39 protein-coding genes (1 of these 39 running past the window's edge) are annotated in these 47964 nt (G+C 62.2%); 23 read left to right on the top strand and 16 right to left on the bottom strand.

Annotation, left to right across the window (positions count from 1 at the left end):
• Positions 1-185: 185 nt before the first annotated feature.
• The gene (locus tag FFY45_RS14495) at positions 186-782 is read right to left on the bottom strand and encodes a hypothetical protein (RefSeq protein ID WP_176340960.1); all 597 of its coding nucleotides are present in this window, start codon (positions 780-782) and stop codon (positions 186-188) included.
• 750 nt (positions 783-1532) lie between these two features.
• Between FFY45_RS14495 and FFY45_RS14490 the strand changes: the two genes are divergently transcribed.
• Both FFY45_RS14490 and FFY45_RS14485 read left to right on the top strand, forming a co-directional pair.
• The gene (locus FFY45_RS14490; RefSeq protein WP_176340959.1) at positions 1533-3359 is read left to right on the top strand and encodes an HsdR family type I site-specific deoxyribonuclease; all 1827 of its coding nucleotides are present in this window, start codon (positions 1533-1535) and stop codon (positions 3357-3359) included.
• 393 nt (positions 3360-3752) lie between these two features.
• Positions 3753-4880 (top strand): DUF6932 family protein, encoded by a 1128-nt coding sequence (locus FFY45_RS14485; RefSeq protein ID WP_176340958.1) that lies wholly within the window; start codon positions 3753-3755, stop codon positions 4878-4880.
• A 790-nt stretch (positions 4881-5670) separates the two neighbouring features.
• Here the strand turns inward: FFY45_RS14485 and FFY45_RS21975 are convergent.
• The 5 genes from FFY45_RS21975 to FFY45_RS14460 all read right to left on the bottom strand — a co-directional run bounded on the left by FFY45_RS21975 (position 5671) and on the right by FFY45_RS14460 (position 11358).
• Positions 5671-6054 (bottom strand): hypothetical protein, encoded by a 384-nt coding sequence (locus tag FFY45_RS21975; protein ID WP_217902584.1) that lies wholly within the window; start codon positions 6052-6054, stop codon positions 5671-5673.
• A 428-nt stretch (positions 6055-6482) separates the two neighbouring features.
• Positions 6483-7286, bottom strand: a complete 804-nt coding sequence (locus FFY45_RS14475; protein ID WP_176340957.1) for an SDR family NAD(P)-dependent oxidoreductase — start codon at positions 7284-7286, stop codon at positions 6483-6485.
• Between the two features lie 43 nt (positions 7287-7329).
• Entirely contained in the window at positions 7330-8859 is a 1530-nt protein-coding gene (locus FFY45_RS14470) for a GMC family oxidoreductase (RefSeq protein WP_176340956.1), read from the bottom strand.
• Entirely contained in the window at positions 8856-10214 is a 1359-nt protein-coding gene (locus tag FFY45_RS14465; protein ID WP_176340955.1) for an alpha/beta hydrolase, read from the bottom strand. The genes FFY45_RS14470 and FFY45_RS14465 overlap by 4 nt, the downstream gene beginning before the upstream one ends.
• A gap of 268 nt (positions 10215-10482) precedes the next feature.
• On the bottom strand, positions 10483-11358 hold the full coding sequence (locus FFY45_RS14460) for a LysR family transcriptional regulator (protein WP_176340954.1): 876 nt from the start codon (positions 11356-11358) through the stop codon (positions 10483-10485).
• 142 nt (positions 11359-11500) lie between these two features.
• Between FFY45_RS14460 and FFY45_RS14455 the strand changes: the two genes are divergently transcribed.
• From FFY45_RS14455 to FFY45_RS14430, 6 genes are all read left to right on the top strand, one after another.
• Entirely contained in the window at positions 11501-12370 is an 870-nt protein-coding gene (locus FFY45_RS14455; RefSeq protein WP_176340953.1) for an NmrA/HSCARG family protein, read from the top strand.
• Between the two features lie 280 nt (positions 12371-12650).
• On the top strand, positions 12651-14912 hold the full coding sequence (locus tag FFY45_RS14450; protein ID WP_176340952.1) for a methyl-accepting chemotaxis protein: 2262 nt from the start codon (positions 12651-12653) through the stop codon (positions 14910-14912).
• 246 nt (positions 14913-15158) lie between these two features.
• Positions 15159-15434, top strand: coding sequence for a hypothetical protein (locus FFY45_RS14445; protein ID WP_168957629.1), 276 nt, complete (start codon positions 15159-15161; stop codon positions 15432-15434).
• 250 nt (positions 15435-15684) lie between these two features.
• A complete protein-coding gene (locus tag FFY45_RS14440; RefSeq protein ID WP_176340951.1) occupies positions 15685-16836 on the top strand; it encodes an SPFH domain-containing protein in 1152 nt (383 codons plus the stop codon).
• Between the two features lie 18 nt (positions 16837-16854).
• Positions 16855-18201 (top strand): TFIIB-type zinc ribbon-containing protein, encoded by a 1347-nt coding sequence (locus tag FFY45_RS14435; RefSeq protein WP_176340950.1) that lies wholly within the window; start codon positions 16855-16857, stop codon positions 18199-18201.
• Positions 18198-18449, top strand: coding sequence for a hypothetical protein (locus tag FFY45_RS14430; RefSeq protein ID WP_006448780.1), 252 nt, complete (start codon positions 18198-18200; stop codon positions 18447-18449). The genes FFY45_RS14435 and FFY45_RS14430 overlap by 4 nt, the downstream gene beginning before the upstream one ends.
• 18 nt (positions 18450-18467) lie before the next feature.
• Here the strand turns inward: FFY45_RS14430 and FFY45_RS14425 are convergent, their stop codons facing one another.
• From FFY45_RS14425 to FFY45_RS14415, 3 genes are all read right to left on the bottom strand, one after another.
• Positions 18468-19511, bottom strand: a complete 1044-nt coding sequence (locus FFY45_RS14425; RefSeq protein ID WP_176340949.1) for a Gfo/Idh/MocA family protein — start codon at positions 19509-19511, stop codon at positions 18468-18470.
• A gap of 69 nt (positions 19512-19580) precedes the next feature.
• On the bottom strand, positions 19581-20225 hold the full coding sequence (locus FFY45_RS14420; RefSeq protein ID WP_176340948.1) for a LuxR C-terminal-related transcriptional regulator: 645 nt from the start codon (positions 20223-20225) through the stop codon (positions 19581-19583).
• The gene (locus tag FFY45_RS14415; protein ID WP_176340947.1) at positions 20218-21657 is read right to left on the bottom strand and encodes an ATP-binding protein; all 1440 of its coding nucleotides are present in this window, start codon (positions 21655-21657) and stop codon (positions 20218-20220) included. Before FFY45_RS14415 ends, FFY45_RS14420 begins: the two co-directional genes overlap by 8 nt.
• Before the next feature lie 200 nt (positions 21658-21857).
• Between FFY45_RS14415 and FFY45_RS14410 the strand changes: the two genes are divergently transcribed.
• The gene (locus FFY45_RS14410; RefSeq protein ID WP_176340946.1) at positions 21858-22766 is read left to right on the top strand and encodes a bestrophin family protein; all 909 of its coding nucleotides are present in this window, start codon (positions 21858-21860) and stop codon (positions 22764-22766) included.
• Between the two features lie 14 nt (positions 22767-22780).
• The gene (locus FFY45_RS14405; RefSeq protein WP_176340945.1) at positions 22781-23719 is read left to right on the top strand and encodes a universal stress protein; all 939 of its coding nucleotides are present in this window, start codon (positions 22781-22783) and stop codon (positions 23717-23719) included.
• A 93-nt stretch (positions 23720-23812) separates the two neighbouring features.
• On the opposite strand, the gene FFY45_RS14400 is transcribed toward FFY45_RS14405, so the two are convergent.
• From FFY45_RS14400 to FFY45_RS14390, 3 genes are all read right to left on the bottom strand, one after another.
• A complete protein-coding gene (locus FFY45_RS14400) occupies positions 23813-25174 on the bottom strand; it encodes a PQQ-dependent sugar dehydrogenase (RefSeq protein WP_176340944.1) in 1362 nt (453 codons plus the stop codon).
• Positions 25171-25587: a hypothetical protein gene (locus tag FFY45_RS14395; protein WP_023904039.1), complete on the bottom strand. Its 417-nt coding sequence runs from the start codon at positions 25585-25587 to the stop codon at positions 25171-25173. Before FFY45_RS14395 ends, FFY45_RS14400 begins: the two co-directional genes overlap by 4 nt.
• Before the next feature lie 78 nt (positions 25588-25665).
• Positions 25666-25977, bottom strand: a complete 312-nt coding sequence (locus FFY45_RS14390; protein ID WP_023904038.1) for a hypothetical protein — start codon at positions 25975-25977, stop codon at positions 25666-25668.
• A gap of 477 nt (positions 25978-26454) precedes the next feature.
• On the opposite strand from FFY45_RS14390, the gene FFY45_RS14385 reads away from it, so the two are divergent.
• A complete protein-coding gene (locus FFY45_RS14385) occupies positions 26455-26742 on the top strand; it encodes a hypothetical protein (RefSeq protein WP_255171980.1) in 288 nt (95 codons plus the stop codon).
• Positions 26743-26855: 113 nt separating this feature from the next.
• On the opposite strand, the gene FFY45_RS14380 is transcribed toward FFY45_RS14385, so the two are convergent.
• A complete protein-coding gene (locus FFY45_RS14380) occupies positions 26856-28124 on the bottom strand; it encodes a two-component system sensor histidine kinase NtrB (protein ID WP_176340943.1) in 1269 nt (422 codons plus the stop codon).
• Between the two features lie 74 nt (positions 28125-28198).
• On the opposite strand from FFY45_RS14380, the gene FFY45_RS14375 reads away from it, so the two are divergent.
• From FFY45_RS14375 to FFY45_RS14350, 6 genes are all read left to right on the top strand, one after another.
• Positions 28199-28567, top strand: coding sequence for a response regulator (locus FFY45_RS14375; RefSeq protein ID WP_006448791.1), 369 nt, complete (start codon positions 28199-28201; stop codon positions 28565-28567).
• Positions 28568-28675: 108 nt separating this feature from the next.
• On the top strand, positions 28676-29671 hold the full coding sequence (locus tag FFY45_RS14370) for an acyl-CoA dehydrogenase family protein (protein ID WP_176340942.1): 996 nt from the start codon (positions 28676-28678) through the stop codon (positions 29669-29671).
• Complete coding sequence (locus FFY45_RS14365; protein WP_023904033.1) at positions 29659-30420, top strand: PIG-L deacetylase family protein; 762 nt, start codon at positions 29659-29661, stop codon at positions 30418-30420. The genes FFY45_RS14370 and FFY45_RS14365 overlap by 13 nt, the downstream gene beginning before the upstream one ends.
• Positions 30417-31013, top strand: a complete 597-nt coding sequence (locus FFY45_RS14360; RefSeq protein ID WP_176340941.1) for a class I SAM-dependent DNA methyltransferase — start codon at positions 30417-30419, stop codon at positions 31011-31013. Before FFY45_RS14365 ends, FFY45_RS14360 begins: the two co-directional genes overlap by 4 nt.
• Positions 31010-31696, top strand: coding sequence for a glycosyltransferase family 2 protein (locus tag FFY45_RS14355; protein WP_176340940.1), 687 nt, complete (start codon positions 31010-31012; stop codon positions 31694-31696). Before FFY45_RS14360 ends, FFY45_RS14355 begins: the two co-directional genes overlap by 4 nt.
• Before the next feature lie 159 nt (positions 31697-31855).
• Positions 31856-32326, top strand: a complete 471-nt coding sequence (locus tag FFY45_RS14350; RefSeq protein ID WP_176340939.1) for a MarR family winged helix-turn-helix transcriptional regulator — start codon at positions 31856-31858, stop codon at positions 32324-32326.
• A 68-nt stretch (positions 32327-32394) separates the two neighbouring features.
• On the opposite strand, the gene FFY45_RS14345 is transcribed toward FFY45_RS14350, so the two are convergent.
• Positions 32395-33912, bottom strand: a complete 1518-nt coding sequence (locus tag FFY45_RS14345) for an FAD-dependent oxidoreductase (protein ID WP_255171979.1) — start codon at positions 33910-33912, stop codon at positions 32395-32397.
• A 138-nt stretch (positions 33913-34050) separates the two neighbouring features.
• On the bottom strand, positions 34051-34212 hold the full coding sequence (locus FFY45_RS14340; protein ID WP_229015252.1) for a hypothetical protein: 162 nt from the start codon (positions 34210-34212) through the stop codon (positions 34051-34053).
• A gap of 305 nt (positions 34213-34517) precedes the next feature.
• Between FFY45_RS14340 and FFY45_RS14335 the strand changes: the two genes are divergently transcribed.
• The 6 genes from FFY45_RS14335 (at position 34518) to FFY45_RS14310 (ending at position 43288) form a co-directional block, all read left to right on the top strand.
• Positions 34518-35324, top strand: a complete 807-nt coding sequence (locus tag FFY45_RS14335; RefSeq protein WP_176340937.1) for a MipA/OmpV family protein — start codon at positions 34518-34520, stop codon at positions 35322-35324.
• 64 nt (positions 35325-35388) lie between these two features.
• Complete coding sequence (locus FFY45_RS14330) at positions 35389-36360, top strand: aspartyl/asparaginyl beta-hydroxylase domain-containing protein (protein ID WP_176340936.1); 972 nt, start codon at positions 35389-35391, stop codon at positions 36358-36360.
• A 142-nt stretch (positions 36361-36502) separates the two neighbouring features.
• A complete protein-coding gene (locus tag FFY45_RS14325) occupies positions 36503-37189 on the top strand; it encodes a response regulator transcription factor (RefSeq protein WP_217902591.1) in 687 nt (228 codons plus the stop codon).
• Entirely contained in the window at positions 37186-38565 is a 1380-nt protein-coding gene (locus tag FFY45_RS14320; protein ID WP_176340935.1) for a sensor histidine kinase, read from the top strand. The genes FFY45_RS14325 and FFY45_RS14320 overlap by 4 nt, the downstream gene beginning before the upstream one ends.
• 411 nt (positions 38566-38976) lie before the next feature.
• Positions 38977-39651, top strand: coding sequence for a PA4824 family protein (locus FFY45_RS14315; RefSeq protein ID WP_176340934.1), 675 nt, complete (start codon positions 38977-38979; stop codon positions 39649-39651).
• Positions 39652-40438: 787 nt separating this feature from the next.
• Entirely contained in the window at positions 40439-43288 is a 2850-nt protein-coding gene (locus FFY45_RS14310; protein WP_176340933.1) for a S8 family serine peptidase, read from the top strand.
• A gap of 214 nt (positions 43289-43502) precedes the next feature.
• On the opposite strand, the gene FFY45_RS14305 is transcribed toward FFY45_RS14310, so the two are convergent.
• A protein-coding gene (locus tag FFY45_RS14305) for an autotransporter-associated beta strand repeat-containing protein (protein WP_176340932.1) crosses the window boundary here: on the bottom strand, positions 43503-47964 show its end. 6575 nt of this gene lie beyond the right edge of the window; the window shows 4462 of its 11037 coding nt (coding positions 6576-11037); its start codon lies beyond the right edge, outside the window — the gene reads right to left on this strand; the stop codon is at positions 43503-43505.

Raw genomic sequence — 47964 nt, 5'->3', positions numbered from 1 at the left:
CGTGCTGACCTTGTTTGCGCTCTCCAATCTGTGGATGAAGCGAAAGCAGTTACTGCCTGCCATGGGGAGCGTGCGCCTGTAACCCGGGGATTTCCCACGGAAAGCGCCAGAAATGGCCAAACTCCGAAGATCCAAACGCGACTCTCCGCAACGACGCGACATTCCGCGCTCTCAGGCCGCGTTATTCAGACCTTCCCTAGCTCGCCGATCAATTCCTCTAAGCGCGCGATCAACGGATCGTTAGGTTGCTGCGCGCGGCGAAGTTGCGTGCGCTCCTGCTCCACCGGGTAACCGCGGTCAGCTAGGCGTCGCGCGGCGCGCGCAACCGCGAACTCGCGCGGGTAGTGCACGTCAAAGTTGTCAGCGTACCGCTGGGTCAACAGCGACTGCACGCGCGCGGCTTGGATCAAGGCTGTCCAGTCGATCTGCGCCGCGGTCTTGCCAGTATCGGGCGGCGCGGAAATCGAGCTGGCCGCCCCCAAGGTTTTCAATACCGGCTCGAGCGGTCGATCAAATAGCGCGTGCGAATATACGACTTCGGTTGTAAGGTCGCGCAGATGCTCCCGCACCCCGTACTGGTCGGGAGCGCTCAAGGTACCCAAGCGCTTGTGGACAAGGTCTGACCACTGCGAAAGGCCTTTACCGTGCGTCGCGATGCCGATGGCCTCCAAGGCGGCGCCCACGTCTTGTGGCGGGTAGATTGCATCGAAGTCCTCGATGATGCGTTGGACCTCGCCCAGCGCGGGCTTACCTTGGACTTTTGACGCTATCGTTTCAGACATTACTCGGTTAGCCCAGTCTTATTTCAAGACAAACGATACCGCATCCGGAGGCCGGTCATTCCACTGGTCTGCACGCGGAGCGAGTTAACTAGTTCACCGACGCGGGGAGTCGTCGCTGGAGTGCTTCCAAGGAAGCGCTCGGCCACCGCGCACGGCAATGTGGGGCAACAATGCCCAGCACGAACGGGTACTCGATGTCTCGGTCGATCCAGAGCCAGCTAGGTCTTAGTGCCGCGCAGATACCCTCAGCTTCGCCAGCCTCAGCCAAGCGATCCAGCGCGTAGCGAGTTTTAGGACCAAGGGGGCAAATAGCTTCCAGCAACATCACCGCGAACGCCCAGTCCGCGACCGAGGAGAGGCCCATCCTTTCGACCAAGGCGATCGAGCTTGCCATCGGCTCGCGCATTTAGCCGTACGCGATGCCCAGCGGCTTGGGTAGCTCTCCGGTGAGCGAAACCGCGCCAAAGCTGATCCCAAGGCCAACATAGTCCAGATTCTGTCTCTGAGCGAGCGGGTCGCTTGAGGTACGTGTATTGATGTCCGCCTCGGATCGGAAAGAGCCCTTCCCTACCCGATAAACAGAAGATATCGCTTGATGTGGCATCCTCGGCCAGAACACCAAAAACTAATTTGTATGCGGTTAGGACGGGGTTTCGCATGAGGATCTATCACTTCCAGGCGCGACACATTGTCAACAATGCTTTGCCTTCATACCATAGGGCCAGAAGTTCCGCCTGAGGGACGCTCACATTGGCAATCAAACCTTGGGTCCACGGCCCCTTCGACCTACTCCGCCACGGGGAGGAACATCGCCAAGGCTCGCGCGACTTTGATCGACGCATAGCGCTTATCAGCTTCGACAACGCCATCGAGATGGCGGTGGTGACATACCTGGATCTAAACCCTGCCCAGCGAGGCGGGATTAGCTACCGGCAGGAAGACGTGACGCATTGGAAGCGAAACTTCCACACTAAACTTGAATTCATCGAGCGCTTTGCAAATTCGAAGGCTACTTCGATGCCAGTCCAGCGCGACGAGATGATCTACTACCACAGCCTGCGCAATGATTTGTACCACGGTGGCAATGGCACCGTACCGGCGCTATACGCCATTGAAGGTGCACGACGCGCTGCGTTATGGATCGTCACGCTGCTATTTGATGTGGATGCGGAAGCCTTGCTGGGCGAGGATGTAGACCTAGCACTCGCTCAGATACAGCCCGCCTCGCCCGAAACTGAATTCCTGGGGCAGTTTCTCGACATCAAGAAGACGCTCGACGAAGTTCTTACCGTCCTCCATGCAACAGTCGCTGCCGACAGCAGCCTTGACGAACGTATGCGTGTTGTCCCACCCGAAGCCCGACTACAGACGTTGGCGTCACGGGTAACCGCGGAGGCGGAACTGATCAAGCAGCGCCTAGTCGAAGGTCAGCCCACCGGCATCAGCGACACTGAACTGCAATCTCTCACAAAGCAACTTAGCTCTCTGTCCTCTTACTACCGCAATCGCTTGCATGCCTACCACCTCGAGCTGATCGAAGCGGCCCTCGAAGCCACGCTGCGGAAACGATCTACGGGTGGCATCGCCGGGTTAATTCAGCAGCCAACGGGGTCCGGTGTCACATCGTCCTTGATCGGATATTTGGCGCGTTGTCGTGAATCGGACGAACTCGGTTCAATTCCGCAGATCGTAATTGTGGACCGACTGGACGTGGCAGAGCGATTGATCTATTCGATCAGGCAGGCACAGAGTGAAGATGCAACACTGGACGTGGTGCGTGCAGACTCTAGAAAGGAATTGCATCAACTGCTGCTAGATAACCGTCCGAGGTTAGTTGTGGCCACACAGCAGTCGATTTCCATGCTGGAAACAACGATACCCCATATGTGTCTGGTTGTTGGATTATCGTTGCGTTCCGTGGAATCGGCCGCACAGGCCTGGCTACGCATATTTCCACACGGTATCTTCATCGCCTTCGGCAATCACCATGAGCGACGAACTGATACGGCCTGGGTGCCATTAATCGCCGAGTACAGATTTCAGCAAGCGGTATCCGACGGCCACATGCGCCCTGTGGCTATCGAACTACGGGACGGGGCCAGTACCGATCGTGTGCGCCTCGTGGATGCCAGTGATGCCACAGTGGCGGCATACGCACGGCAGATACTTGAAGATTTCGCCGTTCGGGTGGGTTCCGGCATTTTCCTCAAGAGCATCGTAGTAACCGACTCAGCAGTGGCGACGCAAAGACTCTTAAAGGCGCTTGCCTCAAGCCATCCGGCGATGTCCCTCGCTAACTTGCAGGTTCATGCATTGGGACAGACGGACAATCCGAGCGATGTTTGGCAGACCTTCCAGAATGGCGGCAAACCGCAGCTCTTTGTTTCGACGTATAGTCGGCTGGTGGGAGCCGATCCGGGGAGCGGCACTGCTTATTACGTCACTTGCCCGCTATCCATTTCATTCCAGACGCGCATCACCGCGATGGCTGGGCGCCCGAGTAGAGATGCGAGTGCTCCCGGCTTGATCGTCGATCTTGCGGGCAATCATTGGGGCGAGAGCCTTTCCGGGGAATAGCCGAGCAATTTCGCTTCGGTGTTGTCCAGCAAGTGATGGTAAGCCCCTCGAGCCCGGAAATAGCCTATCTTACCCTCGATAACGCTCCCTAATCCTGATAGTTAGCCGCTGCCTTGCCCTTCGGACCAATGTCCGCTTACGGCCAGAAACGGACATCGGGCCTAGTTCAGGCGACGCAATACTAACGCTGACACAGGCAGGACGATCGCAATGCGCAGCAGACTAGGCTCCGGAGCTTGAAGCCTTCGGGCCATGACGCCGCCACTCATGGGATGCCTTGTCCGCTGGATCCGCCAACGCGGCTCTTGTTAGCTGCCCTTTACCCCCCTAAGCTGAAATGGAATATAGGGAGCCCGCGAACCGACACGGGTTCCAACCACGAAAGGAGAGGATGTGGAAAAGGCACTGGAAATGCCGGTCAACGACATTCGGCAGATGACGCAGCAGGAGTTTATGGATGAGTTCTGCCTAAAAGGCAACGATTTTGATTCGCGATGGTCATTTGCAGAGCCTTTTGAGCGAATATGTGAATGGGCAGAGAGTGCCGGCGCCACTTCGATAGTGGTCGGCGGATCATTCGTAACCGAGAAGAAGGACCCGGAAGATATCGATCTCTTGGTATTCTTCAAGGACTCGGCCAGCATTCGCAAATGCAGTGAGTCGATGTTCATCAAGGAGGTTCGTCTCGACATCCAGCTCCTGGCAGAGGATCAGGTCGAGCTAACGCGTGCGTTCTTGTACCTGCTAGGAAAGTCGAAGTCCGGACAGAAGGCCGATCCCGTCCAGATCAAGCTACACCCCAATCAATCCTCTCTGCAGGTGCCTTCTTCCGCGCCAATCCTCTACGAGCAGGTGCGCGACAGCTATGAGGGCCGGGTCCAAATCCATGTTCACCGAAGCAAGGGATTGATAATTCCGATCCACGGCATCAACACGCGAGCCTCGTGGCTGCAGTACTTTTCGTTGATGGCGACCAGTTCTGGCTGGGGATTCGCACCATTCGTGTATGGCCGGGAATGGTTAACCACGCTGGCAAATCCGTGGCGTCGAAAAGCGTTGGTGGAAGAATTTAGGGTCTGGCTCAATGAGGTAAGGAAGGTTCATGACGGCCCGGTCTGCATCTTCGGACACTCACTTGGGAGCTATTTGTTCGCGCGCTACCTGGCTTCGATGGGTGACTTGGATGAGCGCTTCTGCGGCATTGTCTTTGCCGGCTCTATCGTGGGTACCGACTTCGATTGGCAAAGTCATTTTGATGGTGGAAGGGTGGCAGCGGTCCAGAATACGTACTCACCTAACGACTTCTGGGTGAGCAAGATTCCCGAATTCGGACTGTACGGAAGAGCCGGCGCCGCAGGGTTCCGACAGCAGCACGAACGGCTTCAGCAAGTGAAGGTCGATCTTCTGAGCCATACAAACATGTTTGATAGAGACTTAATTGAGCGCATATGGATGCCGTTCTTCGAGTACTCGCTCCGGGTCTACAAAAATGGGCCGACTGCGATCCGGAAGATTAGATGAGTCCGACGGTTCAATAGGGCGCCTTCGTTCCTAGAGATCCTCTGAACAAGTCCGAATTCCTCCCTCTTCTCCCAGTAACTAATTGATGAATCTGGTTTCTAATTTTTATACGACTTTTTCAGGGCGTCCCTAGATCGAGGCGTTAACCAAGAACCTCCCGCGCTGCGATCACGTCTTAAGCATGCGTGCGCATAAACCATGGATCAATCAGCTCTAAGGGCTTTGCCGCTGGACCAATGACCGCTTCGGGTCCGAAGCTGCCGTCCCTCCCCGATAAGTCCTCCCTTATCCCGTTCCGGCGACACCCGATTCGCTTTTTCGGCCTATTCCACTGCAAAGCTCCGCTCTGGAGCCGAAGCGCCGCTTTACCGCACAGCCGGAACCAGGATCGTTAGATCCGGGATGAAGCAAATGCGGCAGCGTAAGCGCCAACATGCCTTAGAACAACACAGCGATTTCCACCTCAGGTCCTTTTGGCATCAGCCACGCCGCCATCCTTCGCAGATTCTGCGCAGTTGCCGTCTCTAGGAGCTTGTCGAGGGCACCTTTCAGACGACACAAGTCATCACGGGGAAGACGTGGCGTCATTCGCCATCGTCTCTGTGCATTTGAAAACCGGTTGCTACGTCAACATAGTGACCCCCACCCAAGTCCACCTCGTAGGTCTCTTGGTTGCCAGTAAAGTAGTTCTCTCTCCCTAAGGTGCGTGGTTCCGGCTTGGGGAGCTGGCGGTGCGATTGGCCGTGATTCTCAAAGTATCGAACAATGTCGCTATCACATTGGTAGCGGCTCATGCCCCGAGGAGAGTGGTCTCATAGGTCACGCAGGAGCTGAAGTATCTTCCAATGAAATCCTCAACCAAGCAAGCCATATAACATGGGTCTACTTCAAAGCACTCACTGGTGCCGCTTGTACTAAAGTGCGGTAGCGGCTGGAATCCAAGGCCCCACTTAAGATGATTGAGTAGACTTACTTCGATCTCATGGACGCTGCCGCGAAAGATCTGGAAGGCGGCGTAGATGAAAAACCCCGGATTCTGCACGGACCTATGGCGATCGATCAAATTTCGAGCTGTTTCTCCAACCTTCGACTGGCAAATGTTGTTGATATCGCCGCCGACGTATATCCAGTTCGCATCGCCATATCCGCTCTCCATGTCGATGTCAAAACTCATTCGATGTATTCTTATTTTGGTTCGGATAGCAGCCAAGTCAGCAGTCTACAACAAGGCGTCATTCTCAACACAATTTGACACCACCTTAACTCCTGCAGTCCCCGACTTAAACGCGCCGATGTACGATCGATATCAGCTTTCGGTATTGAGCTGCCCTTCCCCACCCCCAATAAACATCCCTAGTCATGCCGGACTAACCATGCTTCCTCCCCTGCATATGCGTAATCTTGAAGTCTGGATATGCGATTGACGCCCAAACTCAAAATTCAAACATACTTCTTGGCAAAGCCTCACACGCTTAAGCGTCACTCGACCCACTAAAGACAGCCTTCAAGTTGCTTGATCGCAGAATGCAATCTGCGATCAAGCAGATGCTTCCGCTGGTGCATTTGCGAGCTCTGTCTGCATCAACGCAGCCAACAAATGCCTCAACCCGCGATGGTAAAGACCGAACCCGAATCCACCCGGATCCCGGCGCCGTTGATGAAGCTGGCGCGCTCGGAGCACAGGAAGGCAACGGCCGAGGCCACTTCTTCCGGGCGGCCGCGTCGTTTGAGCACCATGCCGGGACGTTCTTCGTCCAGGAAAGATTCGATCGCCTGCTCGAACGTGGTTCCGTTTTCGCTTGCGCGTTTTTGCATCATCTTGTCGGTCATGGGAGTTGCGATGAAGGCGGGCGACACCGTATTGACCAGCACGTTGTCCGGGCCGTAGGCCTTGGACAGGCCCTTGGCCAGGCTCAGGATTCCTGCCTTCGATGCGCAGTAGGCCAGCTCGTCCACGTAGGGCTGCACGGCGTCTTCCGATGCGAACAACACGATCCGGCCCCATTGCTTGCGGCGCATCGCGGGAATGGCCTGGCGGCACATGCGCACTGCGCCCATCAGGTTGATGTCCAGCGTTTCGAGCCAGCCTGCGTCGCTGACCTCCAGGAAGTCGCCGGTTGCACCAGTGACGCCCGCTGCGTTGATGTAGATGTCGGGGTCACCCAGTTGTTCGCGCACCTGTGTCCAGATGGCGGTGACGTCCTGCTCGCGAGTGACATCGCCCTCGATGGCGATGATCTGTCCCAGGCCCGACAACTCCGCCACTGCCTGATCGAGCGTGCCGTCCGGAAGATCGGTGATTGCCACGCGCACGCCGGCTTCGAGCAGCTGCCGCGCGGTTTCTTTGCCCATTCCCGAGTCGCCGCCACTGATGAGGGCGATCCGATTGTTGACTCCGAGATCCATGCTGAACTCCTGGTGGTAGAGAGAGGTGGTGGTATGCGCGCAACTAGCGGGCGAGAAATCGCTCCGCCGTGCGCAGGCCAAGTGCCATCTGCGTCAGCGCGGGATTGGCTGCCAGTGCACTTGGAAAAATCGAGTTGTCGCAGATGTAGAGGTTGGCGATATCGAATGCGCGGCCGTCCGGGTCCACCACGGCCTGCTCCGGATCCGTGCCCATGCGGCAGGTGCCCAGCGTGTGTGCAGAGCGGGCGGCAGCAAAAATGCGTTGGGCACCGGCCGCCTCCCAGGTTGCGTGCAGCGATGCGCGCGCGTGAGCATCGATCGCGCGTTCGTTGGGCCCGTAGCTGAAGTCGATGCGCGCCTTGCGCTGGCCGAATGCATCGCGCTCGTCGGACAGGCTCAGCCGGTTGGCGTCCTGCGGCAGGCATTCGCCATTGATGCCGATGCCTGCCAGGCGGTTGTAGCGCGTCATGGTCGCCACGAGTTCCCTCCCCCACAGGCCTGCGCCACGCGCCAGGGTGTTGGCCAGGGTGATCGGCTGCACGCCCAGGCTTTGCACTAGATAGCCGCCGATGAAATCGGCATTGGGCGGACGCAGCATGTCCTCGGAAATCAGCGACGACGGGTAGCCACGGTTCATGCGCATGTCCGCATCGAACTCCCCCCACACCTGGGTGGCTACATGCGCCATGAAATTGCGCCCCACCTGGCCGCTGGAGTTGGCCAGCCCCAGATTGAGCAGCAAGCGCGGTGTTTCCACGCCGCCTGCGCACAGGAACAAGCTTGCGCAACGCTGGCGCAGTTCGCGTCCGTCCTGCTGGTAGACCACCGCGCTGACCATGCCACGCGCATCGCGCTCGATATCGATGACCCGGCAACCGGGTCGCAATTGGGCACCGTGCGCGCGCGCCAGCGGCAGCCAGGTGGTATCGACGCTCACCTTGGCGCCGTTGCTGCAACCTTGATGACAGGCGCCGCAGTTGTTGCAGGCCGCGCGCATGCCGTAGTGCGGCTGCGCGTGCGCCCTGGTCACCAACGCGGCAGGCGCATCGGTGGCGGTGATGCCGAGCGTGCGGCAACCGCGCTCCATCGCGTTGGCCGATGCATTGCGCTGCGCCGGCGGATAGGCGTAGCTGCGCTCGGGGTCCCACGGATAGTGCGCCGGCCCGGACACGCCGATGAACTCCTCGACGCGGCGGATATAGGACAGCAATTCTTCATGCGCGATCGGCCAGTCCATGCCGTGCTGCCCGGTGTGCGTCGACAGGCTCAGATCGCGCTTGTCCGGACGCGGGCAGAAGGCGCCCCAATGCAGGGTCGAACCGCCCAGTCCCGAACCGGAATTGTTGGCGCCAAATGCAGTTGGCGTCTGCCCGCCGCTCAGGCGCTCCTCCATCCAGTAGATGCCGGTGGTCAACTCATCGGGCAGATGGGACGCAGGACTAAAGGCTGCACCCGCCTCCAGCACCACCACCGACAGACCTCCTTGTGCAAGCCGTGCGGCCAGCGGGCCGCCGCCCGCCCCGCTGCCTACCACCACCACATCGACTGCCGCGTCGTGGGTGCCCGGGCTCATCGCAGACCCTTGGTAGGAAGCTGCCAGGCTTCCTGCCGATCGGCTGCGGTCTGCTGATATCCCGCGCTGTCGATACCGGCACCGCCAACAGCGAAGCCGTCGTATCCCATTGCCGCCATCGTGGCGGGAAGGCTGATCCAGATCCGCGCGGCTTCGGCGCGGACGTCTTCGAACCAGTGCGCCAGCTGCGCTGCATCCAGCCCGTGCGCCGAGGGATTACCGGCTGTCGATTGCGACACCTCGCGCAGCCAACGATCCTGAGTCTCTGCGGGTAATCCAGCGAAGCCATTGCTCAGCGCGTCGAGCGTGTCGAGCCCCATCGGCACTGCAAGCCGATCGGGTGGCAACGCTGCATGGCGCCAACCATCCCCCGCACCTTCGGCAAGCTGGATATCGATCCGCCGTGCAATCTCGCGCGCATCGCCGGCCCCATCCAATACACGCGCGACGACTGCGGTGAGTAGTTCCAGTTGATGTTGGCTCAGCACGCCTTGCGCAGTCGCGGGCGGGCCCGCATGCCGGCTGAGCAACAGCTTGCGCATGCGCGGGGCGACCCTGTCTGCATTGAGCAACCTGACGAAGTCATCGGGCAGGCACTTGTCCACGCTGCGATCCACATGCGCCGCGATCAGCTGCGCGAGGTGTTCCGGTTGTTCATACGGAATCAAGTGCGCGGCATCGGCCACGACGGCAACGCGCGCATCGTGATAATGCGGAGCGTTCAGCGCTGTCTGCGCGGCTTCGCCGAGGTCGCCATCTTCACTGCCGGCGATGATCAACGCCGGCACATGCATGTAGCCGGCTTGCGCGCTGCAGTCCTCACGACTGGCGTGCGCAAGCCAGGCGATCCACGCTTTTGCACTGGTGCGCAGCACATCGTCGACCGCAGCGTTCCTGATCGGCGCTGGCAACGTCACCGCACAGTTATCGTCGATGAACTGCTCGGCCTCTTGCCGGGTGGGATGGCCCTTTTCGAACCAAGCCAACATTGTCTGTCTGCGTGACTCATCCATCGGCTCTGGTGCCGGCGGCGACGCAGCGACCAGGATCACGCCGGCCAGGCCGGCAAGCCCGGCCATGCCATCGCGTGCCTGCGCCGCCGCCAGGGTGGCGATCTTTCCGCCCATGCTGTGTCCGATCGCAAACCAGCACGTCGGTTGCCGCCGAATCACCTCGTCGACAAACCAGTCAACCAGTGCGGCGGTGTCGACATGCTGCAGCGGCGGCGCCTCTCCGAAGCCTGGAATATCGAGCGCCACACAATCGAAGCGCGCCTCCAATCGCTGGATCACACCAGACCACTCGTTACTGCTGGACCCGAGGGCGTGCAGGAAAAACAGCGTCGGCTTCGCCATGTAACACCTCTATCCACCAGGCGCGCATGATGACCGGCGCGTCGTCCACGCATCGTGCAGATGAGTCCGACATCTTGTGATCCGGACACGCCGAGCCGGATCAAGGCCAGCGCGTTGTACTCGCCCATGTCGTAGTCTCGGCTGCGCAATGGAGGACTTGCTTCACCCCGATAAACATCCGAGCGCGCGAGGCGGCTCTACCGAACTTATGACAGCGTGGTGCGCTGGCCGCTGCGCAGCCTGGCTCGCACAAGCGGGACGCAGCGCCCTACCCCTTCAACACCAGCGACACATCCGGGTATCTGTCGCACATGAAGTCCACGAAGGCGCGCACCTTGGGTGCGGCCAGACGCCTGGAGGTGTGCAACACCCACAGCGCGGGCTCTACTCCCGCGATCGTGCCCCACTGCACCAGTTCGCCGCGTGCGAGCTGATTCCATGCAATCGACTGCGGAAGCAGCGCCACGCCACCGCCTGCAATCGCCGCGTCGCGGACCATCAGGAAGGAGGAAAACCGCAGCCGTGGAATGGGTTCCAGGATCAGGCGCCCGTCATCGAGCGCCCATGTGGTCGGCTGGAAGCTCGACATCACCACAGCGGGAACTGAGGTGAGCGCGCCGCTGGTGGGCATGGCGATGCCGGGCGCAGCCACGACCACCAGCCGATCCTTGGCAAAACACCGCCCGACCAGGCTGCTGTCCGGGCTTGGGTTGATGCGGATGGCCACATCGAACTGCTCTTCCACCAGATCGACCGTGCGGTCTTCTGCCACCACCTCGAGCATGATCTCCGGATAGGCCGCGCAGAACTCTGCGCCAATACGTCCCATCGCCAATTGCGAGAACAGCACGGGAGATGCCACCCGCAAGCGTCCGCGCGGTGTCGAGAGCCCTTCGCGTGCGGCAGCCATGGCCTCGGCCACCTCGCTCAACGGCACTTCGGTGCGGTCCATCAGCAACTGCCCGGCTTCGGTGAGCCTGAGGCCACGGGCGCTGCGCTCGACCAGTCGCACGCCCAACTGTTCCTCGAGATCGGCGATGCGACGCGACAAGGTCGCCTTGGATCTGCCACTCGCACGGCTCGCCTTTCCCAGGCCCTGGTTCGCTGCGACCAGCGCGAAATCGATCAATGCATTCAGATCCATGGTGTTCCAGATTTGAAACCAGGCGTCCACATCTTGGCGTCTTCGTATTGATGATGCAACGGCATATCGTCTGGTCACCGCAACGTCAATCGCGGCGGAGATGTCGCACTGACGCCTCTTCCATCCACAGCAGGAGATTCACATGAGCATTCTCGTCACCGGTGCCACCGGCACCATCGGTTCTCTCATCACCCAGGGCCTCGCCGATGCAGGCGCAGAGGTGAAGGCGTTGGTTCGCCAACCGGGCAAGCGCGTTTTCCCGGCGGGTGTGACTGAAGTTGTCGCAGACCTCACCGATGTTGCATCGATGCGTGCCGCGTTGTCGTCGGCGCGCACGCTGTTCCTGTTGAATGCGGTCACTCCCGACGAAGTGACGCAGGCGCTGATCGCACTGAATCTGGCGCAGGAGGCAGGCATCGAGCGCATCGTGTACCTGTCGGTCATCCATGCCGACAAGTTCACCAACGTGCCCCACTTCACCGGCAAGCACACGGTGGAGCGCATGATCGAAAGCCTGGATATTCCTGCAACGATTCTGCGTCCTGCGTACTTCATGCAGAACGAAGCGATGATCCAGCAGACGATTCAGGACTACGGTGTCTACCCGATGCCGATCGGCTCTGCGGGTGTGGCCATGATCGATGCGCGCGATATCGCAGACATCGCGGCTGTCGAGCTGCTGCGACGCGACCGTGCACCTGCCGCGCTCGCACGTGTCACGCTCGAACTGGTTGGCCCGCATGCCGTCACGGGCAGCTCCGCTGCGAAGGTCTGGAGTTCGGCGCTTGGGCGCGAGATCGCCTACGCGGGCGACGATGTGGCCGCGTTCGAAGCGCAGATGGCGGCCTACGGCCCATCCTGGCTGGCCTACGACATGCGCCTGATGATGGCCGGTATCCAGAGATTCGGCATGCAGGCAGCCGACGGCACGGTAGAAAAACTGCAGGCCATGCTGGGGCGCCCGCTACGCACCTATGAAGACTTCGTGCGCGAGGCGACGGCGCGGGCTTGATCGCATGCGACGCAACAAGCGTGGGAAACCCCGCTTGTTGCGTACAAGCCTCTGCTGGAGGCGAACCAATCAGTGGCATCAGCAGTCTCACGCACATAATCACTGCGCTGCCAGTCGGTTTTTTCCTGACGTACGTGAACGAAAATGCAAGCTAAATGCAGCCTGGAGCGCGCGGTTCAAGTTTCCGATTTTCGCGTCGTTATCACGTTGCCGAGGCACTCACGCGAACATCACGCGGCCTGCTAGCCGGTGCCACTTACTGGACATCAGGACGATTCGCATGACTGCCTATTTGCAACGCTATAACGTCGGTCGCCGTCTCGGCGTCGCTTTTGGAATTTTGATTCTATTGTCGAGCCTGCTGGTGGCGACGGGCTTGATCACCATGGCCAACGCACGACAACAGTTCGATTTCATCGTGCTCGATCGTATGGCCAAGATCCAGATCGGCAACGGCATGCTGGATGCCAATTCATCGATCCTGATCGCGCTGGGCACGTATGCCATGGCCACCAGCGATGAACTCAACAACGAAGCGCTCTCCACCATCAAGGCGCAACGTCAGCGTTACAACGAGTTGCGGGCAAAGCTGGACACATTGCCCAGCTCCGAGGAAGGCCGCAAGATTCGTGCAGAGATGGATGCGCGACGCGCCATCTCGGGAAAAATCAATGACCAGGTCATGGCGCTCGCTGCTCAAAACGACAATACGCCGGCGCAGGCGTTGCTCAGCGAAAAAGCGCGCCCGGCGACGATTGCATGGCAGGACAAAATCCGCGAGCTGGTGACGCGTCAGGAAGGTCAGAGCCAGCAAGCCTATGCCGACGCAGTGGCGTCGATGAATCGCGGCAAGCTATTGATCATCTCCGGTGGCGTTGCCGTGGTGGTGATCAGCAGCCTGCTTGCCTGGCTCATCACCCGCAGCCTGACCCAGCCGCTCGCACGTGCAACGCAGGCTGCAGAGGCAATTGCCAACGGGCAGCTGGACAACAACGTGGAAAGCGACGCCAAGGATGAAACCGGCCGCCTGCTGCGTGCCATGCGTGGCATGCAGACGCAGCTGCAATCCTTGCTCACTGCACAGAGCGACATGGCCAAGCGTCATGACGATGGCCAGGTCAGTTTCCGTATCGATGCCACGGCGTTTCCCGGCGACTACGGCCGCATGGCCAAGGACACCAATACGCTGGTGGCCTCGCATCTGGCCGTGCAGACAAATCTGGCGCGCATCATGGGCCGCTACGCCATCGGCGACCTCAGCGAGAGCATGGACCGCCTGCCCGGCGAGAAGGCGGTGCTGACGCAGACCATGGACGAGGTGAAGGCCAACCTGTCTGCAATGAATCACGAGATCAAACAGCTGGCGCAATCTGCGGCCAATGGCGACTTCACCGCACGCGGCGACGCCGATCGTTTCCAATACGATTTCCATGTGATGGTCGATAGCCTCAACCAGCTCATGGCCACGGCCGATGGCAACCTGCAATCGCTGTCGTCGCTGCTGCAATCCATCGCCGCAGGCGACCTGACCGCGCGCATGAGTGGCGAGTTCAAGGGCGTGTTTGCGCAGATGCGCGACGACGCCAATGCCACTGCTGCGCAACTTGCGGAGATTGTCGGCCGCATCCAGCACTCGGCCGTATCCATCAACTCGGCCGCCAGCGAAATCGCCGCCGGCAATCAGGATCTGTCGCAGCGTACCGAGCAACAAGCGGCCAACTTGGAAGAAACCGCCGCATCGATGGAAGAACTGACCTCCACCGTGCGCCAGAATGCCGAGCACGCCCGTCAAGCCAATCAGTTGGCGATCGGTGCGGCGAGTGTCGCGTCGCAGGGTGGCGAGATCGTGAGCAAGGTCGTGGGCACCATGTCTGGTATCGAGGCCTCGTCCAAGAAGATTGCCGACATCATCTCGGTCATCGACGGTATCTCGTTCCAGACCAATATCCTCGCGTTGAACGCGGCGGTGGAAGCCGCACGTGCCGGCGAACAAGGCCGCGGCTTTGCGGTGGTGGCCTCGGAAGTGCGCACCCTCGCCCAGCGTTCCACTGCTGCGGCGAAGGAGATCAAGAGTCTGATCGACGATTCGGTCGAGCGGGTTGCCGAAGGCTCGACGCTGGTGCATACGGCGGGCTCCACGATGGCGGAAATCGTTGCCAGCGTGCAGCGCGTGACCGACATCATGGGCGAGATTTCTGCGGCATCGCAGGAACAGTCGGCCGGTATCGAACAAGTCAACACCACCGTGACGCAGATGGATGAAACCACCCAGCAAAACGCAGCATTGGTGGAGGAAGCCACCGCCGCCGCACGCTCGATGGAGGAACAGGCTGTGCAGCTGACGCAGGCAGTGTCCGTGTTCAAGATCAGCGACGACAGCACGCGCACCCCGCGTTCGACGACACCGGTTGCTGCAAAGCTCAGTGTGATTGCTGGACGAACTGTTGCCGCTGCCAAAAGCCCGGTACGCCCGGCGGCTGCACCGAAGCGCGCGGTGGCCGCAGGCGCCTCGCACGATGCAAGCGACTGGCAGGAGTTCTGATCTTGCGCGTCGCAAACGGCCCGGCTTGTCCGGGCCGTTTGCGTTTGAGAGGTGATCGAATCTGCAGCTGGCGAACACGTTGAAGCGATCCGCTACGGCGCATACGCGCGTATGCACGATGCCTTAACTCGACCGGCCTATGCTGCGCCGGGCTGGACAGCTCGCGGCGCCCTGTTTCGCCAAGCCTCGATCGCCACTGGCGTCCATGCCCTCCGGAAGATCTAAAGACATCGCAAAGGAGATTGTATGAAAAAGCTGCACGCTCTTATGGTTGTTGCTGGCTTGTTGGGCATGAGTTCGCCGGCATTTGCCGAGGTCGCCAATCTGACCAACAGCGCCGACGGCGCCAATCGCGATGCTGGCATCGCGGCAGTCAAGAAGAAATTGCAGGATGCCTGCACGGGACGTCAGGGCAAGCCGGATCTGGATTCGTTCGAGGTGGTGTTCGAAAAGACCAGCACGAATCCGGAGGTTCCCAAGCCTTATTACGTGGACGCGAAACTCAAGTGCGATCTTCCGTAAGGCTGACAGCGGCTGCTACGCCATTGTGCGATTGGCGGCGATAACACCGCTACACGGCCCCGCGCATGCGGGGCTTTTTGTGTCTGTTGCATCGTGCGCTAGCTCGCACCGCGACACGTCGTTGCAGCACCACCACGCCGTGCCTGGATGGGCAACGCCATAACGCCAGCGCGCTGCTGATATAGTGCGGCGAACGCGGTGGGCGCAACACCCATCATCAATATCTCGTCACCAATTACAGGGAGTTGTCATGGGTCTTTTGCAGGCGGTAGCAGGTGCAGTCGGTGGCGTGCTTGCTGATCAGTGGAAGGATTTCTATACCGTGCCGGCTGGCCTGCCTTCGACGGCGGCGCTGTTCGCTGCAGTGCCGAGCGGAAGCAACGCCGGCCGCGGCGCCAACACCAACGCATCTTCGAACATCATCAGCAACGGCTCGAAGATCGTCGTTCCCGAGGGTTACGGACTGCTATTGTTGCAGGACGGTGCAATCACCGGGTTTGTCGCCGAGCCGGGTGGTTACGAATGGCGCTCCGACGATGTCAATGCGCAGTCGATCTTCGCTGGCGATGGCCTGGTGACGCCGCTGATCCGGCAGAGCTGGGAGCGCTTCAAGTTCGGTGGCCAGCCGGGCGCGCAGCAAGCCGCGTTCTTTGTGTCGCTGAAGGAGCTACCAGATAACCGATTCGGCACGCAGTCGGAGATTTATTGGGATGATGGGTTTCTTGGGACGCAGGTCGGCGCGATCACGCGTGGCTCGTATACGTTGAAAATTGTCGACCCCATTTTGTTCGTGAAGAACTTCGTGCCTGCGCGCTACCTGCAGCCGGGTCAGGTGTTCGACTTCACCGATCTGGATAACGCTGCTGCCAGCCAGCTGTTCAACGAGGTAGTGAGTGCGCTTGCGCCGGCCTTCAGCCTGTATACGAACGATCCGGGCAAAGGCAACCGTATCGCGCGGCTGCAGCAGGATTCGCTCGGCTTTGCCAAGAGTCTGTCCGATGCGGTCGAGCAGGCGTATCAGTGGAACTCCGAGCGTGGTCTGGCGATCGTCAAGACGGCCATCGTGTCGATCGAATACGACGCGAACACGCGGGAACTGCTCAAGACCGTACAGCGCGCCGACGCACTGGCGGGCGCACGCGGCAACTCCAATTTGCAGGCGAGTGTGGCGCAAGGCATCCAGTCTGCGGGCGAACATGGCGGCGCTGCAGGTTTGGTGGGCGTGGGCATGGCCACCGGCATGGTGGGTGGCGTTGGCGGTCTGCAACAGCCGGTCGCGCCAGCTGCACCCGCTGCCGACGACGCAGTCGCCAAATTGAAGAAGGCCAAGGAAATGCTGGACCTCGGGCTGATCACGCAGGACGATTACAACGCCGCAAAAGCCAAGGCGTTGGGCCTGTAAGCGAGACGCGCCGCCATCATGTCCGACTCCCGCATCCCACCGCCGTTGCCGGCGACACCTCCTCCGTTGCCGCCGCTGCCCGCAGCGCCTGCGACCGGCCCCGGTTCGCCGCAGGACGTACCGCCGTTGCCGGGTAGTTTCAAGCTCGACCCGGCCACCCTGCCCGCCCCAATCCGCAACGAGCTGCAGGCGCCCGACCCGCTGGCCATCGACACCGCCGCCGCCGAGCTCAAGGACGGCCTCAATCGCTGCCCCAAATGCGGCGCCAGCGATATCCGGCCCAAGCTCGGCACCGATCTGCTGGTGTGCCAGTTCTGTCGTCACGAATGGCACGGCGCGCGGGTGGAAGAAGTGTTCGGATTCGGCGAAGGCATCAGCGAATTACGCGGCACGGTCATCGCTTCGGGCGCGCAGGATATTGCTGCAGACGCCGCCAGCCTGATGAGTTTCAAGTGCACCGGCTGCGGCGCCGAGGTGACCATCAATACGCAGAGCACGATGACGGCGCGTTGCCACTGGTGCCGGCATGTGTTCGGCGTCAATGAGCAGGTGGCCAATGGTGCGGTGCCCGACGCAGTGCTGCCCTTCCACATCAACAAAGACGATGCAGTGGCGCGCATCCGTCAGTTTGTGGACAAGCGGCGCCTGTTTGCGCTCAAGGCCTTCAAGCAGCAATTCACGCCGGAGAACGTGGTGGGCGTCTACCTGCCTTACATGATCGTCGATGGCAGCGTTAGCGCCAGCGTAAGCGGCAAGGGCGAGATCAAGACGCGGCAGTACACGCAAGGCACCGAGAAGAACAAGCGCACCTATTACGACGCCGACGTGTACCAGGTGCAGCGGCAGGTGGAATTCACGGTGGACGATCTGCCGCTGGAATCGTCTGCCGAGCGCGGCAACCTGGATAGCCGGGTCAACACCAACAACATCATCAACACGATCCTGCCATTCGACACCAAGAATGCAGTGAAGTGGAACGCATCGTATCTGGCGGGGTTCACCTCGGAAAAGCGCGACCGCGATGTCGAGCAGCTAAGGCCGCGTCTGGAAGACCAGCTGCTGTCGATCGCCCGCGTACAAGTGGAAAGCTCGGTGCGCCGCTACGACCGCGGCGTGCGTTGGGAGGTGGAGCGGCTGGATGTCCATGGCACGCGCTGGGTGTCGATGTATCTGCCGGTGTGGCTGTACTCGTACCACCAGCCCGGACGTGGCGGCGGCATGCTGCACTACATCGCAGTGAACGGCCGTACCGGCGAGACCATGGGCAGCGTGCCGGTGCAGCAGTGGAAACTGTTGCTGGCCGCACTCACCGCCGGCACCGTCATCGAAGCAATAGCCCTCTGGATCGTGGCGGTGGCCGCATGAGCGACAACAACGGACTGTGGTTACTGCTGGCCGGCCCGGTCGGAGCGTCTGCGCTGTATTGGGTGCTGTACCAGTACTACCGCAATACCGATCAGTCGCACGCCTTCGAGCGGGAAACGACGGTCGATGCCAAGCCAGTGACCGGCTCGGACCGCAAGATCGATACGATCACCGGCACGCAGGCCAAGCACATCGACGGCGACAATGTGGCTGCGTACCGAACGCGCGTGCGCCGGGATGCAGATTAAGAGCGGCTGTTTGAGGTCCTAAGCTGTGGTGCCAACGCCCAACTGCGCGCGCGCCACATCCAGGGTGGTCATGATCTGGACCACTTCGTCGAGTGGATGCAGTGGCGATTCCTTGCGCCCTTCGCCGATGTAGCGTGCGGCAGCAGTGGCTTGCCAGGACAGCCCGTCGTAGCCGTTGACGCCGGTCGGATCTGCCCATAGCCCCGGTTGGCTAGCGTAATCGTTGCCGACCAGACGCAGGGTTGTGGGGTTATGGAAGTCGCCTGCAAGGTCGATGCGGCCTTCGCTGCCTGTGACATAGGCGACCGAGCTGCTGCGGGCCACGATGGAGCTGATCAGGGTGGATTGCGCGATTCCTGCATGCGAGAGCACCACGGTCGAAAACGCATCCACGCCGGTGTCGGTCAGCGCACCGGTTGCCGCGATGGCGGTGGGTGCGGCAAGGATCATCGATGAGAACTGCACGGTATACACACCCAGATCCAGCAATGCTCCGCCGCCGAGTTCCGGTCGGCGTTGCCGATGCATCGGATCATTGGGGCCGATTTGACTGAGGTCTGCAAAGACATGCCGGACCTCGCCGATCGCGCCATCGGCCAGCAGTTTGCGCAGCACCGAGATGTGAGGCAGATATCGGCTCCACATGGCTTCCATCAGGAAAAGGCCGCGCGCGCGTGCTTCCTGCACCAGCACGCGTGCGTCGTCCGCGCAGGTGGCCATGGGTTTTTCGATCAACACATGTTTGCCGGCGCTCAACGCCAACAAGCCATGTTCCAGATGCTCGCTGTGGGGCGTGGCAACGTAGACGATGTCGATCTCGGGGTCGTCGACCAGCGCCTGGTAGCTGTCGTACGCACGCTCCATCGCCCAGCTTTTGGCGAAGGTGTCAGCACGCGCACGATTGCGTGAGGCGACCGCGAACGGCTGCTGCATGGTGTGCTTGCGTAGCGCGCTGACGAATGCCGAAGCGATCAGCCCTGGACCCAAGATGCCCCATCGCAGCGATGGCTCGCCCTGCCCTGGCAAGAACAGCTCGGGCTCGGGAAATGTGGTTGGCGCCATGCTGTTGCCTTCGCAGTTTCAGGTGACTGCATGCTAGCAAACGGAGCATGTCCATCAGGGTGGCGAGGCTCACACCAGATCGCGATAGTCCTGCAGGATCACCATCACCAGTTGACTGCGCGAGCGCACATCCAGTTTGTTGAACAGTTGCTGGAACGTGGCCTTGATGGCGCTTTCTGAGCTGCCGAGTTGGCGGGCGATTAACTTGTTGGATTGGCCGCGCAACAGGCCACGCAGCACTTCGCGCTCGCGTTCGGTAAAGCTGGGGCGGCTTTCCTGCGTGTCCTGGGCCACCAGCGATTGTAGGTAGCGCTGGTCGATCAACACCCGCCCCATCGCAACCGCATGGATGCTGTCGATCAGCTCGTCGGTGGAGACGTCCTTGCGGCAGATGCCCGACACGCCCAGGCGTATCAATGCCAGCGCATCGCGCTCGGGAAGCCCGGCGGTGACCACCAGGGTTGCCGGGCGCTTGGCCTGGTCGGCCTGCCGCCGCATGTAGTCCAGTGCGTTGTATTCGCCCATGTCGTAATCGAGGATGACCACGTCCGGTGACAGCGATGCGATCTGCACGATCGCCTGCGCCAGGTTGCCGGACTGCCCGACCACATCGAAGCGTGCGTCGGCGCCGAGCAGGCGCAGCAGGCCTTCTCGGAACAGCGTGTGGTCATCGAGCAGATACAGACGCACCGGATTACGCCGCGACTCATCCATCCAGCGTCTCCGCCAGTGGTGCATGCGCCAGCGGCATGTGCAGCTCGAAGCAGGCGCCCTCGCCTCCCGGTGCGTAGCGCAGCGCGCCCTCCTGATTGCTCATCAAGGCGCGCGAGATGTAGAGCCCCAATCCGGACCCATCGCTATCGCTGCGAAAGGGCTGGAACAAGCGCCCGGGCTCGGCGATGCCCGGGCCGGTGTCACGCACGCTCAACACGGCACTGCCCTGCTCCATGCGGGCGCTGACGATCAGCTGGCGCCGCTGCTGCGGCAACGGCTGCACCGCACGCAGCGCGTTGCGTGCCAGGTTGAGCAGCACCTGCAACAGCGCATGACGGTCGCCGTGCACCGCCGGAAAATCCGCCGGGATCTGGATGACCAGCTGGCCATCGATGTCGTCCCAGTCCGAGCGGATGATCACGTCCAACTCGCTGCACAGGGTCTGCAAGCGGGTCTCGTGCGCCGCATGCGGGGTCTGCCGGCGCAGGTTGAACGAGGCCAGTTCCATCAATGCGGCGACCAGGCTTTGCAATGCGGCCAGGTCCGGATCGGCGCGGATGGCCGGATGACGGGCAAGATTGGAGGTCACCACGCCAGCGGCCGAGCACAGGTTGCGGATCTCATGCGAGACCGCGCCGGCGAGCAAGCGATTGTTCTTGAGCAGGTCATCGAAGTGCGCCGATTCGCGCGCGCGCACTTCTTCGCTGGTGTCGACCAGGATCGCGGCCAGATGGCGCTCCTCGCTGTCTTCGTAGACCGAGAACCAGGTGGTTGCAGGAAACGTGCTGCCATCGTCGCGCCGGCCCCAGGTGCTGGCCGAGGTGCGCATGCCGTCGAGGTTGGCGCTCATGCTGAGCGCGTCGTCGAGCAGGGGCAGGAACTCACGCACGGCGCGCCCTTGCAGCCCGCCCTCCTCGGCCATGTCGAGAATTTCGTGGGCGGCGCGGTTTGCCGCCACGATACGGCCATCGCCGGCCACGGTCAGCAGCGCGGCGGGGCTGCTCTCGGCAAGCAGGCGCAGTTGCCGCTCCAGCCGCCGGCGCAGGCGTTGTTCGGCACGCAACTGCACGTAGTGCGAGAGGATCACCCGGCGGGTGCGGCTGATCTCGGCCACCAGCAGGCCGCAGCCGGCGTAGGCAATGGTCGCCATGAAGAAGCGCAAGGCCTGCTCGACCAACGATTCTTCGGTGACGAACAGACCGCGTAGCGCCGCACAGGCGACGGCGGCAATCACAATATTTCGCCGCGACAGCACGGTCGCGGCCAGCACCACCGGCAGGATGTACAGCAGCCCGAGCGACACGCCCAGGTGTGAGTACCACTCGGCCAGCACCAGCAGCGCCAGCATGGCCAGCGACGCCCACAGCGTGGGAGCGCGATTGAGCCTGACCACTTGCCCGCGCCATTTGAACGGCAATCTCAGTCTGTCCATCGCTTCACCACGTTCCCAATCATCGACCAGCGTTGCGCATGTCACAGCATTGCGGCGGCGCCCGCTTATTGCATCCTATCGAAAGATAGCTGGACGGCATCGTTGGACGGCGCAATGCCCGTCCAACGCTGGCGCAAGGATGGCAGACACATCCGTGGAGGCTGGGTGTAATGGCGGCACCCACGTCAATGCCGCCTCCCATGATTCTTCGCGATACGTTTCCGCTGCGCCGTATCTGGCCAAAGACCTACAAGCGCTTGCTGGTGCTGCTGGCGTTCGATTGCGCGGTGGCCGGGCTGTACACCTTTGTCGATTGGCATTGGCTGTCGATCGAGGCGTTGCCGCTTGCACAACTGGGATCGGCGCTGACGATCTTTCTGGCGTTCCGCGCCAATGCCGCGTATGGCCGTTGGTGGGAAGCGCGTCAGCTGTGGGGCTCGCTGGTGAATACCTCGCGTGCGATAGCGCGTCAGGCGCTGACCGCGCTGGATGTGGATCCAGCCGATCCACAGCAGGTGACGCTGCGCGACGACATCGTGGTGCATCAGGTGGCATTCGTCCATGCGCTGCGCTGCCATCTGCGCAAGCAGAATCCGTTTCCGGAACTGGCCGGGCTGCTCGGCGCGGAGCGCGCCGACGCACTCCGTGTCTATGCCAACATCCCAAATGCCCTGACCTTGCGCCTGGGGCAACAGCTGCAGCAGGCCCGTGCCCTGGGCATGCTCGACAGCCTGCGCTGGTCGTCGCTGGATGCGAACCTGACCACGCTTGCCAATATCCAGGGCGCCTGCGAGCGCATCAAGAACACCCCGCTGCCACGCCAGTTCTCGTCGCTGCCGCGCGCCCTGGTGAACCTGTATTGCTGGCTGGTGCCGCTTGGCCTGATCGCCGGGATGGGCCTGGCGATGCCGATCGCCTCGGTGCTGATCAGCTTCACGTTGATCGCGATCGACAGCGCCAGCAGCGCGATCGAGGACCCGTTCGAAAACACCGTGCACGACACCCCGATGACCGCGTTGTCACGCGGGATCGAATTGACCTTGCGCGAAATGCTCGGCCAGCGCGTGCCGCTGCGCGAGGTGCGCGCCATCGACGGTTTCATCTATTAACCAGGGACACAGCCATGCAGACCACGCCCACCCAGCTGATCTTTGCCACCAACTTTTCCGAGACCTGCCATGCCGCGATCCCGACGGTGGCGCAATTGGTCGACCGCCTGCGTGCACGCCTGACCATCCTGCACGTGCATGCCAAGGGCAAGCGTGCGCAGGCGCAACAATCGCTGGACTCCTTCTTTGCCGAAGCGTCCAACTACCCGGGCTGCGAACGTGCGCTGAGCAGCGGCCCGGCGGCGGCCGGCATCGTCTCGTTCTGCCGCAGCCGCAACGATGCGCTGCTGATCATGCCGCCCTCCGAACGCACAGGCCTGCCGCGGCCGTTGCATGTCTCCCTGCGTGCGCGGGTGCTGCAGCGCGTGGCCACGCCGATGCTGACCCTGCCCTACGCCGAGGCGCTGCCGCGCGATGGCGCAGTGGGTGGGCATGTCGCCTGCTGGATCACCGGCCGCGAAACCAGCCTGGACTCCTTGCGCGATGCGGCAGCGCTGGCACGTCGTCGTGGCGCAGACCTGCATCTGCTGCATGTGATGCCAGATATCAGCGAAGGCTTGCTGATGGACAGCCTGTTCAACGACCAACCCTTGACCGAATCGGCAGCCAGCCATTGGCTGAGCGAGCTTGCCGCGCAGTTGCAGGACGACGACTTACGCGTGCGCATCCACGTGGCAGTGGGCAACCCACGGCGCGAAATCGCCAGCCTGCTCAAACGTGCCCGCGCCGATGTGCTGGTGGTCGAACACGATGCCGTGGTGCGTCGCGGTGTCTGGCGCTCCTCGCTGCATGCCGCATTGGCGAAGACGCCGTGCGTGTTGATCTGCCTGCCACCCGGCCGGCTGCGCGCTCCGGCATTGCGGGTCACGATGGGGCCGTCGCTTGAGGGGCAAGAGACTGGTCTGGCAAGCCGGCTGCTTGCGCGCGTGCAGCGTCTTCAGCTGCATGGGTGAGGATCGCAACAGGCCAGCTGTTTTTGTGGTTCCAGACACGTCAATGCACGGCTCCTTGCGGAACCGGGCATTGGCAGTGAGTCGCTGCGCCGCTTAGTTTGGTGAAGCGGGCGCCGAAGCGGGCGCCGCCTCAGGTGCGGGATTCGGCACGGCGTTGGGCGCGGCATCAGGCGTGACCCGCCAGATGGTATTGGCCAGGTCGTCAGCAACGATCAGCGCACCACGTGGGTCGACAGTGACGCCGACCGGACGGCCGCGAGTCAGGCCATCGTCGCCATGGAAGCCGGAGACGAAGTCGATCGCATCGCCTGCCGGGCGACCATCACGGAACGGCACGAACACCACTTTGTAGCCGACCGGCGGGTCGCGGTTCCAGCTGCCGTGTTCGCCAACGAACACACCGTCGGCAAATTGCGTGCCCATCGCCGCAGATGAAAATGCAACGCCGAGTGCGGCCACATGCGAGCCCAATGCGTAATCGGGAACGATGGCCGATGCGACCTTTTGCGGATCCTGCGGCATCACCCGTGTGTCCACATGCTTGCCCCAATAGCTGTAAGGCCAGCCGTAGAAGCCGCCTTCGCGCACCGAGGTCAGATAATCGGGCACCAGGTTCGGGCCGATTTCATCGCGCTCGTTCACCACGGCCCACAACACGCCGCTGCCCGGCTGGATCGCCAGTGCGGTGGGGTTGCGGATGCCGGTCGCGTATGGCTTGTGCGCACCGGTTGCCGGATCCACCTGCCAGATCTGCGCACGATCGATCTCCACCGCCATGCCGCGCTCGGTGATGTTGCTGTTGGAGCCGATCGCCACATATAGGTAACGCCCGTCTGCACTGGCGGTCAGCGCTTTGGTCCAGTGATGGTTGATGGCCGAGGGCAAGTCGGTGACCTTGGCTGGCGCGCCGCTCGCCTTGGTCTGCCCTTCGCGATAGTCGAAGCGCACCAACGCATCCTGGTTGGCGACATAGAGCGCGTTGCCGATCAGCGCGAGCCCGTAAGGCGCGTTGAGGTTTTCAGCGAACACGGTCTTCAACTCATAGGTGCCGTCGCCATTGGCATCGCGCAACAAGGTCAGCCGGTTGCCGCTCTTGACCGATGTATTGCCCTTGGCCTTGATCGCGCCGGCAATCACGTCCTTGGGCTTGAGATTGGGCGCGCCGCCGCCGCGACCTTCGGCCACCAGAATGTCGCCGTTAGGCAACACCAGGGTCTGGCGCGGAATGCCCAGGTCGGTGGCGATCGCAGCGATGCGGTAGCCGGCTGGCACGGTCGGACGCTGGTCGCCCCACGCGGTGGGCTTGGCGATGGTCATGTCGGGCATCAGCCCGCGGTCCGGTTCCGGCAGCTCCGGAGTGGCGCCACGCTGATTGAGCTCGGGCGCCTTGTTGCAGGCGGCCAGTGCTGCAGCGAGCACGGACACTGCAATGATCGTGACGGTCTGACGCTTCATCGTGCACCTCCTACGCGCAGACCGGACAATCCCGCCCAGGTTGCGACCAACGCAAACGCGGTTGCGATCGCCGAAAACACCAGTGCCGCCGGCATCACTGCCCAGGCGTCACGCGCATGATGCAAGGCATCGAAAAAGCCCACGATCCATGCCGCGCCGAGCGCGATGATGTAGATGACGTTGCGGCTTCCACGCGCGAATCCAACGATCGCGCACACCAGCGCAATGCTGGTCAGCACCATCGCCGCGACCAGCAGCCAGGAGGCAAAGTTGCTCCACTGGATCTGGTAAGTGCTCCAGTAAGCGTAGTCGCTCAGTAGCGCGCCGAGAAACAGTGGCCACACGCCACCGAGCACGGCGGCATGGAATGGGTGGATTGCCCAGGACCGGGCGGGAAGCGCAGTTGAATTCATGGCGGACTCATTGGGGGCGAGGTCTGGACGTGGCTTGATGCTGCCAGCGGGCATGTGATGAGAAGCGCAATGTGGATGCTAGCGGCTGGCGTCTTTGTTGGTCTGGGCACGCGCAAGCGCGCTTGCCGCTGCGATGAGCTCCGGCAGTTCCTGCCGGAAGGAATCCGCGTATCCGGGCAACAGCGTGGCCTTGAAGCTCGCGTGGTCGAACACCGGCTTGTCCTGCAGGTACGCGATCTCCCGGCCTTGCAGGACAAAGTTGAAGCAGGCACGCCAGCGCGGATCCGGGCTGCTGGACAGATGCACTTCGATGAGACTGCTGGCATCGCTCGCGGTATTCTTGGGTGCAGCGGAAAATGCGCGCACCGAGATCTGGCTACTGCTGTTCATGCGCGCAATGATCGTCTGTGGACCGTCGCGGTGTTGTGAGTCGATGGCAGCTCACGCTTTGCGTGCCGGTTGGGTGGCGTCAGGCTTGCACCTAGCTGGCTCTGCAAGTTTCAAAGGTTTTGATGTCAGCCATCTCACAGAACGTGCACATGCCTCGAGTCCGGATTCACGTCAGCAATGATGCGTGGTGAGTAGTTTTTGTTGATCGAGGTCCGCTGCGTGTCGCGATTTTATTTGCGGTGGATTGCTTTCGGAACACCATTTGGTTGATCAATTTCTAATCGCCACTGCTGGCTGTATCGAGTAACAAGCCCGGCAATGAAATCGTTCCGCTGCTTTATGAATCATTTTATCTAAGAGCGACCTGTGCAGTATGCGATCTGCCGTGTTTAAAGCTTCATTGCAAACAGCAGCAATGAATCCCGTTGATTCCTTGCAAGTTGCAAAATTATCGCCCAATCTGGAATCGACAGCTTCTTGCTGGGCAAGCCTTACTGGTTCAAGCCGCTCAATGCAGGCACCGAGGTGTGTATGGGGCTCACCATGATCCGGAACATCGGTCACTACCGATTGACGGCGCACACGGCGCCGGCAGGTGCCTTGTACGCTCCGGAAATTCTTGTCTCTTTCGAAGATGGCATCACCCTGCGCGGTTATAAACCGCCGGATGTCAGATTCGAGACCCAACTTGCTGCGAGGCATTACGCCAGGCAATGGATGGGCAGATGCAAGCTCTCGGCGTTGGGCATTCTTGAAGACAGCTGACATGGGTGCGCCGTTCGAGGCATCGTGTCGATCGATGAAGACCTACCCAAGCTCGATTCTGCAGATGTACGGGAGTCTTGCCCGGTAGCGATGCCTCAACCTGGCCAGCACAGTCAAACTGCAGGGAACCCCAACGTGAAGCACGCGCCCTGCCCGGGCTCGGATGTCACATCGATGAACCCATTGGCCTGCCTCACTGCGCCGTCGACTTGCGCCAAGCCCAAGCCGGTGCCCTTCCCCGCCGGCTTCGTTGTGAAGTAGGCATCGAACAAATGCTCACGTACCTCGGGCGTGATACCGCTGCCGTTGTCGCTGACAGCGATGGTGACGTAGTCGCCACTGCGGCGAGCGCTTACCTCGTCGGCATCGGCAAGCGTGCACTGTGCCACGGCAATACCGACCTTGCCGTGCTCGCCACAGACATCGCGTGCATTGATCACCAGATTCAAAAGCGCGCGTTCTAATGTGTGCGGATCGACCAACACCACGCTCCTGATCGCTGCCGGTGTCCACTCGATAGACACCTTGTTACCCGCTGCCTGTTGCAGCAAGGGCAGCAGCCGTGCGACCAGCTCGTTGAGATCCACCTCTTCGGGTGCGTACGGGTGATTGCGCGCGAACCCCAGCAGCCGCTGCGCCATGATCGAGCCCTGCTGCAAAGCGCCCTCGGCCATGCGCAGAATCTTCCTGTCTTCGGCGATGACAGCGCCGCGAGACTGAACCACTTCGATGGCAGCGCCCGCGGTTTGCAGCACGTTATTGAGGTCGTGGACCACCCCTGCCAGCAATTGCCCAACGGCCTCTCCCTCCTGCGCCCGCTCGGCCACGGTCTCGGCCAGTCGCTGGGCTGCACGCGCGATATCGAGTTCACCTTCCACATCGCGGCCGCTACTGTCGTTGCTGTTGAGCTCGTAGCCAATGGCGTTGGACAGTTCGCTTTGCCTGATCAACGGGTCGTTGCGTGCGCTCAGCGTCTGGTTGAGCGTGCGTAGCGCTTGCTGCGATTGCCGGCGCTCGGTGATGTCGCGATTGACCGCCAGCACGCCTTCGATGTTGCCGTATGCATCGCGCAGCGGGCTGGTGGACACCAGCCAGAACTGGCGTTGGCCATCGGCGCCGGTGCACTCGGTTTCGAATTGCTGGGACAATCCTTGACCAGCAGCTGCAAGCGCATCTTCCACGCGCTGTCTGAATTCTTCCGGCCACAACGACGACCAGCGCTCGCCCACGATGGACCTGGCATGCTCTGCCGCCACACGTGCCAGACCATGCGCATTGACGAATTTGACGCGCCCATCCAACGAAATTTCCTTGATGGAATCCAGCGAGAGTTCGACCACTTGCCGGTAGCGATGATCTGGGAAATCTTGCGTCGTGTTCATCGTGCTCAAATCGATCACATGCCTTTCGCGTGGGAAACGTAGTGTGGTGCGGGCATCCTCAGAACACCTGCTTTATGGAATTCAAGAACGAAAAACTGATCCTCGTGGTCGACGACGATGTTGACACCCTTGAGGTCGCTGCGCTGTTGCTGTCGGATATTGGATATGCGGTTGTGACTGCTGTAGACGCCCAGGAAGCGCTCGAACATATCGACAACCATCCGGGCATCGACCTGCTCTTTACCGACCTTCAGATGCCGGGCCTGCTGGACGGCTATGGTCTCATCTCCTACCTGCGCTCCAATGGCAACAATGTGCCAGCCATCCTCACCTCCGGTCTGGGCCGCTCGCCCAACGGGTTGCCCGAGCGCACTATCTTCTTGAGCAAACCCTACACGCGCCGTGGTCTGGTGCAACAGATTGAGGCGTTCGTGGGTCACTAGAACAGGGCGGCTGCAGCGCGGCCCCCAATTGCACGGTCCGCTTCACAGCGATGTCATCGGTTGAGCGCATCACACGCTTTGCACCACTTGCTGCTTAGCTTCCTTGCGATGAGCGCACGCATTACATCCAACGATCCAGTTTTTTCATCGCCTGACGATCTCGCCGCAAAGAACGGACTCAACCAATCAATGCTGCAACGTTGGTTGCGCGATCACCCTGTGCTTCCTCTGCCGGGACGCGGCCGAACTGCCGAACGCTGGCAGCTGCTCGCCGATATCGCTGCGGAAGACTTGTGTGTCGCCAAATTTCTGGAAGCGCATTACGACGCGCAGGCCATCTGCGCCGATCTGGATGTCGATGTCATCGAACCGGGGCAGCGCTGGGCCGTGTGGGCGGCGGAGCCACCGGGTTCGGACATGCGATTTACCGGCAGTACGCTCGAAGGAACCAAGGCGTGGTGCTCTGGTGCAGCCCAGGTCACGCACGCGTTGGTGACCACGCAGCATGCCGGTGCCAGCGGTCTGTTTGCGGTGGCGTTGAATCAACCCGGTGTGCAGATCGATGCAAGTGGCTGGCAGGCGATCGGCATGCGCGACATCGAGACCGCCAATGTCACCTTCAGCAGGGTTCCCGCGCAGCAGGTTGGAGCGAGCGATGCGTATCTGACACGGCCAGGGTTCTGGCATGGTGGTGCCGGCATCGCCGCATGCTGGTTTGGCGCAACCAGCGCCGTTGCCGATGTGCTACGCAAAGCATCTCGGGTACGCCGCGATCCGCACGCCGCCGCGCACCTGGGCACCATCGACGCAGGCCTGGCCGCTGCTGGTGCGTTGTTGCGTCAGCTCGCGCAACAGATTGACGCACAACCGCAGGATCCGCAGATGCGCGGCGTGCTGCAGGTACGCAGTGTTGTCGAGGCAGTGGCGCGCGACACGCTCGATCGGGTTGGCCGTGCACTGGGCCCTGGCCCGCTTTGCGGCGACCGCGTGCATGCACAGCGCTGCGCCGACTTGTCGGTCTTCATCCGACAACACCACGGCGAGCGTGATCTGCAAGCCTTGGGTGAGCTCTGCCATCAACAGGATCTCGCATGGAAGATTTGACCGGCCAGCCAATCGAAGGTGCAGGCACACCTGAGTCAGTGTGGCGCGATGCAGCGTGTCTGAGTGATATGCCGCGCAGCTCGCTATCGCAACTGCTGCAAGGCAGCCGTCGGCTGGTCGTGGTCGCGCCGCACCCCGACGATGAAGTGCTTGGCTGCGGTGGGCTCATCGCAGCCGCACGCGCGGCTGGCGTGCCCGTACTGATCATTGCGCTCACCGATGGCGAACTGGCGTATCCAGACGAACCGGGCTGGGCGCCGCAGGTACTTGGCCCTGCACGTCGGCTGGAGCTCGACGCAGCCGTTCAACATCTGGGTCTGTTGCCAGGCGCGTTGATCCATCTTGCATTGGGCGACGGCGCACTGGCTGCGTGCGAGGCGCGCATTGCAGAGGCCGTGGGCGGCTTGCTCGATGCAAACGATACTGTGCTGGTGACCTGGCAGCGCGACGGCCATCCCGATCACGAAGCCGCATCGCGCGCCACCAAGGCTGCCTGCGACACCCACGGTGCGCGCTTGCTGCAATACCCGGTCTGGGCCTGGCATTGGTCGCAACCGGACGATGGCGTCTTTACCGACGAGCGCGCGACCCGATTCGAGTTATCTCCTACGGTGATGGAGGCAAAGCGGCAGGCCATCCAGTGTTTCGCAACGCAGATCGGTCAGTGCACGCCGGCTGTTGCTGCGCCGATCCTGCCATTGCACGTGTTGGAACGGTTCGATCGCTCTTTTGAGGTGTTCATCCGATGACGGCCTTAAGCGTCGCGCATTTCGAGCAGCTGTATGCCGACGACGACCCGTTCGGCTATCGCTCGCGTTGGTACGAGCAGCGCAAACGCGAGATCCTGCTCGGCACCCTGCCCTATCGGCGCTTTGCAAAAGGCTGGGAATTTGGATGTTCCAACGGAGAACTCACTGCAGCACTCGGGCAACGCTGCGACGCGTTGCTGGCCACCGATCTCTCTCAGCAGGCGGTCGATCTGGCGAGTGCGCGCGTCGAACAGATGCGCCATGTAACCCTGCAACAAGCGGCGCATCCTGCGGATTGGCCGGAGGGCAGCTTCGATCTGATCGTGTTCAGTGAGGTCGGTTATTACCTGGAAGATGCCGCATTCGAAAAAACCGCTGCACTGTTTGCCCAATCGCTCAGCGAGCGCGGTTGCCTTGTCGCCTGTCACTGGCGTCACGACTTCCAGGGCGCGCTGCGCAGTGCAGAGCGGGTACATGAAGGATTGCACGATGCATTAGCACTGGAAACGCTATGCACGTATCAAGACCCTGATTTCGTGCTGCAGGCATGGATGGCCGGACCATCGATTGCGCAACAGGAGCGCCTGCGATGATTGCGGTGACCATTCCGGCGCATAACGAAGCAGCACTGATCGGGCAGTGTCTACAATCCATCCTGGTGGCGGCACGGCATCCGCACTTGTATGGCGAGCGCGTGGAAATCCATGTCGCGCTCGACCGCTGCACCGACCTCACTGGCAGCATTGCCCGTTCGCATGGCGCCATGACGCTCAAGACCAGCGGCGGCGTCGGCATTGCGCGTGCGGCGGCGGCTTCTGCGGCAATCTCCCGCGGTGCGCGCTGGCTTGCCTTTACCGATGCCGACACCCGCGTGCCACCGGACTGGCTGTCGGCACAGCTTGGCTGTGCGGCCGATGTGTTCTGCGGTGTCGTGGAGGTCGGCGATTGGCGCGACTTTCGGCCGGAGACACGCAAAGCATTCATGGACACGGAAATCCGCTGTGACGGCCATCCCCACGTGCACGGCGCCAACCTGGGCATGAGCGCAGCCGCCTATCTGGCCGCCGGCGGTTTTTCCACGCGCACCTCCAGCGAAGACGTCGCCCTGGTCTGCGCACTGGAAGACGCCGGCATGCACATCGCGCGCCTGGTCACCCCGGTCGTCAACACCAGCGCCCGCCGCGACGCCCGCGCCACCGGCGGATTCAGCGATTACCTGATCCGTCTGGAAGCCGCCGTTATGGCCATGAGCCCTGTGCCCAGCAAGAACGCGTAGCAAAACAGCCATCGGTTCACTAGCGACACCTGATCAAGCGGCGCCAGATCGAACATGCAGGCACAGGTCCTGCGGTCTCCACCATCGTCATTCATGACAGGCTGTTGCCAATCGTCAGTGGGTGTAAAATGCACCCATTGGATGCAAGGCACTGCCCTGATGAAGAAAACCGAAGACACGCCTGAAGGTGCACGACTGCGTGAACTGCATGGCGCGCTGCTTGAGATTGTTGGCGTCATGAACCAGCCGCAGCGCGATGCAGCGATGATTCTGGAGGCTGGGATCTCCCTGGAGCGCGCGCAATTTCCGCTGCTGGTATTGATTGAACGGTTCGGGCCGATCGGCGTGGTCGAACTTGCCGATCGCGTGGGGCGCGACTACACCACCGTCAGCCGGCAGATTGCAAAGCTGGAAGAACAAGGCCTGGTCAGCCGACGCGAGAGCGCTGCCGATCGTCGCGTGCGCGAGGCAGTGATCACCAGGAAGGGAAAGACGATGACCGACAAGGTCGATGAAGCCCGCAAGAAGATCGGGTTCGCCATCTTTTCCGAATGGAAAGAGCGCGATCTCGATGCACTGGTGCGGCTCATGCGCAAGTTTGCGGACGATCTCAAACGCGGCGTTCCATAAGAGGCCCAGTCATCTCTGCGACCTGAAGGAGACGTACGTGGGAGCTTCACACTTGTCGATTCGAATGATCACATCAACTCGAATTCGGCATGCTCTGCCGCAACAACACCTGCCGTGTGCAGGTAGTCGGTGATGCGCTGCGTTGCCTCGATGCTGCCAGTGAGGGCAACGTAGCCGTCCGGTCGCACCAGCACCAGATCGCCCGCTACCAGCCCATAGGCGCGTTCGATCTGCTGGCCCGGATCCTGCAGATCGCCGTCGCTACCGATTGCATAGCTGCGAACACCCGGATAACGCGGCAGCGTGTGTGCAGCGATCTGGTAAGCCAACAACGTCCAGTGCGGTCCCTGGAACAGCTCGAACAGGCGCGTTGCCTGGCCTGCCGCGCCAAGCAAGGGTGCATCCGGTGCGCGCCAACCGGAGGCGATCGCGGTCGTAGAGGTGGTCGGCCACACCAATGCAGAGGCGTCGTAGTGCAGGTCCAACTGCTGCGTCTGCCGACCGCGGCGCAAGTCGCCCTGTTTGGCTGCGTCGAGCAGCTTGACCGACAGGCCCAGCATTGCGGAAGCGATTGGGCGGCGTTCCTGCTCGTAGCTGTCGAGCAGGCTCTCGGACGCACCGCGCACCACCGCAGCCAGTTTCCAACCCAGGTTGTAGGCATCTTGCACGCTGGTATTGAGCCCTTGCCCGCCAGTCGGTGGATGGATGTGTGCGGCGTCGCCAGCCAGCAAAATATGTCCAACGCGATAACGGTCTGCCAGTCGCGCGTTCATCGCATATGCCGATGCCCAAAACACCTGCTCGACGCGGATGGCGGTGTCGCCGATGCGCGCGGCGATCATCGCATTGAGGCCGCCAACCGACAGATCGATGTCGCCTTCCAGCGGCACCGGTGCCTGGATCTGGAACCAATCGGTCCCCGCCAGCGGGCAAAACGAAATCTGGGTTTGCATCGACGCCTGGTTGAAGCGGTGCCAATACGCGCGATCCAGACCACGGATGACCACGTCGGCCACGATTGCGCGCACGCCCAGCGTCTTGCCGGGGAAATCGATCGCGAGTGCGTGTCGCACAAAGCTGCGGCCGCCATCGGTTGCCACCAGGTAGCGGCAGCGGATCACTTGCGATCCGCTGCCATCGCTTAGCTGTACGGTCACGCCGGTGGCGTCCTGCTCCAGGCCGACCAGTTCGCATCCATAGTGCGGGGCATGCCCAAACTCGGCCAGACGCTCGCGTAACACGCGCTCGGTCAGGAATTGCGGGGCCATCAATGGCTGCGCAAACGGCTCGGTCATGGTCGGTTCCGCACGATCGGGTTCGGCGTCCGTGTAGCTGCCGTTCTGAGCATAAGTGCGCTCAGGCGGATACGGGCCGCCCACGGCTGCCAGGCGGTTTGCGATGCCCATGTCTTCGAAAATCTCCAGCGTTCTCGGTTGGATGCCCTTGCCGCGCGAGCCACCGAACGGCTCGCCGATCTTGTCGATCAAACGGAACCGGATGCCCCGGCGCGCCAGCTCCAGCGCCAGGGTCAGCCCGGCGGCGCCGGCGCCGCAGATCAGCACATCGAGGTCTCTGTCGTCGTTCATGGCCATCCATATGTGTGCAATATGCACTTAATTGGCGGCAGCTTAGGCCTGTCGAAAAAAGAGTGCAAGTAGCACATATTCAGCCGGCGCTGCCGGCTTGGCCCGGCCGGTGCGCAAGGCCCGCGCTCTGCATCCTTTTCAGTCGCGTTCGCCGCGCAGAACCGACTGCAGAAACCTGACGACCTGGGCGGAATGACCCCGCGCGGCGAGTTCGGCTGCCGTCTTACCTCCCAGCTCGCGAATCGGGTCGTGATGAAACCAGGCGGCCGCTTCGGCAACAGGAACAATCTTCAGCGCCAACGTCAGGATCGTCGCCTCATCTCGCATACGGCGGTATCGGCGATGAAGACGACAGGCAACTACAGAAAGCGGTCATGGCGAACTCCATAGGCGAAGCAGCGTGGTGGCAAGCAAGACGGCGTGGGACGCAGTGCGATTGCGCTGCACGTTGCCACGCCGATGTCGGTGGAACGTCGCAAGTGCCGCTGCTGCACTGCCGACATTTGGCCGACATGCATGACGCACGCTGCTGCCGCGCCATCGCTCCCTGCTCGACCGCGGGTCGGCACAGCGGCGGCGCTGCCCTCTCCCACTGAAGCCTCCCCATGACGCATTCCCGTTTCTTCCTCGCCACACTATTGGCACTCCCCTCTCTCGCCGCAGCGCAGACCACACCGCAAGCGGACCCATCGCTGGCCGAACAATCGCCTTATCGCTGGGGCCTGGGCCTGGGCGCGATTGCCTCGGATAGCCCGTTCGCCGGTGAGGGCACGCGGATCAACCCGGTGCCATTGATCCTGTTCGAGGGCGAGCGGGTGTTCTTGCGCGGTATCACCGGCGGATACCACATCATCAAAGGCGAGACCTTCAGCCTGGATGCGATTGCCGCGCTACGCATGGATGGCGTGGCGGCAGACGATCTGGGTAGCGAGGAATTGGCGCGCAACGGCATCGATCGCGCGTTGCTGGAAGATCGCGACGACAGTCTGGACCTCGGTCTGGTCGGTACATGGGAAGGCGCGGCAGGCGAATTCGAATTCACGGCCAAAGCCGACGTGACCGGCACCAGCGAAGGCTACGAATTGACTGCGCGTTACGGCTACCCCATCAGCGTGGGACGCGGCCGATTGACGCCCAGCGTCAGCATCAGCCATCTCTCCAAGGACATGGCCAATTACTACTACGGCACGCTGGACGAGGAAGTCGCGCGCGGTGTGGTGGATTACAAGCCGGATTCGGCCACCGTGCCGACCGTGGGCGTCACTTACGTACGACCGATCGGCAAGCGCTGGCAGTTCATGACGCGCCTGCAATACAGCGTGTTGCCCAGCAAGCTCAGCGACAGCCCGCTGCTCGAACCCGATACCGACGGCGTCGGCACGCTGTTGATCGGTTTTTCCAGGGGCTTTTGATGACACCGGGCCATGGCGCCGCCATGCAGCGGCAATGTAAGCGATGCCTGGGCGCGAGCGCAGCATGATCGCCTGGACCTTGCTGTGCCTGGTGGCGAGCTGGATCGCAGCGATGACCTACGTCTACCGGTATCGCGGTCGAGCGCGCTATGCCAGCTTGAAGCAATACCTGCGCAAGAGCTGGCCGGTGTTCGCCCTGCCGAACGTGATTCTCTACACGTTCACCAAACGCGCGGCGCGTGGCCCGTTCGTCGCGTTGGATGCCTATCCAACGCTGGCATCGCTTGCGCAACACTGGGACGTCATGCGCGACGAGGCACTGGCGATCCAGGCCGGCGGCAGTTTCGAGGAGGCGCGCCGGGAAGGCTCGGTGGCGTCGTTCGATGTGGGATTTCGCACGTTCTACAAATATGGCTGGAGCCGCTACTACCTGCGCTGGTATGGCTACACGCATGCATCGGCGCGTGCCAGCTGCCCGCAGACGCTGCAGATCCTGGCGCAGTATCCGCAGGTCAAGGCCGCCATGTTTGCGATCCTGCCGCCGCATTCGGGGCTCACACCGCATGCCGATCCGCTGGGCTGCTCGTTGCGCTACCACCTGGGCCTGGCCACGCCCAATGCCGCGCAATGCTTCATCGACGTCGATGGCCAGACGCGTGCCTGGCACGACGGCCAGGCGTTCATCTTCGATGAAACCTATCTGCATTTCGTCCGCAACGACACCGATGCTGCGCGCCTGATCCTCATGTGCGACGTCGCCAGGCCGATGCGCTGGCCGGGCAGGCTGTTCAACCTGCTGTACTGCCAGCTCGCACGTGCCGCGATGACACCCAACGACACGCGCGACAAGCGCGGCCCGGCGAGCGCCTTGTTCACCTGGATCAGCCCGCTGATGGCGCGTGGAAAGCAGCTGCGTGCGCGGCATCGGCCGACCTACAACGCCATCAAGTGGGCGATCAATCTGCTGTTGCTCAGCGTTGCGCTGGCAAGCCTTGCCGGCGTGATCGGTGCCGGGCGCTGGCTACTGCATGTTTGAGCATTTCCCTGCCCTGCTGGCATCGATCGGCCGCCTGTTGCGCGAGCTGGTCGAGTGCATGGAGACGATGCTGCGTATGATGTTTCCCACCCTGAAAAACACCGATGCGATGACCTCCAGCTCGATCCAGCCTGCGCAGGTATTGCAGGTGCTCATCATCGAAGACAACCGTGCACTGGCGGCCAATATCTTCGATTATCTGGAGGCATGCGGACATCAACCCGATGCTGCGCCCGACGGCAACTCCGGCCTGAATCTGGCCATCAGCAATCGCTACGACGCCATCATTCTGGATTGGATGCTGCCGCGCATGGATGGCATGAGCGTGCTGCGCACGTTGCGCGAAGACCATGGCTGCCGCACGCCGATCATCATGCTCACCGCCAAGGATCAGCTGGAGGGCAAGCTACTCGGGTTCGAAAACGGTGCCGACGATTATCTGGTCAAACCGGTCGCGCTGCCGGAGCTGGAAATGCGCTTGCGCGTGATGGTGGGCAGAGCCAGCGCGAATGCAGCAACAGCGGGTCACTTGCTGCAGGTCGGCGATTTGCGCTTCGACCTGGACAGTCTGAAGGTCTCGCGCGGCGAGCGCAGCGTGGTGCTCTCCAGCACCTTGCGCAACGTGCTGGAATTGCTGATGCGCGAATCCCCGAGAATCGTGCGTCGCGATCGACTGGAAAGCCTGATCTGGGGCGACGCCTTGCCCGAGGGCGATCTGCTGCGTTCGCACATGCATGTGTTGCGGCGTGCCCTGGATCAGGGGGGCGAGCACAAACTGCTGCACACCGTCGCCGGTGTCGGCTATCGCCTGGGTGGTGGGACGCGATGAGATTGGGCGGGCGCCTGGGAAGTCTGCAGTGGCTGATCAGCAGCAGCCTGATCGTGTCCGGCGCGATGCTTGCCCTGGGGTTGGCGGTTCAAGGGTTTTTGAGCCAGGAGTTGATCGAAGCTCCGATCTGGAAACAGCTGCTCACCTCGAGCACGCAAAGCATTGCGCACCTGCCTGCGGCCGAGTTGCAAAGCGCGCTTCCCACCGATGGCCCGGTGCAGGGCTGGCTGGTGTCAGACCCTGCGCGACTCCCCGCAGGAATGCCGGCCTTCTTCGCTGCGCTGGCGCCTGGCTACTACGGCGAAGGCGATCTTGAAGCCGCCAAAGGAGCCCCCTTTCTGACCAGGAAGTTCATCAACATCCTGCAACCGCATTGGGGGCCGTTCGCTGAACCCCCGGGCCAGACACGGCCCGATCGCAGTTACTCGGTGTTGATCACCACGTTGCCGCAAGGGCGATTGGTCATGAGCATCGACATGACCGAGCTCGAAGACAAGCAGAACGAAAGCGTTCAAGTGAGCGTGCTGTTCATGCTGTTGAATCTGGCGATGATCGCGCTGGTGATCTGGTGGCTCTTCATCAGTCTGACCCGGCCGGTCACCGACCTGGCACGGCGCATGCGACAGCTGGACCCGCTGCAACCCGCGCAACGGCTGCCCACCGACTACCGCAAGAGCGAGCTCAATACGATTGCGCGTGAGGTGAACGCGCACCTGGAACGTGTAGCGCGCGCGATCGAACGCGAGCGCAGTCTGCTGGACCAGGCCAGCCACGAATTCCGCACGCCGCTGGCCGTCATCTCCGGCGCGGCCGATGTACTGCACAAGCAGCAGTTGCCGGAGCGCGCGCAGCGGCCGTTGCATCGCATCGACGAAGCCGTGGGCAACCTCAAGCAGATCATGGAAGCGCTGCTGTATCTTTCGCGCGAACCAACCCCTACCGAGCGCGAGGAGATCACCGTCCTGCACGGACTGCTTCCCGATCTGGTCCAGGACCATCTGTATCTGGTCTCGGCAAAGCCGGTGCAGTACCACATCGACGTGCTGGAGCCGCTGGTCTTGCATGCGTCCGAATCGATGGTGCGCATTGCCGTGGGCAACCTGCTGCGCAATGCGGCCGACCATACCTATGCCGGCGACATCCGCGTCTCGCTGGTCGAGCACAGGCTCTGCATCCGCGACTCGGGCGAAGGCTTCGATACCGTGCTGGCGGCAGAGCGCTACACCGCCTCATTGAAACACTCGGTCAAGCAAGGCGGCGGTTCGGGGCTGGGCCTGTTCCTGACTCAGCGTATCTGCGAGCGCTTCGGCTGGCGCCTGCATCTGGAGTCGACCATCGCCGAGGGAACCCTGGCGATGATCGATTTCAATCCGTAACCAAGAGCCGCTGCAGACCTCGCGTTCGTGCGCTGTCAGCGACGCACTGAACTGATGGTCTGCCAGTCGGTGGTGCTACCGCAATTCCCCGATAGCCTGGACGCTGGTGCAGGCGCTTACCAGATCGCCACGCGGTCCTTGTCCGACGCGCTCCACCGATTGCGCTCGTCACGGCCTTGCAGGCATCATGCGCCACGTTTTTCGTCCCCCACCCCAGAGGCCTGCTCCTTGGACAGTCATAGTCGATTGCGTCGCGGCACCTGCGCCGACGGATCCTGACCCAAGGTCGGCTCCGTCCGCACAGGGCGGGGCTCATCGCGTGCGCTTGCGCCCACGCATTGCCTGCATTACCCACACAATCCAGCTAGACCCAAAGCGCGGTCTTTGGCGCTCCGACCCTGGAGAGTGCCGATGTCCCTGAAGCTGTTCCCCGCCCTGCTGCTGGCAGCTGCGTCCGTGCTTGCGTTCCGTGCGCAGGCCGCCGCCAGCCTGACCACTGACGATGCCGCCCTGACCCCTGAAGGACGCTGCCAGGTGGAAACCTGGCTACGCGGCTCCCGCCCGGGGCGCGAACTGACCGCCGTGCCTGCCTGCACCTGGGCCGGCAACGAAGTCAGCCTGGGGCTGTCGACATTCAGCGACCAAACCCGGGCCGGTATCGCCGCACTGGGCGTGAAGCGGCTGTTTCGCGATCTGGACCAGCAGCGCTGGGGCGTGGGTGCCTCGCTGGGTGCGAACTGGGACCTGCGCCGGCAGCGGCTGGATGGGCTGATCCTCAATGTACCGGTGAGCATTGCGCTGGATGCGGACCGGCGCAGCTTGCTGCATCTGAACGTGGGCGCGAACACGCCCCGCAGCGCGGCGATGGCGCTGACGGCAAGTGTGGGCGTGGAGCACACGCTCGGCCCCGCCTGGACGGTGCTGGCCGAGGCGTTTGGCGACGACCGTGGCGGTTTTGGCCAGCAGGCTGGACTGCGGCGCCTGTTTGGCGAGCGTGCAAGCATTGATCTACTGGCCGGATATCAGCATGGCGCAGACCACACGCCGTGGGTCACGCTGGGCTTCAATCTTTTATTGCCCGATTGATCGCTGGACTAAAAAAGCGCCTATTCGCTAACAGCAACGGCGTTTTTCCTGCCTAAAGAGACTCGGCTTCTATCGAGCAACCACTCGAATCACCCTAGCTGCCTATACAGAAATCTAGGCCGATTAGCATGCAAAAACCATTGAATTTTGCACAATCGATTCCATTTGTTGTGGCTGCTTAGTATAAATTCAGATGGATATACTAATTTAAACATTGACCGACGATAAAGATCCCACTGCTTTTATATCGCGGGAAAAATCATTCGCCGCTCATACGGCAGAGTCCGTTAGATTCGCTAACTTACGGTCGAATCCGCTACAGCATGTGAGGGATTCACCGACAGCTTGAGGTATATCCCTGATTCACTGCGATAGCAATCGCATTTAGGATTGCCGCCCCTTGAGAAATGTGATGTTTTACGGTCGCGTTCGCTACGGCTTTTCTCTGTACTAGAGCTCGCTAGTGGCATTCTAATCCTTTCTCGCTATGGATTAAATCGCAAATGTCTATTGGCTCGGTTTTTCTCTGAATTGCAACTGACCATTCAGGTTTTAGAGTTTCTGGATAGCGCCGTTAAACAATCTCGCAAGCACACGATTGGATGCATCACTGCATTCCCCGTGTTCTAAGCGGCGCTTATCCGAAGGGACGGATCGGCGACGAATAAAGTGAATAACCCGTGAAATTAAATGCCTCCGTCGGCATCAGCGCTGACGTGGGAAACCTTTGCGCCAAATTCAGATATTCAGCAGTAGCGGCGCGCCAAATGACCGGATTAAACAAACTATGAATCGCTCGCTACTCGCAACGACCATCGCATCCTGCCTCGTCCTGACCGCCTGTGGCGGCGGTGGCGGTGGCGGCAACGTCCGCAGTGACCCGCCACAGACCACGGTTGTGGCCCCGACGCCGTCCACGCCTGCACCTGCGACTCCGACGACACCGACGCCGGCTCCGACGCCCATGCCGACGGCGCCTGCCACCCCGACGCCCCCCACAACGCCGGCGCCGCCGGAAACCTCCACGGCCGACCCGCTGCCCAAGACCGCTCCCGCTCCGACACCGGTGCCCTCGCCTGCTCCTGCACCGGCCCGTTACCAGGGCCTGGGCAGCAACCTGCTGGTGCCGACCAATGCGGATCTGGCACAGCAGGCCGGTGCCCGCGGCCAGGGCGTGAAGTTGGCCGTGCTGGACGACAACCTGGTGCCGAGCTACGCGCCGATCAGCGGCAAGGTCGACAGCTTCAATGACTACACCGCCAGCCCCGGCACGCCGGAGTCGTCTGCGAACGCGTTGCGCGGCCACGGCACGGTCATCTCGGCGCTGGTGCTGGGGTCGGCGCAGGACGGCTTTGCCGGCGGTATCGCGCCGGATGCAGACCTGTTCTATGCGCGCATCTGCGCCGAAAATTCCTGCGGCACCCAGCAGGCTCGCCGCGCCGCGGTGGATCTGGCGGCTGCCGGCGTGCGGATTGCCAACCTTTCGATCGGTGCCTCGTATGCAGATGCTGCCAGCAGCGCGAACGCCGCGCTGGCCTGGAAGTTCGCACTGGCTCCGCTGGTGCAGGCCGATGCGCTGATCGTGGCATCGACCGGCAACGAAGGTGCGTCCGAAGCGTCCTACCCGGCCGCTACCCCGGTGCAGGAAGCCAGCCTGCGCAACAACTGGCTGGCAGTGGGCGCAATCAATATCGACAGCGCCGGCAATGCCGCCGGCCTGACCAGCTATTCCAACCATTGCGGCGCCGCTGCGCAGTGGTGCCTGGTGGCGCCGGGCAGCTACTTCGCCCCGGCCCTGGCCGGCACCGAGTTGCAGGGCCAGATCGCCGGCACCTCGTTCTCCACCGCTGCGGTCACCGGCGTGGCGGCGCAGGTGCTGGGCGTGTATCCGTGGATGAGCGCCTCCAACCTGCAGCAGACCTTGTTGACCACTGCTACCGACCTGGGCGACCCGGGCGTGGATGCGTTGTACGGCTATGGCCTGGTCAATGCTGCAAAGGCGATCAACGGCCCGGCGCAGTTCGTCAACAACTGGTCGGCGAACGTGACCTCCGGCTACGACAGCACCTTCAGCAACGACATTTCCGGCGCGGGCAACCTGACCAAGAACGGCGCCGGCAAGCTCACGCTCAGCGGCAACAACACCTACACCGGCGGCACCAGCGTCAGCGACGGCGTGCTCGCACTGTCCGGCAGCCTGCGCTCGGATGTGATCGTGCTCAACTCGGCTACGTTCGAATCGCACGGCGGTGTGATCAACGGTAACTACAGCCTGGTCAACAACACCGGCACCACCGCACTCGAATTGGGCAAGGGCTTGACCGTCACCGGCCAGGCCAGCCTGAAGGGCAATCTGCTGTTGCTGCCGGAAGCGGCTGGCTACACCGTCGGCAGCAGCGAAAAGATCGTCCAGGCGGGCAACCTGCAGGGCACCTTCGATCGCGTGCAGTACGCCAACAATTTCTTCTGGACCGCCTCACTCGCCTACGACCCCACCACCGTCACCGCCACGCTGACGCGTAATGCCTCCGCTGCCAGCGCGCAAGCGGCCGGTGCGCCGCAATCGGTGGTCAACGGTGCTGCGCAGGCCGATACGCTGGTCAAGGTGCTGGATACGCGTGTGGCTTCGGGCGACACCGACAATCTGGGTGGTTTGATCAGCGCTACCGGCTCGCTGCTGGCGGCGACCGATGCGCAGGTTGCCGCATCGCTGCCGACCCTGGCTGGCCAGGTACACGGCATCGAGCGCACGCTGGGCTTCCAGTCCGCGCTCAACGATGCGCGCGTGGCTGCCGATCGCCTGCCCTACCTGGCCGACACCACCACGCTGACCACCTGGATGCAGGGCAGCTATCTGGACGGCAATCTGGGCGGCAACGGTTTCGACTCGGCCGATTACACCCAGCAGTCCACCACCTTCGGTGTGGATCTGCCGATGGGCAGCGCCGGCACGGTCGTGGGTGCGGCGGTGAGCTCGGGTCAGGACCGTGCAAACATCGATGCCTCGGCCAGCCGTCTGCGCTCGGACCGTTATGCGATGACGGCGTATCTGTATCAGCCGATCGGCCAGGCCTACCTCTCGGGCATCGGTTCGTATGGCATGAGCAATGTGGAAACCGAGCGTACCGTGCAGGCCGGCAGCATCCGCGAGCGTCTGCAGGATCGTCGCCACGACACCAATTGGTCGCTGCGCGCCGAACTCGGCCTGCTGCCGCACGCGGGTTTGTCGCCGTTCGTTGCCGTCGGTGTGGTCAGCCAGAAGCAGGATGCCTTCAGCGAAGCATCGGCCACCGGCCTGGGCTTGAGTGCCAATAGCGACACGCTGCGCGCGGGCTACGGCGAAGTGGGCGTGCGTGGCCATCTGACGCGCGGCAAGTGGGGCTTCGATGGTCTGGTTGCTTACCGCTCGCTGTTCGGCAACCCGAACTCGGACTTCACCGCATGGTTCACCGATTTGCCGGAAGCGCGCTTCAACGTCGCCGGCGAGCCGGTGTCCAAGCAAGCGCTGCGTGCCTCGGTCGGTGTGCGTTACCAGGTGAACGATGCGTTCTCGATCTACGGCAACGTGGGTGCCGAGCGTGGTCGGTCGGATGCCAACAGCATCAACGCCAATGTCGGCCTGCGCTGGCAGTTCTAAGCGCCGTCTGCAGACCGGCAGTGTGGCCGCAAGGCTGCATGGCCGGTACGCGGAGTCGGCATGCACGACGCCCACGCTGCGGTTGCCGACGCGGCCGACCAGCGATTGCGGGTGCGCTGCAAGTGCAAGTGCAAGCATGACGCTGTACGTGCGTGCCGTTGTATCGGCCAAAAAAAAGCCCCGGCAGTGCCGGGGCTTTTTAGTCTGCAGTGAATCAGAAGTTCCAGCCCCAGGTGACCTGGCCGCCGTACGCGGTCTGGCCATCGCCGTTGAGTCCTTGCAACGACAACGACAGGCGACTGGCAGGCGAGGTGATCAGGCTCACGCCCAACTCGCCGACCACCGCATTCTTCGCCAGGGTGACGCTCTGCACCGAGAACTGCGAGCCGGTGCCGATGAAACCGGCCGAACGTTCCACAGCGCGGTCGCCGAACGCGTGCCGCCAACCCACCGACGCATACAACCCGGCCGCCTGGCCCAGCTGCCAACGCCCACGCACACCCACCGTGCTGGTGGTGTACTCGTCCTTGGCGCTGTCCACCGACAGCCCGGCAATGCCGCCGCGCTCGTTGAAACCATCGGTCTTCAGGTGCGTGTAGTCGGCTGCGATGAAGGGGCTGTACACCGCGTTGCCGGTGCGCAGATTCCAGGCCGCTTCCAGCGACACGGTGATGGCCTTGGCGTCGTAATTGCTGCTCAGCCGCTCTTCGAGCACGCCGGGCAGCATCACCCGACGCGTGCTGTCCACGCTGTAATCGGCATAGTCGACCGAGGCTTGCAGCGCGAACGCGGACCAATCGGCCTGGCCGTAGATACCGGCATGTGTGCCATCGATATCGGAGCGATCAAAGGACTCGCGCGAGCGGGTTTCGATGTCCTGATTACCGACCGCGATACCAAGCACGCTGCGCTCGCCGATGCGCCGTTCTGCACCGGCCATGATGCCGTTGTCCTCGCGCCGTACCGAGGCCGCATTGGCATCGCCATCGACACGATTGGGCAGGCTGCGACCGGTGATCCATACCGTGGTGTCTCCCACGCGCGCGTCCTGGCTATCGCCACGCAGATGGTTGCCGACGCCACTCAGCAGGAAGCGGCTATCCAGCAACGCAGTGGCCGTGCTGGCATGGCTTTCGCCAGACAGCGAGGCAAACGCGGTGCTGATCGCCTGCGGATCGTCGGGCAAGCGCACCACTGCCTGATAGACCGGGTTGGTGGTCGGCAACCCATCCACGGCAGCTGCGGCAGCCTGCTGGTTTGGCACGGTGACCGCATCGACCATGGCCACGGTGTTGCGACCCAACGAGACCGACAACGCCGTGGCGCTGGTGCTGACGTTCGGCTCGACAAAGGCGTAGTCGGAAACAACATTGCTGAACTGCCCGCTGAGCCCGCCAGCGGCGTTGATGACCGGAATTTCGGTAAACAACGGCAGATCCGTCGCACGCACCAGTTGCAAAGTGCTGCCAGGTGCCAGCGTGGCCGCACCGCCCACGCTGATGGGTGTGACCGCGCCACCTGCGCCAGGCGTGACCTGCAAGGTGGAGCCATTGCCGAGCGTGGCATTGCCGCCGACACTGATCGTGCCGGCGGTGCCGCCGATCACCACGGTGCCGCCCGAGCTCAGGCTACCGACGCTACCGCTACCGGTAAGCGTGCCGCCCGGACCTACCGTGACCGGCCCGCCCAACGCAGCGCCCGGATTGGCCGGGTTGCCTACGCTCAGGGTGCCTGCGGCGACCGTGGTCGGCCCGGTGAAGCCACTGCTGTTTGCGGTGACCAGCAAGGTACCCACACCATCCTTGAGCAGGCTGCCAGTGCCCGACAACGTCCCTGCGTAGGTGCCATTGCTGGTCTGCTGGAACACCAGCGCGCTGTTATTGGCGATGTTGCCCTGCAGGCTGTCGGTATCGCCGACCAGCGTGCCAGCAGCGATGGTGGTGCCACCGAGATAGGCGTTGACGCCATCCAGCGTGAGTGCACCGGCCCCGGTCTTGATCAACGTACCGCTACCGGTGATGTTGCCGGCAAACGTACCGGCGCCAGCCTGATCGAACACCAGTACCGCGTTGTCGAGGATGTTGCCTTGCAGGCTGGTGGTGTTGCCGATCAGGCTGCCGCTGGCAATCGTGGTACCACCGCTATAGGTGTTGGGAGCGACAAGTGTCAACGCACCCGCACCCTGCTTGATCACGCTCCCGGTGCCGCTGACGGCGCCGGCAAACACGCCATCGGTGGCCTGATCGAACACCAGCGTGCCGTTGTCCACCACGTTGCCCTGCAGGCTGGTGGTGTTGCCGATCAACGTACCGGCACTGACCACCGTGCCGCCGGTGTAGTTGTTGGGACCGATCAACTGCAACACGCCAGTGCCGGCCTTTTCCAGCGAACCAGTGCCGCTGACTGTGCCTGCATACACGCCGCCGGTGGCTTGGTTGAAGACCAGGGCCGCGTTGTTGGCGATGTCGCCCTGCAGGCTGGTGGTGTCGCCGATCAACGTCCCTGCCGCGATCGTGGTGCCACCGGTGTAACCATTCGCACCGTTGAGCAGCAGAGCGCCGGCGCCATCCTTGATCACAGCGCCAGTGCCGGTGATCGAGCCGGTGAACACACCATCGCCCACCTGATTGAATGCCAGGGTCGCGTTGTCGACGATCGCGCCTTGCAAACTTGCGCTATCGCCTACCAGTGTGCCGGCGTTGAGCGTGGTGCCGCCGGTATAGGTATTGCTGCCATCGAGCGTCAGCGTGGATGCACCGTTCTTGATCAAACCACCAGCGCCCGTGATCGGGCCGGTCAGCGCGAGATCGTTGCTGCCTGCCAGCGCAAGTGCACCTGCGCCTGTCAGATTGACTGCATTGCTCACCGTCAATACCTGATCGGTATCCAAGGTGGTGCCTGCTGCCGCAGTCAAGCTGCCGGTACCCAATGCCTGCGCATCGCCAAGCACCAGCGTACCGCTGGCAAGCGTGGTGCCACCGGCATGGCTGTTGGCGACGTCGAGCGTCAGCGCGCCAGCGCCTTGCTTGATCACGCTCCCCGTGCCGCTGACGGCGCCGGCAAACACGCCATCGGTGGCCTGATCGAACACCAGCGTGCCGTTGTCCACCACATTGCCCTGCAGGCTGGTGGTGTTGCCGATCAACGTGCCGGCACTGACCACCGTGCCGCCGGTGTAGCTGTTGGGACCGATCAACTGCAACACGCCAGTGCCGGCCTTTTCCAGCGAACCGGTGCCGCTGACCGTGCCTGCATACACGCCGCCGGTGGCCTGATTGAAGACCAGGGCCGCGTTGTTGGCGATGTCGCCCTGCAAGCTGGTGGTGTCGCCGATCAACGTCCCTGCAACGATCGTGGTGCCACCGCTGTAACCATTCGCACCGTTGAGCAACAGAGCGCCGGCGCCATCCTTGATCACTGTGCCAGTGCCGGTGATCGAGCCGGTGAACACACCATCGCCCACCTGATTGAATGCCAGGGTCGCGTTGTCGACGATCGCACCTTGCAAGCTTGCGCTATCGCCTACCAGCGTGCCGGCGTTGAGCGTGGTGCCGCCGGTAAAGCTGTTGCTGCCATCGAGCGTAAGCGTGCCGGTGTTGGTCTTGATCAGTGCACCGCTGCCGTTGATGTCGCCGGCCAGGGTCAGATCCGCCGGATTATCGACAGTGAGCGCAGCGCCCAGCGTGACCGCGTTGCCGAGTGTTGCGGCAACTGCATTGCTCAGCACCGCATCGCCGACTACCGACAAACTGCCGCTACCCAGCGCGGTGTTGCTGCCGACGGCCAGGGTGCCGTCGCTGAGCACGGTGCCGCCGGCATAGCTGTTGTTGCCGCTGAGCGTCAGCGTGGTCGCACCGTTCTTGATCAAGCCACCGGCACCGCCAATCGCACCGGTCAGGGTGAGATCGTTGCTGCCCGCCAGCGTGAGTGCACCGCTCAGATCCAGCGCATTGGCGACCGTCAGTGCCTGATCGGTATCCAGCGTGGTGCCCGCTGCCGCCGTCAGCGTACCGGTACCCAATGCCTGTGCATCGCCCAACACCAGCGTGCCGCCACCGAGTGCGGTGCCGCCGGTGTAGGTGTTGGCGGCGCCCAGGATCAATGTACCGGTATCGAGTTTCTGCAGCGTGCCGGTGCCACCGATGCTCACATCGATGGTGCCGGTGGCGCCCGGATCGACGCGTACGATGGTGGTGGCCGCATTGGCGCTCAGCGCACCGGCGCCGGCATCGCTCAGCACGTAGCCGTCGCTGGCGAACTGGATCCCGGTGATGCCTTGTGTACCCTGCACGCCTACGTTACCTGCCGGGCCGGCGAAGACGGCGAAGCTGTTTTGCCAGTCGCTGTTGAGCAAGCCATCGGCCGTGGTCCAGTTGGTCGGACCCGCTGCCCACACGCCTGCGCCGCCATCGATGCTGCCGTTGGCCAGCGTCTGCGCACCATCCCAGAACTGCACGTTGGTGCCGGGTGCGGAGACCACCACGTTGACCTGCTGCGACAACCCGGTTTGCAGCGCCAACTGGGTAAGATCGATGGTGCCCGGAATGGTGCCGAAGCCCAGCCCGTTATTGGTCATTGCGCCGGTGTAATCGATCAGGCGATACACGCCATTACCGAAACCACCGATGTCGGTGATGTTGAGCGTGCCGTCCAGGGTGAGATCGCCGTTGACCGCC

It is taken from the genome of Xanthomonas hortorum (assembly GCF_011305375.1).
Lineage (GTDB): Bacteria > Pseudomonadota > Gammaproteobacteria > Xanthomonadales > Xanthomonadaceae > Xanthomonas > Xanthomonas hortorum_E.
Note: the sequence above shows the minus strand (reverse complement) of the source record. Positions and strands in the feature narration are given on the sequence as shown.

Excerpts from the sequence above, each read along its gene's own strand:
- FFY45_RS14365 (WP_023904033.1), top strand. The coding sequence starts at position 29,659 with ATGGAAGATTTGACCGGCCAGCCAATCGAAGGTGCAGGCACACCTGAG.
- FFY45_RS14475 (WP_176340957.1), bottom strand. The coding sequence starts at position 7,286 with ATGGATCTCGGAGTCAACAATCGGATCGCCCTCATCAGTGGCGGCGAC.
- FFY45_RS14345 (WP_255171979.1), bottom strand. The coding sequence starts at position 33,912 with ATGAACGACGACAGAGACCTCGATGTGCTGATCTGCGGCGCCGGCGCC.
- FFY45_RS14370 (WP_176340942.1), top strand. The coding sequence starts at position 28,676 with ATGAGCGCACGCATTACATCCAACGATCCAGTTTTTTCATCGCCTGAC.
- FFY45_RS14335 (WP_176340937.1), top strand. The coding sequence starts at position 34,518 with ATGACGCATTCCCGTTTCTTCCTCGCCACACTATTGGCACTCCCCTCT.
- FFY45_RS14360 (WP_176340941.1), top strand. The coding sequence starts at position 30,417 with ATGACGGCCTTAAGCGTCGCGCATTTCGAGCAGCTGTATGCCGACGAC.
- FFY45_RS14395 (WP_023904039.1), bottom strand. The coding sequence starts at position 25,587 with ATGAATTCAACTGCGCTTCCCGCCCGGTCCTGGGCAATCCACCCATTC.
- FFY45_RS14390 (WP_023904038.1), bottom strand. The coding sequence starts at position 25,977 with ATGAACAGCAGTAGCCAGATCTCGGTGCGCGCATTTTCCGCTGCACCC.
- FFY45_RS14425 (WP_176340949.1), bottom strand. The coding sequence starts at position 19,511 with ATGGCGCCAACCACATTTCCCGAGCCCGAGCTGTTCTTGCCAGGGCAG.
- FFY45_RS14440 (WP_176340951.1), top strand. The coding sequence starts at position 15,685 with ATGGGTCTTTTGCAGGCGGTAGCAGGTGCAGTCGGTGGCGTGCTTGCT.
- FFY45_RS14315 (WP_176340934.1), top strand. The coding sequence starts at position 38,977 with ATGTCCCTGAAGCTGTTCCCCGCCCTGCTGCTGGCAGCTGCGTCCGTG.
- FFY45_RS14470 (WP_176340956.1), bottom strand. The coding sequence starts at position 8,859 with ATGAGCCCGGGCACCCACGACGCGGCAGTCGATGTGGTGGTGGTAGGC.
- FFY45_RS14415 (WP_176340947.1), bottom strand. The coding sequence starts at position 21,657 with ATGGACAGACTGAGATTGCCGTTCAAATGGCGCGGGCAAGTGGTCAGG.
- FFY45_RS14350 (WP_176340939.1), top strand. The coding sequence starts at position 31,856 with ATGAAGAAAACCGAAGACACGCCTGAAGGTGCACGACTGCGTGAACTG.
- FFY45_RS14330 (WP_176340936.1), top strand. The coding sequence starts at position 35,389 with ATGATCGCCTGGACCTTGCTGTGCCTGGTGGCGAGCTGGATCGCAGCG.
- FFY45_RS14430 (WP_006448780.1), top strand. The coding sequence starts at position 18,198 with ATGAGCGACAACAACGGACTGTGGTTACTGCTGGCCGGCCCGGTCGGA.
- FFY45_RS14410 (WP_176340946.1), top strand. The coding sequence starts at position 21,858 with ATGATTCTTCGCGATACGTTTCCGCTGCGCCGTATCTGGCCAAAGACC.
- FFY45_RS14405 (WP_176340945.1), top strand. The coding sequence starts at position 22,781 with ATGCAGACCACGCCCACCCAGCTGATCTTTGCCACCAACTTTTCCGAG.
- FFY45_RS14375 (WP_006448791.1), top strand. The coding sequence starts at position 28,199 with ATGGAATTCAAGAACGAAAAACTGATCCTCGTGGTCGACGACGATGTT.
- FFY45_RS14310 (WP_176340933.1), top strand. The coding sequence starts at position 40,439 with ATGAATCGCTCGCTACTCGCAACGACCATCGCATCCTGCCTCGTCCTG.
- FFY45_RS14495 (WP_176340960.1), bottom strand. The coding sequence starts at position 782 with ATGTCTGAAACGATAGCGTCAAAAGTCCAAGGTAAGCCCGCGCTGGGC.
- FFY45_RS21975 (WP_217902584.1), bottom strand. The coding sequence starts at position 6,054 with ATGAGTTTTGACATCGACATGGAGAGCGGATATGGCGATGCGAACTGG.
- FFY45_RS14435 (WP_176340950.1), top strand. The coding sequence starts at position 16,855 with ATGTCCGACTCCCGCATCCCACCGCCGTTGCCGGCGACACCTCCTCCG.
- FFY45_RS14420 (WP_176340948.1), bottom strand. The coding sequence starts at position 20,225 with ATGGATGAGTCGCGGCGTAATCCGGTGCGTCTGTATCTGCTCGATGAC.
- FFY45_RS14320 (WP_176340935.1), top strand. The coding sequence starts at position 37,186 with ATGAGATTGGGCGGGCGCCTGGGAAGTCTGCAGTGGCTGATCAGCAGC.
- FFY45_RS14400 (WP_176340944.1), bottom strand. The coding sequence starts at position 25,174 with ATGAAGCGTCAGACCGTCACGATCATTGCAGTGTCCGTGCTCGCTGCA.
- FFY45_RS14355 (WP_176340940.1), top strand. The coding sequence starts at position 31,010 with ATGATTGCGGTGACCATTCCGGCGCATAACGAAGCAGCACTGATCGGG.
- FFY45_RS14450 (WP_176340952.1), top strand. The coding sequence starts at position 12,651 with ATGACTGCCTATTTGCAACGCTATAACGTCGGTCGCCGTCTCGGCGTC.
- FFY45_RS14460 (WP_176340954.1), bottom strand. The coding sequence starts at position 11,358 with ATGGATCTGAATGCATTGATCGATTTCGCGCTGGTCGCAGCGAACCAG.
- FFY45_RS14380 (WP_176340943.1), bottom strand. The coding sequence starts at position 28,124 with ATGAACACGACGCAAGATTTCCCAGATCATCGCTACCGGCAAGTGGTC.
- FFY45_RS14465 (WP_176340955.1), bottom strand. The coding sequence starts at position 10,214 with ATGGCGAAGCCGACGCTGTTTTTCCTGCACGCCCTCGGGTCCAGCAGT.
- FFY45_RS14455 (WP_176340953.1), top strand. The coding sequence starts at position 11,501 with ATGAGCATTCTCGTCACCGGTGCCACCGGCACCATCGGTTCTCTCATC.
- FFY45_RS14445 (WP_168957629.1), top strand. The coding sequence starts at position 15,159 with ATGAAAAAGCTGCACGCTCTTATGGTTGTTGCTGGCTTGTTGGGCATG.